Origin of the sequence: Paracoccus lutimaris, assembly GCF_003337565.1 — a bacterium.
Taxonomy (GTDB): domain Bacteria; phylum Pseudomonadota; class Alphaproteobacteria; order Rhodobacterales; family Rhodobacteraceae; genus Paracoccus; species Paracoccus lutimaris.
Map to the genome: position 1 here is coordinate 57,165 of NZ_QPJL01000007.1, position 54,528 is coordinate 111,692.

Annotated in this window: 55 protein-coding genes, 1 tRNA gene and 1 pseudogene (1 of these 57 cut by a window edge); 23 read left to right on the forward strand and 34 right to left on the reverse strand. The window is 65.1% G+C overall.

Annotated elements, in window-relative coordinates:
• The first annotated feature begins 12 nt into the window (after positions 1-12).
• Positions 13-585, forward strand: a complete 573-nt coding sequence (locus DFP89_RS08295; RefSeq protein ID WP_028720221.1) for a DUF3489 domain-containing protein — start codon at positions 13-15, stop codon at positions 583-585.
• A 53-nt stretch (positions 586-638) separates the two neighbouring features.
• On the opposite strand, the gene DFP89_RS08300 is transcribed toward DFP89_RS08295, so the two are convergent.
• From DFP89_RS08300 to DFP89_RS08380, 19 genes and pseudogenes are all read right to left on the reverse strand, one after another.
• On the reverse strand, positions 639-863 hold the full coding sequence (locus DFP89_RS08300; protein ID WP_028720220.1) for a DUF7220 family protein: 225 nt from the start codon (positions 861-863) through the stop codon (positions 639-641).
• Positions 860-1,342, reverse strand: a complete 483-nt coding sequence (locus DFP89_RS20720; protein WP_177208252.1) for a hypothetical protein — start codon at positions 1,340-1,342, stop codon at positions 860-862. Before DFP89_RS20720 ends, DFP89_RS08300 begins: the two co-directional genes overlap by 4 nt.
• 202 nt (positions 1,343-1,544) lie before the next feature.
• Positions 1,545-2,054: pseudogene (locus DFP89_RS20725) on the reverse strand (DNA cytosine methyltransferase); the annotation flags it as partial.
• Between the two features lies 1 nt (position 2,055).
• The gene (locus DFP89_RS08310) at positions 2,056-3,420 is read right to left on the reverse strand and encodes a site-specific DNA-methyltransferase (RefSeq protein ID WP_093359550.1); all 1,365 of its coding nucleotides are present in this window, start codon (positions 3,418-3,420) and stop codon (positions 2,056-2,058) included.
• Positions 3,421-3,836: 416 nt separating this feature from the next.
• Entirely contained in the window at positions 3,837-4,217 is a 381-nt protein-coding gene (locus DFP89_RS08315; RefSeq protein ID WP_036732881.1) for a DUF6362 family protein, read from the reverse strand.
• A complete protein-coding gene (locus tag DFP89_RS08320; protein WP_028720215.1) occupies positions 4,210-4,410 on the reverse strand; it encodes a hypothetical protein in 201 nt (66 codons plus the stop codon). The genes DFP89_RS08315 and DFP89_RS08320 overlap by 8 nt, the downstream gene beginning before the upstream one ends.
• The gene (locus tag DFP89_RS08325) at positions 4,407-4,946 is read right to left on the reverse strand and encodes a crossover junction endodeoxyribonuclease RuvC (protein WP_036732878.1); all 540 of its coding nucleotides are present in this window, start codon (positions 4,944-4,946) and stop codon (positions 4,407-4,409) included. The genes DFP89_RS08320 and DFP89_RS08325 overlap by 4 nt, the downstream gene beginning before the upstream one ends.
• 340 nt (positions 4,947-5,286) lie before the next feature.
• Entirely contained in the window at positions 5,287-7,608 is a 2,322-nt protein-coding gene (locus DFP89_RS08330; RefSeq protein WP_245948624.1) for an AAA family ATPase, read from the reverse strand.
• The gene (locus DFP89_RS08335; protein ID WP_114348936.1) at positions 7,605-8,372 is read right to left on the reverse strand and encodes a PD-(D/E)XK nuclease family protein; all 768 of its coding nucleotides are present in this window, start codon (positions 8,370-8,372) and stop codon (positions 7,605-7,607) included. The genes DFP89_RS08330 and DFP89_RS08335 overlap by 4 nt, the downstream gene beginning before the upstream one ends.
• A complete protein-coding gene (locus DFP89_RS20115) occupies positions 8,359-8,760 on the reverse strand; it encodes a hypothetical protein (RefSeq protein ID WP_147273290.1) in 402 nt (133 codons plus the stop codon). The genes DFP89_RS08335 and DFP89_RS20115 overlap by 14 nt, the downstream gene beginning before the upstream one ends.
• Complete coding sequence (locus DFP89_RS20730; protein WP_245948625.1) at positions 8,757-9,167, reverse strand: DUF6511 domain-containing protein; 411 nt, start codon at positions 9,165-9,167, stop codon at positions 8,757-8,759. The genes DFP89_RS20115 and DFP89_RS20730 overlap by 4 nt, the downstream gene beginning before the upstream one ends.
• Before the next feature lie 3 nt (positions 9,168-9,170).
• The gene (locus DFP89_RS08345) at positions 9,171-10,859 is read right to left on the reverse strand and encodes a DEAD/DEAH box helicase (RefSeq protein WP_114348938.1); all 1,689 of its coding nucleotides are present in this window, start codon (positions 10,857-10,859) and stop codon (positions 9,171-9,173) included.
• 14 nt (positions 10,860-10,873) lie between these two features.
• Positions 10,874-11,497 (reverse strand): hypothetical protein, encoded by a 624-nt coding sequence (locus DFP89_RS08350; protein ID WP_114348939.1) that lies wholly within the window; start codon positions 11,495-11,497, stop codon positions 10,874-10,876.
• Between the two features lie 101 nt (positions 11,498-11,598).
• Positions 11,599-12,474 carry an ATP-binding protein gene (locus DFP89_RS08355; RefSeq protein ID WP_114348940.1) on the reverse strand — a complete coding sequence of 292 codons (876 nt, stop codon included), beginning with the start codon at positions 12,472-12,474 and terminating at the stop codon, positions 11,599-11,601.
• Positions 12,474-12,770 (reverse strand): hypothetical protein, encoded by a 297-nt coding sequence (locus DFP89_RS08360; RefSeq protein WP_114348941.1) that lies wholly within the window; start codon positions 12,768-12,770, stop codon positions 12,474-12,476. The genes DFP89_RS08355 and DFP89_RS08360 overlap by 1 nt, the downstream gene beginning before the upstream one ends.
• 38 nt (positions 12,771-12,808) lie before the next feature.
• Positions 12,809-13,003, reverse strand: a complete 195-nt coding sequence (locus tag DFP89_RS08365; RefSeq protein WP_018303655.1) for a hypothetical protein — start codon at positions 13,001-13,003, stop codon at positions 12,809-12,811.
• Between the two features lie 84 nt (positions 13,004-13,087).
• Positions 13,088-13,810 (reverse strand): RNA polymerase sigma factor, encoded by a 723-nt coding sequence (locus DFP89_RS08370; protein ID WP_114348942.1) that lies wholly within the window; start codon positions 13,808-13,810, stop codon positions 13,088-13,090.
• A gap of 99 nt (positions 13,811-13,909) precedes the next feature.
• Complete coding sequence (locus DFP89_RS20120; protein ID WP_147273291.1) at positions 13,910-14,155, reverse strand: hypothetical protein; 246 nt, start codon at positions 14,153-14,155, stop codon at positions 13,910-13,912.
• Between the two features lie 114 nt (positions 14,156-14,269).
• Positions 14,270-16,384, reverse strand: coding sequence for a hypothetical protein (locus DFP89_RS08380; RefSeq protein ID WP_147273292.1), 2,115 nt, complete (start codon positions 16,382-16,384; stop codon positions 14,270-14,272).
• A gap of 364 nt (positions 16,385-16,748) precedes the next feature.
• Here DFP89_RS08380 and DFP89_RS08390 point away from each other — a divergent pair, with 364 nt between their 5' ends.
• From DFP89_RS08390 to DFP89_RS08425, 8 genes are all read left to right on the forward strand, one after another.
• The gene (locus tag DFP89_RS08390) at positions 16,749-17,204 is read left to right on the forward strand and encodes a DUF2924 domain-containing protein (protein ID WP_114348945.1); all 456 of its coding nucleotides are present in this window, start codon (positions 16,749-16,751) and stop codon (positions 17,202-17,204) included.
• A complete protein-coding gene (locus tag DFP89_RS08395; RefSeq protein ID WP_114348946.1) occupies positions 17,201-18,526 on the forward strand; it encodes a recombinase family protein in 1,326 nt (441 codons plus the stop codon). The genes DFP89_RS08390 and DFP89_RS08395 overlap by 4 nt, the downstream gene beginning before the upstream one ends.
• The gene (locus tag DFP89_RS08400) at positions 18,523-18,918 is read left to right on the forward strand and encodes a hypothetical protein (protein ID WP_095641409.1); all 396 of its coding nucleotides are present in this window, start codon (positions 18,523-18,525) and stop codon (positions 18,916-18,918) included. Before DFP89_RS08395 ends, DFP89_RS08400 begins: the two co-directional genes overlap by 4 nt.
• 157 nt (positions 18,919-19,075) lie before the next feature.
• Positions 19,076-21,454, forward strand: a complete 2,379-nt coding sequence (gene hsdR / locus DFP89_RS08405; RefSeq protein ID WP_181870287.1) for an EcoAI/FtnUII family type I restriction enzme subunit R — start codon at positions 19,076-19,078, stop codon at positions 21,452-21,454.
• Positions 21,455-21,471: 17 nt separating this feature from the next.
• Positions 21,472-23,037: a class I SAM-dependent DNA methyltransferase gene (locus DFP89_RS08410; protein ID WP_202879105.1), complete on the forward strand. Its 1,566-nt coding sequence runs from the start codon at positions 21,472-21,474 to the stop codon at positions 23,035-23,037.
• A complete protein-coding gene (locus tag DFP89_RS08415; RefSeq protein ID WP_095641407.1) occupies positions 23,037-24,194 on the forward strand; it encodes a restriction endonuclease subunit S in 1,158 nt (385 codons plus the stop codon). Before DFP89_RS08410 ends, DFP89_RS08415 begins: the two co-directional genes overlap by 1 nt.
• Positions 24,191-24,979, forward strand: coding sequence for a HipA family kinase (locus tag DFP89_RS08420; protein WP_114348948.1), 789 nt, complete (start codon positions 24,191-24,193; stop codon positions 24,977-24,979). Before DFP89_RS08415 ends, DFP89_RS08420 begins: the two co-directional genes overlap by 4 nt.
• The gene (locus DFP89_RS08425; RefSeq protein WP_167650091.1) at positions 24,976-25,833 is read left to right on the forward strand and encodes a DUF3037 domain-containing protein; all 858 of its coding nucleotides are present in this window, start codon (positions 24,976-24,978) and stop codon (positions 25,831-25,833) included. The genes DFP89_RS08420 and DFP89_RS08425 overlap by 4 nt, the downstream gene beginning before the upstream one ends.
• A gap of 289 nt (positions 25,834-26,122) precedes the next feature.
• Here DFP89_RS08425 and DFP89_RS08430 read toward each other — a convergent pair.
• Positions 26,123-26,212: transfer RNA gene (locus DFP89_RS08430), tRNA-Ser, on the reverse strand.
• A gap of 387 nt (positions 26,213-26,599) precedes the next feature.
• Here DFP89_RS08430 and DFP89_RS08435 point away from each other — a divergent pair.
• Positions 26,600-27,814 carry a BaiN/RdsA family NAD(P)/FAD-dependent oxidoreductase gene (locus DFP89_RS08435; RefSeq protein ID WP_114348949.1) on the forward strand — a complete coding sequence of 405 codons (1,215 nt, stop codon included), beginning with the start codon at positions 26,600-26,602 and terminating at the stop codon, positions 27,812-27,814.
• Positions 27,815-27,937: 123 nt separating this feature from the next.
• Here DFP89_RS08435 and DFP89_RS08440 read toward each other — a convergent pair whose 3' ends face one another.
• The 4 genes from DFP89_RS08440 to gltX form a co-directional block, all read right to left on the reverse strand.
• Positions 27,938-28,594 carry an SDR family NAD(P)-dependent oxidoreductase gene (locus tag DFP89_RS08440; RefSeq protein ID WP_114348950.1) on the reverse strand — a complete coding sequence of 219 codons (657 nt, stop codon included), beginning with the start codon at positions 28,592-28,594 and terminating at the stop codon, positions 27,938-27,940.
• Between the two features lie 66 nt (positions 28,595-28,660).
• Complete coding sequence (locus tag DFP89_RS08445) at positions 28,661-29,077, reverse strand: DUF1284 domain-containing protein (protein WP_245948626.1); 417 nt, start codon at positions 29,075-29,077, stop codon at positions 28,661-28,663.
• Positions 29,078-29,127: 50 nt separating this feature from the next.
• Positions 29,128-30,420: a citrate synthase gene (gltA, locus tag DFP89_RS08450; RefSeq protein ID WP_114348951.1), complete on the reverse strand. Its 1,293-nt coding sequence runs from the start codon at positions 30,418-30,420 to the stop codon at positions 29,128-29,130.
• Positions 30,421-30,475: 55 nt separating this feature from the next.
• Positions 30,476-31,882, reverse strand: a complete 1,407-nt coding sequence (gltX, locus tag DFP89_RS08455; protein ID WP_114349039.1) for a glutamate--tRNA ligase — start codon at positions 31,880-31,882, stop codon at positions 30,476-30,478.
• Between the two features lie 123 nt (positions 31,883-32,005).
• Here gltX and DFP89_RS08460 point away from each other — a divergent pair, with 123 nt between their 5' ends.
• From DFP89_RS08460 to DFP89_RS08470, 3 genes are read left to right on the forward strand one after another with little or no spacing between them, the layout of a single operon-like run.
• Positions 32,006-34,255, forward strand: a complete 2,250-nt coding sequence (locus DFP89_RS08460) for a ComEC/Rec2 family competence protein (RefSeq protein ID WP_114348952.1) — start codon at positions 32,006-32,008, stop codon at positions 34,253-34,255.
• A gap of 1 nt (position 34,256) precedes the next feature.
• Positions 34,257-34,835, forward strand: coding sequence for a heme NO-binding domain-containing protein (locus DFP89_RS08465; RefSeq protein ID WP_114348953.1), 579 nt, complete (start codon positions 34,257-34,259; stop codon positions 34,833-34,835).
• Positions 34,832-35,812, forward strand: a complete 981-nt coding sequence (locus tag DFP89_RS08470) for a GGDEF domain-containing protein (RefSeq protein WP_114348954.1) — start codon at positions 34,832-34,834, stop codon at positions 35,810-35,812. Before DFP89_RS08465 ends, DFP89_RS08470 begins: the two co-directional genes overlap by 4 nt.
• 140 nt (positions 35,813-35,952) lie before the next feature.
• Here DFP89_RS08470 and DFP89_RS08475 read toward each other — a convergent pair whose 3' ends face one another.
• On the reverse strand, positions 35,953-36,219 hold the full coding sequence (locus DFP89_RS08475; RefSeq protein ID WP_114348955.1) for a hypothetical protein: 267 nt from the start codon (positions 36,217-36,219) through the stop codon (positions 35,953-35,955).
• A 65-nt stretch (positions 36,220-36,284) separates the two neighbouring features.
• The gene (parE, locus tag DFP89_RS08480; protein WP_114348956.1) at positions 36,285-38,255 is read right to left on the reverse strand and encodes a DNA topoisomerase IV subunit B; all 1,971 of its coding nucleotides are present in this window, start codon (positions 38,253-38,255) and stop codon (positions 36,285-36,287) included.
• 301 nt (positions 38,256-38,556) lie between these two features.
• Here parE and ppk2 point away from each other — a divergent pair, with 301 nt between their 5' ends.
• Positions 38,557-39,543 (forward strand): polyphosphate kinase 2, encoded by a 987-nt coding sequence (gene ppk2, locus DFP89_RS08485; protein ID WP_425452654.1) that lies wholly within the window; start codon positions 38,557-38,559, stop codon positions 39,541-39,543.
• A 32-nt stretch (positions 39,544-39,575) separates the two neighbouring features.
• On the opposite strand, the gene DFP89_RS08490 is transcribed toward ppk2, so the two are convergent.
• The 5 genes from DFP89_RS08490 to DFP89_RS08510 all read right to left on the reverse strand — a co-directional run bounded on the left by DFP89_RS08490 (position 39,576) and on the right by DFP89_RS08510 (position 44,858).
• Complete coding sequence (locus tag DFP89_RS08490; RefSeq protein ID WP_114348957.1) at positions 39,576-40,235, reverse strand: glutathione S-transferase family protein; 660 nt, start codon at positions 40,233-40,235, stop codon at positions 39,576-39,578.
• A 38-nt stretch (positions 40,236-40,273) separates the two neighbouring features.
• A complete protein-coding gene (locus tag DFP89_RS08495; protein WP_114348958.1) occupies positions 40,274-41,449 on the reverse strand; it encodes a dipeptidase in 1,176 nt (391 codons plus the stop codon).
• 215 nt (positions 41,450-41,664) lie between these two features.
• A complete protein-coding gene (locus tag DFP89_RS08500; RefSeq protein WP_114348959.1) occupies positions 41,665-43,515 on the reverse strand; it encodes a M3 family oligoendopeptidase in 1,851 nt (616 codons plus the stop codon).
• Between the two features lie 103 nt (positions 43,516-43,618).
• Entirely contained in the window at positions 43,619-44,560 is a 942-nt protein-coding gene (locus DFP89_RS08505) for an alpha/beta fold hydrolase (protein ID WP_114348960.1), read from the reverse strand.
• A gap of 13 nt (positions 44,561-44,573) precedes the next feature.
• Complete coding sequence (locus tag DFP89_RS08510) at positions 44,574-44,858, reverse strand: SCP2 sterol-binding domain-containing protein (protein WP_114348961.1); 285 nt, start codon at positions 44,856-44,858, stop codon at positions 44,574-44,576.
• 58 nt (positions 44,859-44,916) lie between these two features.
• On the opposite strand from DFP89_RS08510, the gene DFP89_RS08515 reads away from it, so the two are divergent.
• The 6 genes from DFP89_RS08515 to dut all read left to right on the forward strand — a co-directional run bounded on the left by DFP89_RS08515 (position 44,917) and on the right by dut (position 51,347).
• Positions 44,917-45,627: a tetratricopeptide repeat protein gene (locus DFP89_RS08515; RefSeq protein ID WP_245948627.1), complete on the forward strand. Its 711-nt coding sequence runs from the start codon at positions 44,917-44,919 to the stop codon at positions 45,625-45,627.
• Position 45,628: 1 nt separating this feature from the next.
• Positions 45,629-48,634 carry a helicase-related protein gene (locus DFP89_RS08520; RefSeq protein WP_114348962.1) on the forward strand — a complete coding sequence of 1,002 codons (3,006 nt, stop codon included), beginning with the start codon at positions 45,629-45,631 and terminating at the stop codon, positions 48,632-48,634.
• Positions 48,631-48,909, forward strand: coding sequence for an RNA-binding S4 domain-containing protein (locus DFP89_RS08525; protein WP_114348963.1), 279 nt, complete (start codon positions 48,631-48,633; stop codon positions 48,907-48,909). The genes DFP89_RS08520 and DFP89_RS08525 overlap by 4 nt, the downstream gene beginning before the upstream one ends.
• A gap of 164 nt (positions 48,910-49,073) precedes the next feature.
• Entirely contained in the window at positions 49,074-49,412 is a 339-nt protein-coding gene (fdxA, locus tag DFP89_RS08530; RefSeq protein ID WP_114348964.1) for a ferredoxin FdxA, read from the forward strand.
• Between the two features lie 435 nt (positions 49,413-49,847).
• Positions 49,848-50,357: a CarD family transcriptional regulator gene (locus DFP89_RS08535; protein WP_114348965.1), complete on the forward strand. Its 510-nt coding sequence runs from the start codon at positions 49,848-49,850 to the stop codon at positions 50,355-50,357.
• A gap of 513 nt (positions 50,358-50,870) precedes the next feature.
• Positions 50,871-51,347 carry a dUTP diphosphatase gene (dut, locus tag DFP89_RS08540; protein WP_114348966.1) on the forward strand — a complete coding sequence of 159 codons (477 nt, stop codon included), beginning with the start codon at positions 50,871-50,873 and terminating at the stop codon, positions 51,345-51,347.
• Between the two features lie 175 nt (positions 51,348-51,522).
• Here dut and DFP89_RS08545 read toward each other — a convergent pair whose 3' ends face one another.
• Positions 51,523-52,254: a response regulator gene (locus tag DFP89_RS08545; protein WP_114348967.1), complete on the reverse strand. Its 732-nt coding sequence runs from the start codon at positions 52,252-52,254 to the stop codon at positions 51,523-51,525.
• 135 nt (positions 52,255-52,389) lie between these two features.
• Here DFP89_RS08545 and mce point away from each other — a divergent pair, with 135 nt between their 5' ends.
• Together mce and DFP89_RS08555 are read left to right on the forward strand one after the other, a co-directional pair.
• Positions 52,390-52,794: a methylmalonyl-CoA epimerase gene (mce, locus tag DFP89_RS08550; RefSeq protein WP_114349042.1), complete on the forward strand. Its 405-nt coding sequence runs from the start codon at positions 52,390-52,392 to the stop codon at positions 52,792-52,794.
• Entirely contained in the window at positions 52,794-53,078 is a 285-nt protein-coding gene (locus DFP89_RS08555) for a DUF1467 family protein (RefSeq protein ID WP_114348968.1), read from the forward strand. Before mce ends, DFP89_RS08555 begins: the two co-directional genes overlap by 1 nt.
• Here the strand turns inward: DFP89_RS08555 and DFP89_RS08560 are convergent.
• Both DFP89_RS08560 and DFP89_RS08565 read right to left on the reverse strand, forming a co-directional pair.
• Entirely contained in the window at positions 53,047-53,727 is a 681-nt protein-coding gene (locus DFP89_RS08560; RefSeq protein WP_114348969.1) for an EI24 domain-containing protein, read from the reverse strand. The genes DFP89_RS08555 and DFP89_RS08560 overlap by 32 nt on opposite strands.
• Positions 53,724-54,293, reverse strand: a complete 570-nt coding sequence (locus tag DFP89_RS08565) for a nitroreductase family protein (RefSeq protein ID WP_114349043.1) — start codon at positions 54,291-54,293, stop codon at positions 53,724-53,726. Before DFP89_RS08565 ends, DFP89_RS08560 begins: the two co-directional genes overlap by 4 nt.
• A 96-nt stretch (positions 54,294-54,389) precedes the next feature.
• Here DFP89_RS08565 and DFP89_RS08570 point away from each other — a divergent pair, with 96 nt between their 5' ends.
• A protein-coding gene (locus tag DFP89_RS08570) for a DUF167 domain-containing protein (RefSeq protein ID WP_114348970.1) crosses the window boundary here: on the forward strand, positions 54,390-54,528 show its 5' portion. Its footprint extends 110 nt past the window's final position; 139 of the gene's 249 nt are visible here — the first part of the coding sequence; it begins with the start codon at positions 54,390-54,392; its stop codon lies off the right edge, out of view.

Sequence of the window (54,528 nt, forward strand, 5' to 3'; positions counted from 1 at the left end):
GGAGACGATCCCATGACCAAGCTTTCTGACACCCAAGCCATCATCCTCAGCGCCGCCGCACAGCGCGAGGACCGCATCGCACTGCCGCTGCCCGAGAGCCTGCGCGGCGGCGCCGCTGCCAAGGTGGTCGGCGCGATGCTCGCGAAGAACTTCCTGCAGGAGGTCGACGCCGACACGCGCAAGGGCGAGCTTATGTGGCGCGAGACCGGAGACGGCCACGGCGTCACGCTGGTTGCCACCGACGCGGGCCTTGCCGCCATCGGGATCGAGACCGAGGACGCGAACCCCGCGCCTGCGGGCGCGACGGACGCGCCTACCGAGGAGGCCGCGCCGGACACCCCCACCGTAGCCGAAACCGCGCCCAAGACGCGCACACCGCGCGAGGGCACCAAGCAGGCCACGCTGATCGCCATGCTGCGCGCACCGGACGGCGCGACCATCGAGGAGATCATGGCCGCGACGGGCTGGCAGTCGCACACGGTGCGCGGCGCGATGGCGGGGGCGCTGAAGAAGAAGCTCGGGCTCGAGGTGACCTCGGAGAAGGTCGAGGATCGGGGGCGCGTGTACAAACTCCCCGCCGCCTGACGCGCCGGACCCCGACAAGCTGATGACCGCCGTCCCTACGGGGCGGCGGTCGATCATTTGGCGCTCCGCATCCGGATCGCCTCGAACACCCGCCGCAAGGCGAAGGAACGGGCGATCGAGACGACGGTGAAAATGGCGCCCATCTTCAGGTTCTGCGCCAGCGTCGTGTGCAGCCCGAAGATCGGGAAGATCAGGATCTGCGTCACGACCGCGACGCCGTAGCCGACGATCACGTTGGCGACGGACTCGACCAGCGACATGAGGCGGGTCTGCTTCATGCCGCTGCCTCATCCATCGGCCAGCAGTTCAGCCGCGAGAGTTCGCAGCGCATGCGCCGCAACCAAGGGGACCACGCCGTTGCCACAGAGGCGAAGCCGGTCCACCCGGTGGGCCAACCCATCAGTGCCTCGACGAACAGCGGGTTCAAGGTCCGGCGCGGCTCGGAGGTATCGCTCCCAGCCATCGGCGTCACCAGGACCTGGCGGCCAAGCAGGCCGTTCACCGGCGTGTTCGCGAGTGTCGTCGCCCCGTCCTTGTGATCCCGCGCCGTCGGCGTCATCCACAATCCCACCGCATGGGTCAGATCGGCCGTCTTGCGGTTGCCCGCGCTCGGCTTGCAGCCGTCGTTCGCCATCGGCGTCGGCCAGTCCCGCGCCATGCGGTCCAGACCCTTCTCGTCTCGTCGTTCGCCGCCCCGGCTGCGGAAACTGTCGGTCTGCGGCGTGGGCCACATCGCAGCCGTGGTCGCCAGGTTCATGCCGTGCTGGCCCGCTTTCTGCGACGGCGTCGGTATTGTCTGCCTGTTCTCGTTGGCGCTGGCCCTTGGCGTCGGCCAGAGCCGCAGCAGTTCCGTCCGGTTCCCGCCACTCGACCGGGTGCCAGAGCAGGCGCGCGGGGTCGGCCAGCTCGTCCCCTTCGCGGATGGCGAGGATGAAGAGCCGCTCGCGCTTGTGGGGCGCGCCGACTTCCGCCGCCGTGAAGAGGCCTGCCGCAAGGCGGTAGCCCATGCCGACCAGTCCTGCGGCGACTTCGGGGAAGCCGAGGCGGAGATGATGGGCGACATTCTCGAGGAAGACGAAGGGCGGTTCGACCTCGCCGATGATGCGGGCGACATGCGGCCAGAGGTGGCGCGGGTCGTCGGCGCCCCGGCGTTTGCCCGCGACGGAGAACGGCTGGCACGGATAGCCCGCAGTGACGATGTCCACCGCGCCGCGCCACGGGCGGCCGTCGAAAGTTGCAACATCGTCCCAGACAACAGCCTGATCCAGGGACGCGTCTTCCATCCGCGCCACGAGAGTGGCTGCGGCGAAGGTTTCCCGTTCGACATGGCCCACAGCACGATATCCGGGGATGGCGATGGTGAGCCCGAGGTCGATACCGCCCGCGCCGGAGCAGAGGGAGAGGCCGAACAGACATGCGTCTCCGGCTCCGGAAGCGTCTCCGGAGGAAGGTAGAGCCAGGTCATGCATGTCACGCGGCGGTCTGGCGCTTTCGCGCGGGTTCGGGTTCGGCGTCCGTGTCCGGCGTATCGGTGACGTCGCCCAGCCGCTCCGCCTTCACCTGCGCGAAGGTCCGGCCGTCGCCGTCGAGGATCGCGTCCTTGTCGGTTTCGGCCTGCCAACGCTCCACGGCGACATCGACATACGCCGCGCTGATCTCCATTGCGAAGACGCGGCGGCCATTGGCCTCGCCCGCCATGATCTGCGACCCGGAGCCGGAGAACGGCTCATAGCAGAGGCCGCCCCGCGCCACATGCTGGCGCATCGGGATCCCGAAGGCGTCGAGCGGCTTCGGCGTCGGATGGTCAGGCCGGTCATCCTTGGCGAAGCTGGGAAGCGCCCATGTCGATGGCAGCGTTTCCTCGGCCACCTTCGGCGGGCGGTTCGGGCGACGCCAGCCCATGAAACAGGGCTCGTGCTTCCAGAGGTAATGCGACCGGGTCAGGACGCCCCGGTCTTTCACCCAGATGATTTGCTGATGCACAAAGGCGCCTGCCTTCTCCCAGCAGGCTTCCAGCATCGCCTGGCGGCGCGAGGCGTGCCAGCAGTACCAGGCAGCATCCTCGGCGATGGCTTCCGCCACGGCTGCAGCGATGAACCCGTCATAGAGTTCCGCGCCCTGCGAACTGTCGTCCCAAGTCGTGCCGTAGGACGCCGACCAGTCCTTGTTGCGGGTCGGATGGTTCGAGCCGTCGTAGTCGACGAGATACGGTGGATCGGTCGCGAAAAGGATCGCGCGCTCACCGTTCATCAGGCGGCGCACATCGGCCGCGCTGGTGCTGTCGCCGCAGAGCAGCCGGTGATCGCCGAGGATCCAGAGATCGCCCGTCCGCGACGCCGGATTGCGTGGGGGTTCGGGGATGGTCACCGGCGGCACGGAGCCCCCGGCGCCCTCTTCCTCGCCGCCACCGTCGAGATCGAAGGCCAGCAGCTTGTCGAGTTCGCCATCGGAAAACCCGACCAGCGACAGGTCGAAGTCTTCGGCCAGCAGGTCGTTCAGTTCCGCCGACAGCAGCGCCTCGTCCCAGGTGCCGAGTTCCGTCAGCTTGTTGTCCGCAATCCGGTACGCCCGGCGCTGCGCTTCGGTCAGGTGCCCGAGCACGATCACCGGCGCCTCGGTCAGCCCGAGCTGCGTCGCGGCCAGCACGCGCCCGTGGCCTGCTATCAGTTCGCCGTCCTCGCCGACGAGGCAGGGCACGGTCCAGCCGAACTCGGCCATGCTGGCGGCGATCTTCGCGACCTGATCCGCGCCATGCGCCTTCGCGTTCTTCGCGTAGGGCTGGAGGCGCGACAGCGGCCACGTCTCGATCGCGTCCGGGGCGAAGCTCAACGTCATGATGGGCACGGTTCCTCGGTCGGGTGGATGCCGGTGGCTTCCGGACTCCGGATGCCGGGCCGGACTCCACACGGGGTCCAGCGGCCACCAGCGGTGTCCGGTCGGAAGGCCAGCGTTCATTGGTGTTTGCGCGGGGCGCGCGTGGCTCCGGCTTCCGGGTGGCTTCCCAAAAATCCGGCCCTGTCGCTGGCGATGTTCCGCGCTTCGCCCGCCAGCATACGAATGTCGCCAGGAAGGAACCGGAAACTCCCTCGTGGTGGACCCCGGCCAGACCCTTGCTGGATACCGGGGTCCAGACGGCCCCCCGTCAACGCAAGGGGAGAGCGGGCTTTCCAGCGCACTCTCCCCATCTTGCCTTCGGAATAGCATGGATCTGTTGCAGATGTCGAAGGAAAAAGTGTTGCAACACATTGGAGTCACTGCGCATTCAGACGCGCAGCGATCTTGGTCAGCGCCAGTTGCCAGCGACGCCACGCGGTCGTGCGGTCGCAACCCAGTTCCCCGCTGATCTGCTTCCACGGCACCCGAGCCGCGCGCGACCAGACCAGCTTGCGCTCCGCCTCCTCGATCCAGAGCATCCAGTCGAAGGTCTGCTCGAGCCGGGTGATCGCGGCGGCCGAGGGCCAGACCCGCATCGGCTGCGGCTCCATCGCCGCGATCTCGCGGCTGGTCCGCACGATGTCGGGCCAGGTGTTGAAGTAGCCCTGCGCCTTGACGGGCGGCAGCTTGCGGAGGGTGCGGAACGCTTCCTCGAAATGATCGGCGACGCAGTCGGCGGTCCATTCGCGATCAGCCATGGCGCGCCTCCCTGTCGGAAGGGCGCGGGCCATAGAGCTTCTCGCCCAGCTGGCGGACCAGTTCACGCTCGGGCCAGGTGAGGCGGTCGTCATCCGCGGAGACCGCGAGGACGCCCTGTTCCTGCCAGCCCTCGCGCTTGACCTGCTCGGGATCCCGGCGGCGGCCGCCGTAGCCGTGGGGATGCCATCTCATGCGACACCTCCCTTCGTCTCGATTGCCCAGAGCAGGATGGCGATGGCGTCGGCCTCGTTGTCGTCGGCCGGGCTGAAGCCAAGGGCGCGAACGGCGGCGACCATGGCTGCCTTTTCGGCGTTGCCCTTGCCAGCGGCGTGACGCTTGATCGTGCCGACCGGGACGCCCTCGTAGGGCACGCCGCGCAGTTCCGCCCATGCGGTCAGCGTGGCCATGAGCCCGCCGTAGATGTGGCTCGCGTCGGTGCCTGCGTGCCGGCGGACTTCCTCGAACCAGATCGCAGCAACGGGTCCGGACAGCCGGTCAATCTCGGTCAGCCAGTTGGTGAAGCGCAGGTAGCGCATGCCGCCGCCGTCGAAGCGCCCCGGGCGCAGCGAGACGGTGCCGCTGGTGATCAGCCCGTCATGGCCGCGGATCGCCCAGCCGGTTGAGGTGCCGAGGTCGAGCGCGAGGATGCAGCGGTTGCGGGGGGCGTCGAGCGGCAGCGGTTCAAACCTTGCGCCGTCGCAATTGGGGATCAGAGTCGGCTGAGCCATGATGGGTCTCCTTTGCCGGTGGCCTGTGGTGGTGGAAGACGACGGCGGTCTGGTGCTTGGCGGTACGGGGCCGCCGTCGTCGGATCGGAAAGCACAAGGGAGCGTCACGGCGGCGCGCGGGGCTGGCCCGGACGTATGGGAGGAGTGGCCAACCCTGTGGGGTGGCCCTCCCATACGTAGTATGGGGGTTTGACACCTAACTGTTCCGGGGAGGACAAGTGACTGAAATCATTGCGGAATAAGACTTCATCAAGTCTTCGGGCATGAGTTTGGGACCTAACTCTTATTTGCCCGTAACCCGTTGATTTCGTTGAGTGCACAGTTGGCGCTGTCATATGAGTCAGGCCTCACTCATATGAGTTAGGTCGTCCTCCAGCCCCTCCGGGTAGACCCAGACGGCGGGGTTTTCGACCTGCAGGCAGAGCCCCGACTGGGGACATTTGAAGTGGCTGGGCAGGACCGGACGGACCTCGGTGGTGACCTCGCCGGTGGCCGGATCAATCTCCTCGACGGGCGCGCCGAACTGCATTCCCTCGACGCATAGGTAGCCGAACCGGGACCGGGTGACGGGGAAGCCGAACCCCGAGGGGTCGCGCAGGAACTTCACGAAGCCCTTGGTCGCCAGCACGCTGAGGCGCTCACGGATCGTGTGCTTGCTGCCCAGACCGCCCCGGTTCTCGAAGGTCTCGGCGAACTGCATCGCGGTGTAGAGGCGCTCGCTGGCCGCCTCATCCAGCAACATGCCGAGGATGACATCGTGCTTGCGCAGCCGCTCGGCATCGAGCTTGGCGCCGACCTCCTTGCGCACCAGGCGCTCGTTCATCGGGTTCAGCTCGACCCACTCGCCCTTCACCTTGTCGATCAGCTTTCCCGGTAGCGCGGGTCCGTTCCGCAGCTCGATCTCCAGCCTGCGGACGCTGCTGTCCTCGTCGGGCCGGTGCATGAGCAGCCCCGAGGTGTAGAAGCCGCGCAGCGCGCTGGCGCCGGAGAGGGCGAGGAAGGGATCGTCCTTGACCTGATGCTTGCTGGCCTTGCGGGTGTGGTGGGCGAGGATGACGCCCGCGTCCGGATTGACCGCCTCGCGCAGAAGCTCCACCCGGTCCTTCAGGAAGAACATCATGGCGGTGTTGTCGTTCTCGCCACCGCCCTCGGGACCGCCATCGAAGAGGTTGCGGATCGGGTCGATGACGATGATGTCGGGCGGCGCGTCGGGGAATGCAGCCTGGATCGCCTCGGCAACGCGGGCGACGCCCTCCGCGTCGAGCAGCAGCTTCAACTTCGGTGTGGCGATGAAGGTGTCGCGCGCGGCGGCGATCACGGTGGCGGGCAGCGCGATCTGCTGCATGCGCTCGCGCAGGTAGTGATACTGGATCTCGGCCTGCAGGTAGAACACGCGCAGCGGCCGGGGCGGCGTCAAGCCGAGGAACGGCACGCCAGCGGCCATGTGCACGAGCCAGGAGATCAGGAAGTCGCTCTTGCCGACCTTGGGCGCGCCGCCCAGCACCAGGAGCCCGCCCGGCGTCAGCACGCGGGGGCCAATGATGTCCTCGGGCATAGGACTGGTGTCGTCGAGCAGCGCGCCGAGGCTGAAGGTCGGCAGCGGGCTGGCCGGGGCACCGGCATGGGCTGCGCGCAGGAGCGGCGGGCCGTTGCGCTTCACATGCAGCGCCCAGAGCCGTTCGGACTCGGCCTGAAGCCGATCGAGCGGCCAGGACGGGCGCAGCATGGCGGCGTTGTAGCCGCAGATCGCCTCCCAGCCCGCGAAGGGGTCGAGGCGGCCCCCGTGCACGAGGCGTACGTAATGGCCGATGGCGGCGCTGGCCCCCTGGAACCGGGACCACTCGTCGACCGCGCCTTCGCGCACCGGCGTGGTGAGCACCGCGTCGATGCCGGGTTTCGCGGTCGGCGCGGTTGCGTCGCTGGCGAAGCCCACGCCCGGCAGCGGCGGCATCTCGGCGACCTTTTCGGAGAAATCCGCAAGGTCCACCTCGACGTAGTGATGTTCGCGGATCTGCACGAGACGTTGATGGCCGTGCTTGTGATAGACCGTGCCGGGCACCCGGATCGGCTGGTGCGCCGAGCGGAAATGCGTGTCGCCGCCGACCTTCACGGCGATCTCGCCGCGCAGGCGGCAGAGAGTGACCAGGTCGTCGCCCTCGGCGGGCTCGGTCAGTTTCCACCAGACGTGCAGCTTGGCCGCACCCTCGGCCGTACGCCCGCCGCTTTCGATGATCAGTGTGGGCGCGCCGAGGTGGCGGGTGACATGGTCCAGCTTGGCGGGGATGTCGCCCGCGTCGAGATCGACGACGATGGCCTGCATCTGCAGCACGTCGGCGGCGCGGGCCTGGCCCTGCTCGGCGACCGTGCCGGGAATGACATAGACGGCGGCACCTTCGCGGTTCGCCCATCCGGCGAAGGTTGCGAGTTTCTCGGGCGCGGTGTCGTCGGCGGGGATCCAGATATTGTGCGGCTTGCCGTCCCGGCCCTGACCCTTGTCGACGAAGCCGCGCAGCGGGATCAGCCCCTCGCACCAGCTGAACACGGTGTCGAGGAAGACGGCGATCTGCTCGGGGTCGGGGTCGCAGCCGAACGGGTTCTCGGACGGCGGCCCGTCGTTGAAGTCCATCCATGGGTTGAAGTGCAGGATGCCGTCCTCGCTCATGAGGGCAGCCCCCAGCAGCGCGCGGACCACGGGCAGAAGCGGCACTCGAAGAAGTCGGCGGTGGTGGCGACGCGCGGCAGAAGCTCGCCCGCATCGGTCGCCTGCAGGATCCGCACGCCCCTGTCGGACATGCGCTGCGCGAGATCGGCGTCGAAGGGCACAAGCTCATGGTGAAGCTCGGCGGTGTCCTTGTTGATCGCGGTGAAGAGCGCGGGCGCGGCCGAGATGCCGGGGACCGTCCCTTCCATGTAGGCCTGATAGAGCGCGATCTGGGCGGCGTAGACCGGCTTCGACTTCGTGACGCCGTCCTTGACGCAGGCGCGCCAGTTCTTCGCGTTCATAGTCTTGCATTCCCAGAGCGCGGGAACGGCCAGACCGAAGCCCTCGGGCCCGGCGGCGATGATGCCGTCGACATGACCGCGGATGCGCCCGCCCGCGACCGAGAAGCCGAACTGGCCGCCATCGGGACGGTTGCCCTTCCGGGTGTAGAGGTCGAAACCCGCGCCGCGCAGCCAGGCGACCGCCAGATCCTCGAGCGCATGGCCGATGGCGAAGATCCGCAGCGATTGGCCGCTGAAGTCCTGGCCCTCGTCCTTCGGCGCGGCCGTGAACTCGAACTGCAGTGCGCGCTCGCAGGCATGGCCGAGACGCGAGCCGCCGAGGTAGTCGCGGGGCGGCCGCGTGGCCTGATCGGCGGTGAGCGCCCGATCGACGGCGGCGTTGACCTTGTCGGCAAAGCTGGGGCGGCGGTTATAGTCCAGCATGCTGGCCTCCCTCGTAGCTGCGGTGGGCGAGCCCGTGGCAGGTCGAGCAGAGCCATTCGATCGAGAGCGGCGCGTCATAGTCGTTGTGATGCGCTTCGAGGTCGGTCACGCAACCACATCGCTGACACCAGACCGGCACGACGATCCGACAAGCCTTGACGGCACGCCGGACGATGCTGTGGGCCCGATGTTTCTCGGCGTGGCGCAGGCGATAGCGACGCTGCGCCTCCCGATGCTTCTCGGGGTTCCTGAATTTCTGCGCGTAGGCGCGCTGGTATTCCCGGCGGCAGTCGCGGCACCAGGTCTGCCGAACATCGGGACTGAGTCGGCGGCGTCCGAACTCGCAGACGTCCTTCTCGACGCCGCATCTCGTGCAGAGCTTGGTCAAAACGGCACCTCCGGCGTCTGCGCCCGGGCGATGTCGGACATGGATTCGCGGAAGCCCTCGACGGCTTCCTCGATCAGCGCGCGAACCTGCGCCTCGGTCAGATCGGAAAGCGGGGTGGCCCAGCCGATCTCGTCCATCAGCAATGCCACGCGCTTCATGGTGGCGGTGATCGCGGCGCGCTCCTCCTCGGTCAGGTCAACCATGGCGCAACGCTCCCTGGCCAAACGCGTCCAGAAGGACTGGCAGGGCATCGAGCAGAACCAGACCGAGGGCCGGGGCCGCTTCGAGCGGTGCGGATCGAACCAGCCAAAACCACGGGTGGGTTGCCGGCAGACAGCACAGAGCGTCCCACGCGGATGCCAGAGCCGCCGCCGGTCCTCGGCCGTGATGGGGATGAAGGTGGACATGGGTCATGCCGCCCTCCGTTCGGGGCTGGCCGCGCTGTCGATCAGCTGGCGAATGGCGCGCTTGTTGAAACCGAAGGTCATCAGCGCCGAGGCGCGGTAGCGCGTCAGGCCGAAGTCGTGGCGGCACTCGGGCGGCAGGTACTGTAGCTGCTTTTCGGTCGGCGGCTGGCGCAGCCAGGAGCGGGTCTTGAAGGCGCTCTCGTCGGTCTCGTGGGTGTTCAGCCAGTCGTCGGCCTGCGCGAGGCAGACTGTGCGCTCGCCAACACCCAGCAGATGGGGGCGTTCGCCCTTCGCGCCGCCGATGGCGTACCAGACCCCGTCCAGCCAGAAGATGCCGCCCCAGGCTGCGAAGCCGGTGGCCATCAGCGCATCGTCCGTGCCGTAGAGGTCGACCCACGCGAAGCTGGACCGCTTCAGCAGGTCGATCTCGGTCATCATGAAGCCCGAGAGCGGCGCGGCGGCCCCACCTTCGCCTGCATCCAGCTCCTCGCGCGGGAATGCCTCGCCGCAGAGCGGGCATTCAGTGGCGGCCAGCGGGATCTCCGCCTCGCAAGCTGGACAGGTCTTGGTCGGCGCCTCGCCGGTTTCGGTCTTGCCGTCGAGATCGACATCCTGTTCCAGCGTGCCGTGGATCAGGCTCGAGGTGCCGAAATCCAGCACGATGCAGTCGGTCTTGACGATTCCGGGATGTTCCTCGGGGTCGACGGTGCGCAGACCGCGCCCGACCATCTGGATCATGGTGGACTTGTAGGAACTGGGCCGCAGCAGCACGACGCACGAGGTGGGCGGATGGTCCCAGCCCTCCGTCAGCACCGCCACGTTGACGATGACGCGGATGTCGCCCGCCGCGTAGTCGGCGAGGATCGCCTTGCGGGTCTCGGCCGCCAGATCGCCGTGGATCAGCGCGGCGGAAACGCCCGCCGCCCTGAAGGCGTCGGTGACGTGTTCGGCATGCGCGACGGTGGAGCAGAACACCACGGTCTGCCGGTCGCCCGCCTTCTCCTTCCAGTGGCGGATCACCTCGTCAGTGACGGGGGCGCGGTCCATGATGCCCGCCACCTCCGCCATGTCGAAATCCGACATGGTCTTGCGGACTGAGCGCAACTCGTCCTGCACGCCCACGTCGATGACGAAGGTGCGCGGCGGCACGAGGTGGCCGGAGGCGATCAACTCGCCCAGCCGCACCTGGTCGGCGACATTGTCGAAGACCTCGCGCAGACCCTTCCTGTCGCCCCGGTTCGGCGTCGCCGTGACCCCGAAGATCCGGGCGTCGGGATTGGCCTCGCGCACCCGGTCGATGATGCGGCGATAGCTGTCGGCGACCGCATGGTGCGCCTCGTCGACAACCAGCAGATCGAGGCGCGGCATGTCGGCGAGGTTCGAGGCCCGCGCCAGCGTCGGCACCATGGCGAAGGCGACCTGGCCGCCCCAGGACTTCTCCGTGGCGTCGATCACCGAGGTGGCGACGCCGGGCACCACGCGCTGGAACTTGACGCGGTTCTGCGCAGTCAGCTCGTCGCGATGCGCCAGCACGCAGGCCTTGGCGCCGTCGCCGATCATCTCGCCGGTGACCGCCGAGAGCATGATGGTCTTGCCCGCGCCGGTGGGCGCCACGCCCAGCGTGTTGCCGCGGGAGGCGAGCGCAGCAACGCTGCGCTCGACGAAGGTTTTCTGGCGGGGGCGCAGGCGCATGGCCGGTCTCCCCCTTACTGCGCCCAGCTCGGCCGACCGGCGGCGCCGGGGGCGGACGCGGGCTGGCTGGGCTGGGTGGACGTGGTGGGCTGCTGCGGGGCGTGGCCCTGCGCCGGGGCAGCGGCGAACTGCGGCGCGACCGTGCCCATCAGCGCGGCGTAATCGCGATGATCGGGGGTGACCGAAGCGCGAATCTCGTTCTTGTCCTCGCCGTTGGTGTCGGTGCCGATGTCGATACGGGCGACGAACTCGACCCCGTCGAGATCGCCGAACCCGTTGATCCGGCGGCGGGCCTGCGCCTCGGGCGAGTTGTCCTTGTCGGACACGCCGCGCGCCGAGTTGAGGATGCCGCGGATCAGGCCGCGCCCCATGTTCGCCCAGTCCGGGCCCTTCGGGCTGTAGAGGCCGATCAGCGACCAGACCTTGCGCCGGGCATAGGGCCCCTCGAGCACCGTGTACTCGGCGTCGAGATAAACGGCGCCGGTGGCGGCGCGGCGCGCCCAGCCGCCGGTCCAGCCCTGCGAGGGGTCGTCGAAGCCGCCGGGGCGGAGCGTCAGGCGCACCTTGGCGAGCGTGCCCTTCGGGATGACGTTGGTGTTGGATTGGGCGGAGTTGAAGTCGTTCCAGGGTCCGGACATTACGCGGCTCCTTTCAGTTGGAGGATGGGACGCGCAGCGGCGTCAGAGGGGAAAAGCCACCCCGGCGACCGGATCGGGACACCCGGCATGGCGAGAGGCGCTCAGCCATGGCCGGGCTCCTGCGCGGGGGCGGGATCGGCCGGGGTCACCGGCGGCCAGGTCAGGCGTTCGGAGGCAGGCGCCGCGGGGCGCTGGATCTTCTCCATCAGCCGGCCGAGATGCGGGACCTCGACCCTGTCGAGGCGGCCGGAGCGGTCCTTCGCCGGATAGCCCCAGGGGTTCAGCGTCTGGCAGACGAAGGCGCGCTGCGGCTGGCCGTTGGCATCGGCGATGTCGGCCATGGTGATGACCTGATCCACGATCCCGGGCAGTTCGAGCCCGGTCTTCGAGCCGTCGATCTGCGGCTGGAAGACCTTGCGGTTGAAGTCGTCGAGCCGCTCGTCGAGGATGCCCACGAACCAGACATGCTTGCCGCGCGTGTGCTGCAGGTGGGTCAGCCAGCCGATCATCTCGCGGCCATGCAGCCCGTAGGCGCCGCGGATGTCGGGCTTGCCGGTCTTCTCGGAGAACGCCTCGGGCTGGCCACGGCACCACTGGAAGCAGAGCCGCCCGGCCACGGTGATCGAGTCGATGAAGACGGTCTCGTATTTCCCGATCACCGTGGGATCGCCGTAGCGGCCGCAGACCTCGTCGAAATGCGCCTGGCTGTATGGTTGGTCCTCGCGCAGCGCCGGGTTCGGCCCGCCGATGAACACCGCGAAATCGCGGCATTCCTTCCAGGTGCGGGGCCGGAGCGTGTCGATCTCCAGCCCCTCGACCGCCAGATCGCCAGCCTCGAGATCGAGGAAGAGCGTGGTCGAGGCGTTCAGCGTCCAGAGCAGGCTGGTCTTGCCGATGCCGGACCGGCCGAAGATGACGCCCTTGATCCCCTTGCGCTGCGCGAGCCGTTCGTCGGCGCCGATGATGGGAAGGGCCATCACCGGCCCTCCTTCTTCATCACCGCCGCGGCGGCGCGATCTGCGCCGATGCACCCGGCCTCGCGGGCAAGCTTGTAGAGGCGCTTCAGCGCGTCGGCCCGGCGGTAGGCGGCCGTGCTCTCACGCTCCGCCTCCACGATCGCGAAGGCGATCTCGTCCACGGTCGCCTCGACGACCGGCAACGGCTCGCGCGGCTCGTCTTCGGCGCGCTGCGGGAAGGCGATGGTTTCGGGGAGGTCATCGAGCGCGTAGCTCGCCTTGCGAAGACGTGTGATGTCGTCCGGCTGGTCCGGCATGGCGGTTCTCCGTGGGATGATGTGATCGAGGAGGCGCATCACGCGGCCTCGCGGACGTCGGGCGCGGGCTCGGCGACGTAGATCGCTAGGAGCGGCGTCCCGTCGGCATGGGCGCCGGCGTCCTCGATCTGATAGTTGCGGTTGGGCTCGCAGACCTCGGTCAGCTCCCAGCGGCGATAGAGCCCCGGAAGACGCCTGAAATCCTCGAGCGACAGATCGGCAGTGCGGTTCATGCGTGTCTGCTTTCGGTTGGAGGGAAGGCGCTCGGGGCGCTCGAATGGAAAAAGCCACCGGCGGGACCGGATCGGGACATCGGTTCAGGGGATTTCCTGGAGGGCGTCGTTCAGCCGGCGCATCGCGCGCTGGTACCGCTTGCGAGCGGCGGCCTCGGTCAGCCCCAGTTCGACGGCGACCTCGGCTTGCGAGAAACCTTCGATCGCCACGCGGATCACGAGAAGGGCGTCGTCGCCGAGCAGCTTCCGAACGGCGTCGTTCAGCCGGGCGTACCCGGTTGCGCCGATCCCGCTGTCGCCGCTGTCCGCCACCTCGTCGGGATCGGCGCCGCTGGCGAGATGTTCGCGCGCCGTGTCGCGCTGGCGCACGCGGATCATGTCGCGCTCGACATTGCGCAGGACCGTGGCCGCGATCCAGTTGACGCGCCCGAGGTCGAGGCTGCGGACTGCCTCGGTGGTGCGCGCCAGCATGTCGGACGCGATCTCGTCGGCGGTGCCGATCCTGCGCCAGATCGACCGGCGGCGGATGGCGTCGAGGCCGGGCCAGAGCGCCAGCAATAGCAGCGTCAGGGCGCAGTCGGACGCGGGCCCGTCGCCCTGCGCCGCCCTGACCAGCGCGGAGAGGATCACGTTCTTCTGGCCCTGATCGCCGGGCGTGCGGTGCAGCCCGTCCAGCAGGGCCGCCGGATCCCGGAACGGTGCGAGGGCGGCCTGCGCACGCCGAACGGCGTCGAAACTGCGCTGGAAGTGGAGGTTGGAGGATGAATGCATGAGGTGATCACGGATCTCGTGCCACGCGAAGGACATCGGACGCCTGCCTTGCGGCCAGGCGTCCGGCGCCTTCTCGTGGCCAGGTCAGGACGTCGCGCGTCTCTGCGATTTCATGGGGTTGGGTGAAAGCGCGTGTCAGCGCGCGGGTGCGGTCGCGTTGTTCAGCGTGCCGCAGCCCCGACAGGTGGCCTGCACCGGGAAGCCCACGAGATACTCGTGCCCCCGCGCGAAGCGCAGGTGCATGCGGCCGTCCCGGCAGACGCCGAGCAGCTTGTCACAGCGCGTGCAGCGCCATTCCGAGTTGAGGGTGGTGGGCTTGGTCTTCGCGGCGCCGGACCAGCTCGTCGGGGCTGCCTGGCGCGGGTGGAAGGGAGTCGGCATGGAAGTGCTCCTCTGACTGAGTGAGCACCCCCATTCGCCGACAGAATCATCGACCGTCTAACCCCCCAATCATCGACGGCTCATCGATGGGCGGTTGGACGCGTCGGTCAGCAATCAGCTGGTCTTCAACCCCCACCAAGACTGGCCGAGGTCTTCGATGTAGTCTTGGAAGACCGGCCACCGCTTTTTTCCGAGCATCTGCTGGATGCCAGTGGACTTCGACCCGGCGATGAGATCGCGGGTCTTCACCCCGGGCAGCCCCTTCTTCTTCGCGTCCACCAGCAGTCGGAAACAGTGGACCTGCTGTTCGCTGAACAAAGGCAGCTCCGGTTTTCCGGGCACGTGAAGTGTTCCAGACTCTCCGTCCGCGTTTTCCACGAGGGTCAGGGCGGTGCCGCCGAGCGCAAGTCCGAGGTTCGATCGGAAGAAAGTCTCGACGTAGCTCTTGTCGAGTCTGGCAAATCCTGCCGAGCCATCGGTGGCCCGGGGAAGAGTCATGATGAGGTTCGCGGCGATGCATTTCCAGCCGGGATCCTTCCCGCAGAACACGATGCCAGGGCCTGCTCCGGAGCGCATGCGCAACTGGACCTCGGCATCCACGAACCACTTCTGTTCGCCCAATCCGCGCGCGAGGTAGCAGGGAACATCCTTTCCATCGATGGACATGCTGCCGATGAAGAAGAGCCTCGTCGTGATCTCCTGCTTGCCCTGAATTGACAGCACGCTCTGCAGTGCCTCGATGATCCGCTGTTCGAGCCATTCCGTGCTGATGGCATAAAGCATCCGGTCCTTCGCTGGTGGTATGTCTTCGTCGTCGAAGTCGTCGATCACGCTGTCATCGACGTCCTTTTGCACGATCAGCTTGGCCTCGACGAGGCGATCTGGGTCGCTTTTCCTTTCCGAGAAGAAGGTTGCCGGGACTTTTTCTTCCCCTCGGTCATGCAGCTCCAGCAGCAAGGGGAGGAAGTCGCCAAGCTCGCCGGAGCTCAGGTCTCGGAAGGGGTGCTGGATCTTCCACTCGGTTAGCAGCGTCCGCCCCAGCCTGCGAAGCTCGGGATCGGGATCGCTGAGCAGGCTGCAGCGGTTACGGTCGGAGATCGTAATCTCCAGGAGGGACGGAGGGTCGGATTCCTGGCGCCGGTAGCGCACCGCGATGACGGCCCGGGAGATCCCCGACGCGCGCTGCAGTACGCGGGCGGGCGCCAGGTAGCTTTGCGCTGTCTTCTCGATCTCGTCGCCAAACGGGACAGAAAGACGAAGCCTTTGCTTCCATCTGGCGAGGCGCACCTCGATTTCGACGAGCGCGGTCTTGTCCACGAGGAATCCGGGCACCGCAGGTGGGTCAAGCGTGAGCGTCCTGAAGAACTGCGAAAGATCGTAGTTCACCCACGTCAGCGGCTTCGTCGAAACATCGTGCCCCAGGACCTCGGTCGCAAAACACTCGGAAACCAACGCGCGCTCTGGGGCTGTATCAGCGCAAATCTCGATCCGTTGTTCCACAGGAGTGTAGATCAGCAGAACTTCCTTTTGCGGCCGAAGAAAGCGAAGGCGTCTGCCTCCATTGTCGAGATGTTCGGGAATGCCGGTGATGTCCTTTGGAATCCGGATAATCACCAGAACCGATGGCTTGTACGCTTCCGTCGCAGGGAGGTCGACGACGCTCATTCCACAATCTACGGAAAGCTTGAGGCGCAACCGCACAGCAGCGAGGAGCTTCTCCTTGGGTATAGCGTTTGCGTCCACCGGCTTTGGGTGCTCGAGATCGACATCGAATGCGCTATACAGCTTTCCATCTCGCCACAGGCGGGCATTGCGGAAACTCACGGCGTCATCGAATGCACGACGATGATGAGCGTGAACGTGTAGTGCGACGGCCAACTCGCCAAGCTGAGCAAACGCAGCTTCGTACTCCTCGTTGGAGAGTTCCTCTTCGGCAATCACCTTGAGAGCGGACGGGCCTTTTCCGTTCGTCAGAAGCAATACGCGTTGCGCCTCGATTTCGACAGGAAGCGTCACCTCCGGTTTCATGTCGTTGATCGCTGCGATCACCGCATTTCGGTTCTCTTCGTTGTCTTCTTCTTCGAGGGGCTTGAAGGGTTCAGCGATCTCAGAGGCAATCGCAACGAAATTCTCATCGTCCTGAAAAAAGAAACCCCGAAGAGATTCGGGTGATGCGTTCTCAATTACTGTCTGAAGGGACCGCAAGCTACGTTTCGATGACGGGGGCATCACTTCCTCTCGCTAAAGACGCCAAGGCAACTATAAGCGCAGCATCCCGCAGGGGCACTCGCCCATCAACAGATTTTCTCCTGCTCCGACATGGGGCTGTCCCGTCGGCAGCCGCCAGGTGGCTTTTGATCGGTAGCAGCACCACCGATCACGGCCACCGAGACATGAAACGCCCCAATCCACTGCCGCCGGACCAGATGACGCCCGCAGAGCGCCGTGACGAGCTGTGCGGTCTGCTGGCGCTTGGGCTGGTTCGATTGCGCATGCGGGATGGGGGCGAAGTAACTGACGATGCTGGAGAACGTTGCCTACACTATCCGCCCGACCAATGCCGTCATGCAACTCCAACTCACCGGAGAAATGCATGAACAAGCCCGATCCGATCCCCGCGCGCCTGGCCGCGCTCAAGACCACGCCGACGCCCGACCTGAAGAAACAGTGGCGCGACCTGTTCGACAGTGAGCCGCCGCCGTTCAACCGCCGCTACCTTGAAAGCCGTATCGCCTACCGCATCCAGGAACTGGCCTATGGCGGGCTGAAGCCGGAGACGATCCGGCGGCTGGAACGGCTGGGCGAAGAACTGGATGGCGGCGACCGGGCGAAGCGGAGCATCCGCGCCGATCGCGACCGCCCGATTACCGGCACGCGGCTGCTGCGAGAATGGCAGGGCGTCGAGCAGATCGTCACCGTCACCGCCGACGGCTTCGAGTGGCAGGGGCGGCCCTACAAGTCGCTGTCGGCAATCGCCCGCGCGATCACCGGTACGCGCTGGAACGGCTGGGTCTTCTTCGGGCTCAAGAACCACAGGGGGCGGACATGACGAAGCCGCCGGATAAATCGAAGGTCGTCCGCAAGCTCCGCTGCGCCGTCTACACCCGGAAGTCCTCCGAGGAAGGGCTGGAGCAGGAGTTCAACTCGCTTCACGCCCAAAGGGAAGCCTGCGAGGCGTTCATCGCCAGCCAGCGGTCCGAGGGCTGGGTGCTGGTCCGCGATCAGTATGACGACGGCGGCATTTCGGGCGGGACGCTGGAGCGGCCCGGTCTGCAGCGGCTGCTGGAGGACATCGAGGACGGGCTGGTCGACGTGGTGGTCGTCTACAAGATCGACCGCCTCAGCCGCTCGCTCGCCGACTTCGCCAAGCTGGTCGAGGTGTTCGACCGGAACGGCGTGACGTTCGTCTCCGTCACACAGTCGTTCAACACCACCACCTCCATGGGGCGGCTGACGCTGAACATCCTGCTCTCGTTCGCCCAGTTCGAACGCGAGGTGACGGCCGAGCGGATCCGCGACAAGGTCGCTGCCAGCCGGAAGAAAGGCATGTGGATGGGCGGGGTGCCGCCCTACGGTTATCGGGTCGAGAACCGGAAGCTGATGGTCGACGAAGAAACCGCCGCGCATGTGCGCTGGATCTTCGCCCGCTTCCTCGAGATCGGGTCCTGCACGGAACTGGCGCGGGAGGTCGGCACCCGGGGTCTCCGGACGCCGCGCGGCAACCGGATTGACAAGAAATACATCTACCGGATTCTCAGCAACCGCGCCTACATCGGTGAGGCGGTGCACAAGGGCGAAAGCTATCCCGGCGAGCACGACCCGATCATCTACCGCGAAACGTGGGACCGCGTCCACGCCATCCTGCAGGAAAGCCCCCGCAAGCGCGCCGCCCGGACTCGCGCCGACACGCCCGCGCTGCTGAAGGGACTACTCTTCGGTCCCGATGGCGCCGCGTTCTCGCCGACCCACACCCGCAAGGGCGCCAGGCTCTACCGCTACTACGTCAGCCAGACAGTGCTGAAGCATGGTGCCGGGTCATGCCCCGTGGGCCGCGTGCCGGCAGGGGAGATCGAGGCCGCGGTCATCGACCAACTCCGTGCCGTGTTCCGGCAGCCAGAGATCGTTGCGGGCACATGGAAGGCGGCGCGCGCTCACGCCGACGATATAACCGAGGCTGACGCTCGTTCGGCTCTGCAGCAGCTCGATCCGCTGTGGGACGAACTCTTCCCCGCCGAGCAGGCGCGCATAGTCACGCTGCTGGTCGAGCGCGTCGATATCGGCACGAACGGGCTCAACTTCCGGCTCCGGATGGACGGCCTCGGAGGGCTCGCGCGCGAGATGCTGTCTGGCAGCATCGGAGCAGCGGCATGACCCGCGCGACGGCGGTCCCCGAGACCATTACAATCCACGTGCCATTCCGCATCGTGAAGCGCGGCGGGCGGAAAGAGATGCAGCGGCCATCAGGCACCCAAGCGCGCGGGAAGCCGGACGATACGCTCATCAAGGCGCTTGCGCGCGCGTTCCGCTGGAAGAGGATGCTCGACAACGGTGACTTCGCCACGGTAGCCGACCTCGCCGCGCAGGAAGGCATCGCTGTCTCCTACCTCACGCGTGTGCTTCGGCTGACGCAGCTTGCGCCCGATCTCGTCGAGGCGATACTCGACGCACGGCATCCCCCGGGCCTGACGCTTCAGTCGCTGCGAGTGCAGATCCCCGATGAATGGTCGAGGCAGCGCGAGTCCTTGCTGCGAGGGACGGAATAAGGCTTGCGGCATCAGTCGGCCACGCTGTAGCTTCTCCGAGCCGTTGTCGGGCGAAAGAGCTGCCAAACCAAAGAATTGCGCGTTGATCTGAGCCGAGTTCTTTGACAAGCCGTTTGCTGCGCGATGGCATGTCGAAACCGGGCGAAGTAGATTGCGCATGAACGAAGCCGATACCTGCAGGAAGTTCGTCGTCCCGAAGCTGCAGGAAGCAGGCTGGGATGATCGCCCGCACGCGATAAACGAGCAGAGAACTTTTACTGACGGCCGAGTTGTATTTGTCGGCGGCAAAGCTCGCCGTGGCAAGCAGAAGCGCTCAGACTATCTTCTCCGATACAATCCGGATTTCCCGATCGCGGTCGTTGAGGCCAAATCCCGCTACCGGCACGCCGCGGAGGGCCTCCAACAAGCCAAGGAATATGCGGAAATCCTTGGACTTCGGTTCGCGTATTCGACCAACGGGATCGAGATTGTCGAGTTCGACTACACGACCGGCATCGAGCGAACGATTTCGGATTTCCCGGCGCCTGATGACCTTTGGGCCCGGCTTCGCCGCGCCGAGGGCATTGTCGACGACCAAGTGGCCGAACGGCTGCTGACGCCCACCTTTCCAGACCGAGCCAAACCCCTTCGCTACTATCAGGAAATCGCGGTGAACCGCGCGGTTCAAGCGGCCCTTCAGGGCAGGACGCGGGCCCTTCTCACACTGTGCACCGGAGCGGGCAAGACTGCCGTCGCCTTCCAGATCTGCTGGAAGCTATGGTCAGCACGCTGGAATTCCAAAGGGGTCAACCGAAACCCGAAGATCCTGTTTCTCGCTGATCGCAACGTCCTGGTCGACGATCCGATGGCAAAGGATTTCAGCCCGTTTGGCGACGCCCGTCACAAGATAGCTGGCGGCGTGGCGGTCAAGAGCCGCGACATGTATTTCGCAATCTACCAGTCCATCGCGCGTGACGAGAACCGTCCCGGCCTCTACCGAGAGTATGCGCGCGACTTCTTCGATCTCATCATCATTGACGAATGCCATCGTGGCAGCGCCCGGGACGACAGCAACTGGCGAGAAATCCTCGAGTGGTTCGAGCCTGCGACCCAGATCGGGATGACAGCGACGCCGCGGCGAGAGGATAACGTCGACACTTACAACTATTTCGGCGATCCGCTCTATGAGTACAGCCTCGCGCAGGGCATCGCTGACGGCTTCCTGGCCCCGTATCGCGTCCACCGCGTCATCTCGGACTACGACGCCGCCGGATGGCGACCGACGCGGGGTGAACTTGATCGTTATGGGCGAGAAATCCCCGACGCCGAATACTCCACGCGGGACTTCGAGCGGGTCGTGGCGCTGCGTGCACGAACGCAGGCCATTGCGAGACATCTCGCGGGCTTCATGGCCGAGACCGACCGCTTCGCCAAGACCATCGTCTTCTGCGTCGACCAGGAACACGCGCTCGAGATGCGGCAGGCGCTCGCCGCCCTGAACACCGATCTCGTGAAGGACCATCCCGACTACGTTTGCCGCGTGACGTCCGACGAAGGCGATGTGGGAAGCGCGCACAGGGCGAAGTTTCAGGATGTCGAGACCCAGACGCCGGTCATCCTCACCACGTCGCAGCTTCTCACGACCGGCGTGGACGCCCCGACCTGCAAGAACGTGGTGCTCGCGCGGGTCGTGGGCTCCATGCCCGAGTTCAAGCAGATCATCGGGCGAGGCACCCGTCTCAGGCCCGACTACGGCAAGCTCGCCTTCAACATCATCGACTACACCGGGACCGCGACGCGCATGTTCGCCGATCCCGCCTTTGACGGCGATCCCGTCCGCGAGGACGAAGCGGTCATCAATGCAGACGGCGACATCGTGGAAGAGCGCGAGATCGAAGAAGTGGCACTGGATCCCGACGATTTTCCAGAAGGGCCCGATATGCCGGATGGACCCGTCGATCTGGGGGACGCGGGCGAGAACGGGCCCCGCAAGTTCTATGTTGATGGCGGCGAGGTCTCGATCGTCCGGCACCTCGTCTACGAACTCGATTCTGACGGGCGGCAGCTCGCCTGCCGCCAGCTTACCGATTACACCGGCGACAAGGTTCGCACGCTCTATCCCAATGCGTCGGAACTGCGCACGGACTGGCTTGACCCCGAACGCCGGGCGGAGATCGTCGAGCGGCTCGAGGAGAAGGGCATCGACCTCGATTCCCTGGCTGATGCAGTCGGAAAGCCGGAGGCCGATCCGTTCGATCTCCTTTGCCATCTGGCATATAACGCGCCGCTGCGAACCCGGCGCGAGCGTGCTGACCGTCTGCTGAGAGAGCAGGACGAGTTTCTGGACCGCTTCGGGCCGGATGCCCGCGAGGTCTTGGATGCCGTGCTTGAAAAGTATGCCGAACATGGCAGTGCCCAGTTCAAGCTTCCGGACATCCTGGAAGTGCCCCCGTTCAACGAGTGGGGCAACGTCATCGAAATCGCCGCCCGCTTCGGCGGGGGCAAGGAGCTGCGCAGCGCCGTCACCGAGCTGCAGCGTTTGCTCTACACCGCTTGAATTGAAGGAGATCCAACTTGGCCAGAACCGCCCGTAAGAAGGCTGCGCCGAAGCAACTGACCACTGCCCAGCGTCTCGACAGCATCATCAAGTCCGCCCGCAAGATCATGCGAAAGGACAAGGGGCTGAACGGCGACCTCGATCGGTTGCCGATGCTGACCTGGATCATGTTCCTGAAGTTCCTCGACGACATGGAACGGATCGAGGAAGGACGCGCGGAGCTCGCAGGCAAGGACTATCGCCCGATTATCGAAGCCCCTTATCGTTGGCGCGACTGGGCGGCAGATGCGGATGGCATCACCGGCCCCGACCTCCTGTCGTTTCTCGTTTCCGAAATGACCGAGCGCCCGGACGACACGCGCGGCCCGGGGCTCTTCGCCTATCTCCGAGGCTTGCGAGGCGATAACGGGCGGCGCGAACGGCGCGACGTGATCGCGACCGTCTTTCAGGGCTTCGCAAACCGGATGGAGAGCGGCTACCTGCTGCGCGACGTCGTCAATCTGATCGACGGCATCCACTTCGACTCGTCGGAGGAAGTCCATACCCTCGGTCGCCTTTACGAGACGCTGCTGCGCGAGATGCGTGACGCGGCAGGGGACTCAGGCGAGTTCTACACGCCTCGGCCGGTCGTGCGGTTCATGGTCGAAGTGACCGATCCCAAACTGGGCGAGACCATCCTCGATCCGGCATGCGGCACCGGCGGATTTCTGACAGAGGCCTTTCAGCATCTCGAGCGCCAGGCCGATACGGTCGAGAAGCGGCGCATCCTGCAGGAGGACAGCTTCTTCGGTGGCGAGGCCAAGTCGCTACCGTTCCTTCTGTCCCAGCTCAACCTCCTGCTGCACGGCCTGCATGCCCCGCGCATCGACCCCGGCAACGCCCTTCGCTTCCGCCTGGCCGAGATCGGCGAGGATCAGAGGGTCAATGTCATCCTGACCAATCCGCCGTTCGGCGGCGAGGAGGAGGCGGGCATCCTCAACAACTTCCCCGAGGACCGGCGCACGGCCGAAACGGCGCTACTGTTCCTGCAACTGATCATGCGGCGGCTGAAGCGCGCCGGGCGCGGGCGGGCCGCGGTCGTCGTTCCGCACGGCACGCTGTTCGGCGATGGCATCTCGGCGCGGATCAAGGCGGACCTGCTCGAGAAGTTCAACCTGCACACGGTGGTCCGGCTGCGTGAGGGGGTCTTCGCGCCCTATACGGACATCCCGGCAAACCTGATCTTCTTCGACACGACCGGACCGACGAAGGACATCTGGTACTACGAGATGCCGCTGCCGGAGGGCCGCAAGAAGTACTCGAAGACCGCGCCCATGGCCTATGAGGAATTTGCGGACTGCCTCGCCTGGTGGAAGAAGCGCGAGCCGAACGAGCGCGCCTGGAAGGTCTCGGCCGCTGACCTGATCCAGCGCGACGCGCAGGATCGCGTTGTCGCCTGCAACCTGGACATCAAGAACCCGCATTCCGCAGAGGTCGTAGATCACCGTGCGCCGGCGGAGATCGCGGATGCGATCATCGCACAGGAGCAGCGGATCATCGAGATTATGGACGAGATCAAGGCCGTGCTAGCGGAGCGACTGTGATGCGCGACAAGAGTGTTCCGCTGTCCGAAGTTCTGCAGCTTGATATAAATGCAGTCGATATTGATGCGAATACAACTTACGAAATGTCTGGCGTCTACGGCTTTGGGCGAGGGCTTTTCCATCGTGAGCCGCTGCGCGGATCGGAGACAACCTACAAGCGTTTTCACCATCTTTCGGTCGGGCAGGTCGTCTTAAGCCAACTCAAGGGCTGGGAAGGTGCGATCGCCGTCGTTGATCCAGAAAATTCTGGACGCTTTCTCTCGACCCAGTTCCCCACATTCCGCTGCGACGAGGAACGGGCAATTATCGCCTATGTGGGATGGTTCCTTAAGTATGCTCCCAATTGGCATGCACTACGTCGGAAGTCCCGCGGTATGGGCGCGCGCCGCGACACTATTTCTCCAGAAAAGTTCCTGTCGCTAAAGATCCCGCTGCCGTCCCTCGACGATCAGCGCCGCATCGTCGAAAGGCTCGACCAGGTCGCGGCACTGGTGGACGAACGCCGCAACGCTATCGAGGCGGCAGAGCGGGAGACGCGGGCGCTGCTGCTAAAAGCCTTTCAGCGCGCCATCGATGGCGCCCCCCTGCGCCCCATGGCCGAGGTCGCGCCGCTGATGCGCAGGCCGGTCGAGATCGATCTTGACGCGAGCTATCCCGAGCTCGGCGTCCGTTCGTTCGGCCGCGGTACTTTTCATAAACCCGATCTGCTGGGCGCGGACCTGAGCTGGCAAAAGCTCTTCCTTGTTCAGCAAGGCGACCTCGTGTTCAGCAACATCAAGGCTTGGGAGGGGGCGTTCGCAGTGGCTGGCCCCGATGACCATGGGCGGGTCGGCTCGCACCGCTACCTGACATGCGTTCCCACTCAGGGGCTCGCGACAGCCGAGTTCATCTGGTTCTACCTCCAGACCTCTGAAGGTCTCGGCAAGGTCCAATCCGCATCGCCCGGAAGTGCCGACAGGAACCGCACTCTGGGGCAAGGAGCGCTGGAGGCAATCACCGTTCCGACGCCACCGATCGGCCGCCAGGAATGGTTTGACCGTCTGCATGCGAAGGCCCGCGAAGCCCGCGGCATCCGCGCCAGCACTGCTAAGGACGTGGAGGCTCTTATTCCGGCCATGCTACACGAGATCTTCGACGGTCGGGCGAAGGCCGCATGATACCTCGCGCCGTCCTTACCCGGATCGACCGGGCTGCGGTACAGGGACGAACGGGGCCTGTCCTGTCGGCCTGCGAGGCGGATGGCGAGGAAGAGGTCGAAGTTTTCGTCAAGCTTTCGGCAGGTTGCGACCAGGCGGTAGTGAACCTGGCGAGAGAGGCCATTGCCGCATGTCTTGCAGCCGATCTGGGGCTTCCGGTGCCAAGGCCCTGGATCGTCGAGATCCCGCCGGAGATTTTTCCGGTGGTGACAGACCCCCAGATCGCTGACAAGCTGCGCCGCAGTTGTCCCTTGGCGTTTGGCTCTACGCGCAGCACGGGTTTCTCCGCCTGGAGCAGCGGTCAGCGCCTCTCTGACGCGATGAGGCCAGTTGCCGCTGGCATCCTGCTGTTCGACGCGATCATCCAGAACCCTGATCGGCGGGCGGAGAATCCGAACTGCCTTGTCAGGGGCAACGATCTGAGGATCATCGATCACGAGCTTGCCTTCGCCCACCGCCTGCTCCTCCTGTGGCGCGCGCCATGGGTACTTGGCGGCATGAGGGACTTAGAAACCCCTGGCAGGCATATTTTCGTGCATGAGCTGAAAGGCGCGCCGTTCGACTTCAGCGAGATCAAATCTCGCTGGAGCGCCTTGTCGGATGCGCGGCTGCAGGAGTATGAAGGAGCCATCCCCCCGGAGTGGGCAGCAGCCCGCGCCGACATAGATGCTGCGCTGAAGTTGATCGCCGAGGCTAGGGACAACATCGATGCATGCATCGGGGAACTTGGGAGGATACTGGCATGACCGCGAAGGAGCCGTATAGCTACGTCGTTCTGCGATACATTCACGATGTCCTTACGGGCGAGTTCGTGAATGTCGGCTTGGTCATGGTCGTCCCTGGTCGACCGCTCATCCTGACGAAATCCCGCAAAACATTCGGCCGTATAAAGAATGTTTTTCCGGATCTGGACAGTGAGTCCTACAAGCGCGCGATCGAAGCCATCGATCGGGGGATGAAGAGCGTTCAGCGTAGTCTGAAAAGTGAGGGCCTTTTCAAAGGCGAGAGGACAGCCGGTGACTATGCGCGGATCGCGTTGCCGCTCGATGACAGCTCGTTGCAGTGGTCGCCAGTAGGCGCCGGCCTGACTGCGGACCCGCAGAAGACCTTCGATCAGCTCTATCTGCGTTTTGTATCGAGGTATGATCGACCGTCTGAGCGCCGACGGAGTGATGACGACGTATGGCGTCCCGTCGAGGCGAAGCTCAAGGAGCATGGTGTAAACGTTGAGCTGGAGCCGAAGCGCATCCAAGGAAATACGGACGCTGTCGAGTTTCGTCATGCGTGGAAGAACGGGCGCTGGCACGTATACGAGCCACTTTCATTCGACCTGTCTGACGCAGACAACATCAAGGATAAGGCACGCCGCTGGCTGGGGCACCTTTCAGCCGTCAAGATTGGCACAACCGAGGATGTTCAGGTTCATTTCATAGTGGGGCGTCCTCAGAACACCTCCTTGGAGCCAGCGTACCGGAATGCCGTCGAGATCCTTCGTCAGGTGCCGTTCGACAACAAGGTGTTTGACGAGGACCAGATCGAAGACTTCGTGAATCAGATTGAGGACGAAGTGCGGCACCACGAAGGGCGCACTCTGCAATAGACCGCGGCCGTCGCGCGCGCTCAGTTCGAGGACAGTGTCGTCCTCATGCCAAACGCCAATACGAACAGCGATCACCGCTCGCAGACGATTATTCTTATTCTAATCAGTGACTTGCGAGCTGTTCACCGAAAGCGCGGCGGTTAACAGGTCCGGAGAATATCGGCCCGGAGAGAACGCGTGTGCGCCCTTCGGGGCGTGAGCCGGTTAACAGCCCCTCCCGCATAACTCTCGAAAACAACGGAAAAATCCGGCCGCAGCCGGATCGGGAGAACGCTTTCGCTGGGGCAAGTGGCGGAGGAGGTGGGATTCGAACCCACGGTAGGCTTCCACCTACGTCGGTTTTCAAGACCGGTGCATTAAACCACTCTGCCACTCCTCCGAGCCACGGTCGAATAGATCGCACAAGCGCGGGTGGCAAGCGGATTCTGCGTTTCTCAACCGCTCGCTCCTCAATCCGCAAGCCGATTGCCAAGCGTCTCATTTTCCGGCGTGGACGTGGCAGCGCGTTTTGCGGCGTTTGGCAGGGGTTGGCGCAGCGGAAAGGAGGCAGGAAAAGCGCACTGAACTGCTGCTTCGCGCGGCTCTCAGGTTTGCCCCGGCGCGGGCAACGTCTAGCCACATGAGATCCGCCAAACAGCCCGTTGCAGTCTTGTTTTTCGGCCCATCCCCAACTCTTCAAGCCTCTGCACTTCTCCTTGCGGACGCGTGCGTCGAATAACACCGGATGCGTCTTGCCGGGGCGTTGCGCGCCCGTTAAGCGCCTCGCATGGAGACGATGGATACGGTCATTCTGGGCGCCGGCGCGGCTGGCCTTTTCTGCGCGGGCTCGATCCTGCGCGCCGACGGTATGGAGGGGCACAGGGTGCTCGTGCTGGATCACGCCGCCGCCCCGGGCGAAAAGATCCGGATCTCGGGGGGAGGGCGCTGCAATTTCACCAATCTCGCCAGCGTGCCGGATCGTTTCCTGTCGCGGAACCCACGCTTTTCCGCCTCGGCACTTGCGGGGTTCCGTCCACAGGAATTCGTGGCGCTTGTCGACAATGCGGGCATCGCCTGGCACGAAAAGATGCTGGGACAGCTTTTCTGCGATGGCAGCGCCCGCCAGATCATCGACATGCTGCTGCATCGCATGCGTGGCGCCGAGCTGCGGCTGAGCACCGCGGTCGAGGCGGTCACGCAACATGGCGATGGTTTTGTGATCACAACTTCGGCCGGCCCCGTCCGGGCAGGCCGGGTTGTCGTCGCGACCGGCGGCAGATCAATCCCGAAGATGGGGGCGACCGGCATCGGATATGATATCGCGCGCAGCTGCGGACTTGATCTGGTCGAGCCGCGCGCCGGGCTGGTGCCGCTGACCTTTGCGCAGCAGGACCTGGACAAATGCCGTCCTCTCGCAGGGCTTTCAGTCACCGCCGCGGTCAGCCACGGGACAGGCCGTCATCGCGCGCAGTTCCGCGATGGATTGCTGTTCACACATCGCGGTCTTTCGGGGCCGGCAATCCTGCAGATCTCGAATTTCTGGCGCCCCGGGGACGAAATCCTCGTCGATCTGGCACCGGATATCGACATTGCCGCCGGCCTGCGCGAGGCGCGGGGGCAGGGTGGCCGCGTCGGCATTTCAACGGCATTGGCGCGCTGGCTGCCGGCGCGGCTCGCCGATGCGGTCGCGCTGGAATGCGGATTGCAGGGCGCAAGACTGGCAGATCAGGGCAATGAGATGCTGCAGCGGGTCGGCGCGCGGGTCAACCGCTGGGGGCTGCGGCCGGTCGGCTCGGAAGGCTGGCGCACCGCCGAAGTTACCCTGGGCGGGGTCGATACCCGAGGCCTCGATTCGCGCAGTCTGGTGGCCAGAACGGTGCCGGGCCTTTACTTCATCGGTGAGGTCGTTGACGTGACCGGCTGGCTGGGCGGATATAACTTCCAATGGGCATGGGCCTCGGCCCATGCGGCCGGGGGCGACATCGCGGCGGCGCGGCGCTGAGGCATTCGCCTCGCGCATTGTGGCCATAACGGAGCGGCCTGTTCGTCGTGTTCAGCCGATGCGCGGAAGCGCTGAGAATGGCTTGGGATATGTTGGCTCGAGCCGGGCGGGCGGCGCGCTTTTCTACCTGAGCACTTCGCCCAGAATCCGCTCGGCCTCGGCCTTGCAGGAGGCCAGAGGAGTACGGTCCTCGCCGGGGAAGAAGCGGGCGCGGACGGCGGTGGGCATCGGTGCCGGCTCGGCAATGACAACGCGGGGGCCGATGGATTCGCTTTCCAGCTGCCAGCTGCGCGCCAGCGCGATCTGACCGGCCTTGGTCGCGCCGTAACTGCCAAAGAACTTGCTGCCGCCGCGCTTGTCGTCAAACAGCAGTGCCGTGCCCTTGCGGGCGCGCAAGAGCGGCTCGAACAGGCCGATCAGCCCGCGGGTCGTCACGATGTTCAGATCGACGGATTTCTGGAAATCCTTGGCGTCGATATGCCCCGCAGGCGATAGCGGCGCGGCATGGATCGCGGTATGCGCCCACAGATCAAGGCCGCCCCAGCGCCCGGCCACGGCCTGCGCAAGCTGACCCATCGCCTCGGGTGTGCCGACATCCATCGGCGCCAGCGTGGCGGTGCCGCCGGCCTTGCGGATGCGGTCGTCCAGTTCCTCAAGCGCGCCGGTGGTGCGGGCCACGGCCAGGATATGCCAGCCGCGCGCCGCGAGGGTCTCGGCCAGAGCGGCGCCAAGGCCGCGCGAGGCGCCGGTGATCAGCGCGATTTTATCGTTCTCGGTCATGGCGGTGATTTCGCATCGGCAAGGCGCGCGCGCAAGCCCTGTCGCACGGCCGTGGCACGGGCTGCGTCATATTGACATGTCACAAGGATCGCGGGCCGTCTCTTGCAACCGCGCCAGAGCCGGCTGGCACAGCCCGATCCACTGGCAGCCGGCGCAGATGCGGCTCAGGTCATTGGGCCTGACGCGTGCGATTGCGCGACCCTGCGCCTCGGCCCAGCTCATGCGCTGGCCGGGACGAAGGCCAAGCGCCGTCGCATGGCGTGCGTCCAGTCCGGTGATGCGCTCGGCCGCCTCGCAGCCCAGACCGCGGCGCCAGGGGCAGGGTGCGCAGATCGAATCGGCGGTGCCGGTAAAGATCACCTCGGTCAGTGGGTTGCGCCGCAGACGGCCCCAGACGATCGCATTCATGTTCTCGGTGAATTCCGGCGAATAGCCGCGTCCCTGCCAGCCGATGGCGCAGAGCACATGATGGGGGCGCAGCAAAACGGCCCCGGAATTTTCCCGGGGCCGTTCGTGGTTCTGATCCGGCGCGCTCAGCGCTGATCCAGCGGCTTGTAGTCGCGCAGCGGCGAGCCGACATAAAGCTGCCGCGGGCGCCCGATCTTGTTCTGCGGATCGGCGATCATTTCCTTCCACTGCGAGATCCAGCCCACCGTGCGCGACAGCGCAAAGATCGGCGTGAACATCGAGGTCGGGAAGCCCATCGCCTCAAGGATGATGCCCGAATAGAAATCGACATTCGGATAAAGCTTCTTCGAGACGAAATAATCGTCCTCAAGCGCGATCCGCTCGAGTTCCTTGGCGACCTGCAGCGTCGGGTTGTTGTGAACGCCCAGCAGGTCCAGAACCTCGTCGGCCGATTCCTTCATCACCCGCGCGCGCGGGTCGAAGTTCTTGTAGACGCGGTGGCCAAAGCCCATCAGCCGGAACGGATCATCCTTGTCCTTGGCGCGGCGGATATATTCCGGGATCTGGTCGACGGTGCCGATCTGGCGCAGCATTTCCAGCGCAGCCTGGTTGGCGCCGCCATGGGCCGGGCCCCAGAGGCAGGCGATGCCTGCGGCGATGCAGGCGAACGGGTTCGCGCCCGACGAGCCGGCCAGACGCACGGTCGAGGTCGAGGCGTTCTGCTCGTGATCCGCATGCAGCGTGAAGATGCGGTCCATGGCACGGGCCAAAGCCGGGTTCACGACGTATTTCTCGGCCGGGACCGAGAAGCACATGTGCAGGAAGTTGCTGGCGTAATCCAGCTCGTTCTGCGGATAGACGAAGGGCTGGCCGATCGAATATTTATAGGCCATCGCGGCGATGGTCGGGACCTTGGCGATCAGCCGGATCGAGGCGACCTCGCGCTGCCAAGGGTCATTGATGTCGGTCGAATCGTGATAAAACGCCGACATGGCGCCGACCACGGCCACCATGGTCGCCATCGGATGGGCGTCCCGGCGGAAACCGCGGAAGAAGTTGTGCATCTGTTCATGCACCATGGTGTGGCGCGTGATGCGGGTCTCGAAATCGACCAGTTGCTCGTTCGAGGGCAGTTCCCCGTAAAGCAGCAGGTAGCAGACCTCGAGGTAATGCGAATGCGCGGCCAACTGCTCGATCGGGTAGCCGCGATACCACAGCTCACCCTTTTCGCCGTCGATATAGGTGATGGTCGAATCGCAAGACGCCGTCGACGTGAAGCCGGGGTCGTAGGTGAAAACGTCCGCCTGGCCATAGAGTTTCCGGATGTCGACGACATCCGGTCCCGCAGTCGGCGAGAGGATCGGAAGCTCGAGTTCCTTCCCTTCGACAAGCAGTTTTGCGGCTTTGTTTCCTGCCATTCCCTGTTCCTTTCACCTGTCTCCGGCCGCATGGCCGGGTGATGGGCGCGGGCGATCAGCCCGCCTGATCCTGCAGCCGGGCCAGCGTTTCATCGCGGCCCAGTGCCAACATCATATCGAACACGCTGGGGGTCGAACTGCGCCCGGCAAGCGCCGCGCGTAGCGGCGCGGCAATCTTTCCCAGACCCAGCCCGCGCGACTCGCCAATCTGCTTGGCTGCCGTCTCGAGTTCGTCGCGGCTCCAACTAGCATGCTGCACCGCGGCAGTCAATTCTTGCAGTATACCACGGGATACAGAATCCAGCGCTGCAGCCGCCTTTTCGTCGATCTGCACCGGGCGCGAGATCAGCGCGAAATGCGCCTGTTCCAGCAGCGCCGGCAGGGTTTTCGCCTTGGCTTTCAAGGCCGTCAGGACCGGCGAAAGCCAGGCGACCTGCTGCTCGCTCAGCGCCGGCGTGCCGGTCGCCTCAAGATAGGCCGCAAGCTCGGCCAGCAACGCCGCGTCACTCATCTGCGCGATGTGATGGCCGCTGACATGCTCGAGCTTCTTGAAGTCGAGCCGCGCCGGCGCCTTGCCGATCCCGCCCAGATCAAACCATGCCATGGCCTGCGCGTCGTCAAAAAGCTCGTCATCGCCATGGCTCCAGCCGAGCCGCGCCAGATAGTTGCGCATCGCGGCGGCCGGATAGCCCATGGCGGCATATTCGTGCAGGCCCACCGCGCCATGGCGCTTGGACAGTTTCTTGCCGTCGGGGCCGTGGATCAGCGGGATATGGGCAAAGACCGGGATCTCCCAGCCCATGGCGTCATAGATCTGGATCTGGCGCGCGGCATTGGTCAGGTGATCGTCGCCGCGGATGATATGGGTGACGCCCATGTCATGATCGTCCACCACCACCGCATGCATATATGTGGGGGTCCCGTCCGAGCGCAGCAGCACCATGTCGTCCAGTTGCTCGTTTCCGAAGGTCACATCGCCCTGCACCGCGTCATGGACGATGGTTTGGCCCGTCCGCGGCGCCTTCAGGCGGATCACATAGGAGCCATCGGGCAGGCTGGCCGGGTCGGCATCGCGCCAGGGCGACAGAAACAGCGTCGAGCGTCCCTCGGCGCGGGCTTTCTCACGAAACTCCTCGATCTCCTCGGGGGTAGAGAAGCATTTATAGGCGGCGCCATTCGCCAGCATTTCGCGCGCGACCTCGGCGTGGCGGGCGCGACCCTCGAACTGGCTGACCGGCTCGCCGTCCCAGTCAAGGCCCAGCCAGCGCAGACCCTGCAAGATGGCCTCGGTTGCCTCGGGGGTCGAGCGGGCGCGATCGGTATCCTCGATCCGCAGCAGGAATTTTCCGCCCCTGCCGCGGGCATAAAGCCAGTTGAAAAGCGCGGTCCGCGCACCACCGATATGCAGATAGCCGGTGGGCGAGGGGGCGAAACGGGTCACGACGGGGCGAGAATCAGTCATCAGGGGCCAGTTCAATCCAGAAAATCGAGTTTATGGCGCGGCCGTTAAATCTTTCTAAACGGTCGATATGCCAATCTTGGGGCAAGAGATACGCAAGCGACGGCCCAAGGACAAGTTTCGCATATGCAAACGGTTGTTAGCGCATCGCCGGCAAGCCTGCCGGTCTGGTCGTCGCCGAGGCGTCGCGCGGCGACGGCTGTCCAGCGCGCACCGGTCGCGGTGCGGGCCGGAATCCTGCCTTGGGTGCCGTTCTGGCTGGCATTGGGCATTGGTGGCTGGTTCTCGTTCAGCAATGAGCCGGGCAGCGGCTTCTATGCGGTGCTCGCCGCAATCGGGGCGGGTTGTGCGCTGGCGATCTGGCTTGCGGGGCGGCGGGCCGCATTCGGCCTGCTCGGCTGGGTTGCGGCAGACCGGATCCGGCTGGCTATGCTTGCGATCCTGCTTGTGGTCATCGGGGCGGGGCTTGCGGGCGCGCGCGCTCACGTCATCGCGGCGCCAGTGCTGGATTTTCGCTATTATGGCCCGGTCGAGGGCAGGGTGGTCGCCATTGATCGTTCCGCCCGTGACCGGATGCGTCTTGTACTGGATCAGCTGCGCCTTCGCGATCTCTCCTCATCCAGGACACCGGAACGCGTGCGCATTTCGCTTCTGGTCGGGACCAGCCTGCCGGTCGCCGGACAACGCGTCATGCTGACCGCGCATCTGTCACCGCCACCTGGACCCTCCGAGCCGGGGGGATTTGATTTCCGGCGCATGGCCTGGTTCGAGGGGCTGGGTGCTGTCGGCTACACCCGAACACCGGTTCTGGCCGTGGCGCCGCCCGAACGCGGCGGTATCTACGCCCTGCATCGGCTGCGCATGTCACTGGCCGAGCGGGTCCGTCAGCAGATCGGCGGTCAGGCGGGGGCCGTCGCCGCCGCATTGATGACCGGCGACCGTTCCGGGATCGAGGAGGCCACGAACGAGGTCATGCGGGCCTCGAACCTTTATCACATCATCTCGATCTCGGGGCTGCACATGAGCATGCTTGCCGGCTTCGTCTATACCGCCTTGCGGCTGGCGTCGGTGGCTGTGCAGGGGCTGGGCGCGTTTCCCAGATGGCCGATGCATAAGCTTGCCGCCGGTGGCGCGCTGATGGCTTCGGCCGCCTATCTCTGGCTTTCGGGCGGCGGCGTCGCGACCGAGCGCGCCTTCATCATGGTTGCCGTCATGTTGATCGCCATCATCGCGGACCGGCGTGCGATATCGCTGCGGACCGTGGCAATCGCCGCTGTCGCCATTCTTGCCATCAACCCCGAGGCGCTGACCTCGCCCGGCTTTCAGATGAGCTTTGCGGCGACCGTGGCGTTGATTCTTGTGCAGCGGCCCTGGCTGCAGGTCCAGTCGCATCTGCCGTGGTGGTTGCGCCCTCTGCTGCTGCTTCTGGTGTCGTCGCTGGTGGCCAGCATGGCGACATCGCCGATTGCTGCGGCGCATTTCGGACGGATGACGCAATATGGCCTGCTCGCCAATATGCTGGTGGTGCCGGTCATCGGCATGCTGGTCATGCCCGGCGCGGTGATTGCCGCGCTGCTCGCCCCGTTCGGTCTGGCTGGGCCGGCGCTGTGGGTGGTCGGCCTGGGGACCAGATGGATGCTCGGCATCGCCGAATGGATCGCCAGTCTGAGCGGCGCGGTGTTCGAGCTTTCCGCAGCCCCCTGGGCCGTCCTGCCATTGGCGGGGGCAGGGGCAATGCTGCTGCTGCTTGCCCCGGTGCAGCAATTGCTTGCCCCCCAAAACCTTACCTTGCTCAGAAGGGCTGCGGGCGCCGCGCTGTTGATGCTTGCCGCCCTGACGTGGTGGGGGGCAGAAAGGCCGCTGATGCTTGTCGCCGCCGATGGCGATGCGGTCGGTATCCTGACCGATGCCGGGCGGGTGCCATCCAGACCCCGTGGCGGCTCGTTCGCTGTGGCAGACTGGCTGGATGCCGACGGCGACCCGGCAGATCAGGCAACGGCTGCCGCGCGCCCGCTCTGGCGTGGCGAGGCCGCGGTCCGAACTGCATATGTGACCTCGGGCGACCGTCAGTTGGCCGTCCACCATCTGAATGGCAGGACCGGGCTTGCTGCGATGGCTCAGGTCTGCACGCAAGGTGCCATCGTCATTTCCGACCAGCGCAAAATGTCTCCATCCCCGTCTGCAGCGGGGTGCGTTCTGCTGGATGCAAACACCCTGCGGCAGACCGGTGCCGTCGCCTTGACCGCCGAGCAAGCAGAGTTTCGTCTGGTTACGACAGATCATCCTGACAAAGGGCGGTTCTGGAACCCCGCAGCCGGTGGCCTCTCTATGGCTGCCGGCCAGTACCAGCTTCAATCAATCGACGGGATCGAATAGAATGCACGGGCTGGTCAACCGCTCTTTCGAACTGTTCCTGCGCGATTGTTACGGCGACCGGATCTGGGAGCGGGTGGCGCGTCAGTCAAAAGTCGATCCGCGCGGATTTTTCCTGCTGCAGAGCTCGTCGGACAGCATCACCAAGACGCTGATCGCCGAAGCCTCGGGAATTCTCAGGAAGCCCGGGGGAGAACTGGTCGAGGATCTTGGCGGCTGGCTGACGCGGCGCGAGCCGATCCGCCGGCTGCTGCGGTTCAGCGGCCGTGATTTTTCGGAATTTGTCGAATCGGTCGGCGAGTTTCCCAGCCGTGCCACCATGATCATCCAAAGCCTGAAGACACCCCGGATTGCCGTAACCATGCTGACAAAGCAGCGCTACGAAGTCTCGATCGAAAGCGATGCCGAAGTCTGGCCGATGCTTCTGGCCGGTATCCTGCGGGGAATGGCGGATGATTATGGCGCGCTTGCCGTCATCACCGTCCTGAACCGGAAACTGCGCGTCGATGTCGCCATGACCGAGTTCAGCGCCATGCGTCCGTTCGAACTGGTTCCTCACACCGAGACAGGAGTAGCTTCGTGAAGGCGGCCTATACGATAGGCGCTGACGAGGCATCCATCATGATGCCGATGCATCTTGTCGTCAGCCCGGATGGGCAGATTCTTGGCGCCGGACCGGTCATGCAAAGGTTGCTCGGCGAGGCAAAATGCCTCCATGACGTCCTGGCAGCGGATCACCAGTTTCTGGACATCGGCCCCGACAGTGACGCGATGTCCGAACTCCGCCGCGGTCGCCGCGCCACCTTCCATGTCCATGGGCAGAAGGATCTCGTCCTGCGGGGACATGGTGTGGAACTGTCTGACGGCGCGATGCTCGTGGATTTTGGCTTCGGCATGTCGCTTCCTCAGGCGATCAAGCTGCTTTCGCTGACGGAATCGGATTTTTCGCCGTCCAGCAACGTGATCGAGCTTTTGTTCACCTACGAGGCCAGCCAGGCCATCCTGTGCGAGATTTCGCGGGCGAATGAGGCGCTGGAGAAAGAGCGCCGCGAGGCCGAGCGCATGTCGGCGACGGATGCACTGACCGGGCTGCTCAACCGGCGCGGATTCGAGAGCGAGTTCCGAAAGTTCCTGCCGGCAGGAAATGGTCATGAATTGGCGGTTGCCGCACTGGATCTGGACCTGTTCAAGGATGTCAATGACAGGTTCGGGCATGCGGCGGGTGACGATGTCCTGATCGCCGTTGCGGATGCCTTGCGAAGCGGCGTCCGGCGCGGCGATATCGTGGCGCGGGCAGGGGGGGACGAATTCCTCTTGCTGTTCAGCCTGTATGATTCCGTCCGGGATCTCGTCCGAATCCTCGATCGGATCATCGAACGGATCGAGGAGCCGATCGCTTTGGAAAACGGCATTGCAAAGCTGTCTGCCAGCGTCGGCGTGTCGACCTTTGTCATCGCTGCCGAGCAGGATCTTGCAACCGCGATCGCGCTTGCCGATGCGGCTTTGTATCAGGCCAAATCCGCGGGCGGTGGTCGCGTCGTCGTCGCCGGTCAGCAATAGCGCGCGTTCAAGGATCGCCATGCGGGTCCGGGTGATGCCGGTCTCAGGGCGCTGAACGGCCACGCAGATCCTGGATATCTGTCGTCAGCGTAATGTCGCGCCAAGGCGGCGTTTCGATTGTCGCATCACGGTTGAGGGCTTCAGCGAGAAACGGATCTTCCAAGCGAATACCCCTCGATCTCATCCGTGTCGGGGTCTTGCATTGATCCAAAGTCACGCGGCCATCGCATTTCAGCCCCCTTGCCTTGCGAGCGGAGAAAGCTGCTGGTCGCGCTGAAGCCTCGGGCCATGCGCCCGTCGCTCACGCCCGAGCGATCGGCGAACCGGCATGTCAGATCGGTCATCAACATCGCAGAATCCGGCCCATCCAGAAACCGCTGCAGCTTGCCGCAGGCGGTCTTCGACATTGCCGCCCGGGTGCCCGCTATGCCCGCTGCTCCGCGCAGGATGAAGGAATGGTCGAACTGTCCGCTCAGACGTCCAATTCGTCGGCATCCGCGAATTGGGCGTTTTCCTGAATGAACTGAAAGCGCAGCTCGGGCTTCTTGCCCATCAGCCGCTCGACCAGATCGCCGGTTTCGCCGCCCTCTTCCTCGTCGATGGAAACCCGGATCAGCTTGCGCGTTTTCGGGTTCATGGTCGTGTCCTTGAGGTCCTTGGCGTCCATCTCGCCCAGACCCTTGAAGCGCTGCACGTCGATCCTGCCGCGCCCGCCAAGGCCCTTGGCCAGCATTTCCTCTTTCTCGGCGTCGTCGGCGACATAGACGCGATGCGCGCCCTGCGTCAGGCGGTAAAGCGGGGGGCAGGCCAGATACAGATGGCCCTTGTCGATCATCGGCCGCATCTGGGTAAAGAAAAACGTCATCAACAGGCTGGCGATATGGGCGCCGTCGACATCGGCATCGGTCATGATGATGACCTTGTCATACCGCAGGTCATCGACGTTGAATTTGGATCCCATATTGACGCCAAGTGCCTGACACAGATCGTTTATTTCCTGATTTGTGCCAAGTTTGGAACTGGCCGCACCCAGCACGTTCAGGATCTTGCCGCGCAAAGGCAGCAGCGCCTGCGTGGTGCGCTCGCGCGCCATCTTGGCCGAGCCGCCCGCCGAGTCGCCCTCGACAATGAAAAGCTCGGTTCCTTCGCGATTGGTGGCCGAGCAATCGACCAGCTTGCCGGGCAGGCGCAGCTTTTTGGTTGCGGTCTTGCGGGCGGTTTCCTTTTCCATCTTGCGGCGCAGGCGCTCTTCGGCCCGCAGGACCAGGAAATCCAGGATCGCGCCGGCCGATTTGGTGTCCGCCGCCAGCCAGTTGTCGAAATGGTCGCGCACGGCGCCTTCGACCAGACGCTGGGCCTCGACGGTGGCAAGGCGGTCCTTGGTCTGGCCGACGAATTCCGGCTCGCGGATGAAGCAGGATACCAGCGCGCAGCCGCCGACCAGCAGGTCCTCACGCGTGATCTGCTGGGATTTCTTGTTGTTGATCAGATCGCCATAGGCGCGGATCCCCTTGAGGATCGCGGCCCAGAAACCTGCCTCATGGGTGCCGCCCTCGGGGGTGGGGACGGTGTTGCAATAGGATTGGATGAAGCCGTCGCGGGCCGGGGTCCAGTTGATCGCCCAGTCCACCTTGCCGGGCGTATTGAACTTTTCCTTGAAATCCACGGTGCCGGCAAAAGGACGGTCGGCATAGGTGGTGGATTTTCCCAGCGTTTCCGACAGGTAATCGGCAAGGCCGCCGGGGAAATGGAAGGTCGCTTCGACCGGGGTCTCGCCATCGTCGATTTCGGTTTTCCAGCGGATTTCCACGCCCGAGAACAGATAGGCCTTGGATTTCACCATCCTGATCAGCCGTGCCGGCTTGAAGCGGTGATGGCCGAAGATCTGCTCGTCCGCATGGAAGGTCACGGTGGTGCCGCGCCGGTTCGGGGCGGCGCCGATGCGCGCCACCGGGCCCTGCGGGATGCCGCGCGAAAAGCGCTGCTCGTAAAGTTCCTTGTTGCGCGCGACCTGCACCACCATCAGGTCCGACAGCGCGTTCACGACCGAGGCGCCGACGCCGTGCAAACCGCCCGAGGTCTGATAGGTGTCGCCCGAAAACTTGCCGCCCGCATGCAGCGTGCACAGGATCACCTCAAGCGCGGATTTGCCGGGGAATTTCGGATGCGGGTCGATCGGGATGCCGCGGCCATTGTCGCGGATGACGACGCTGAAATCGGCCAGCAGCTCGACCTCGATGCGCGAGGCATGGCCGGCGACGGCCTCGTCCATCGAGTTGTCGAGGATCTCGGCGACCAAATGGTGCAGCGCGCGTTCGTCCGTGCCGCCGATATACATGCCGGGGCGCTTGCGGACGGGCTCCAACCCTTCGAGCACTTCGATGGATGCGGCCGAATAGCTTTCGGTGGCCTTGTCAGCGGCGGGAAAAAGATCGTCGGCCATGGCACCTGCTCGTCTTGTCTTGTTATGCGGCTTGTTCTTCTGAGGCGGCGTTATCTCATGCCCGGGGGCGCGGGGGCAAGGGAAAGTGTCGCGCCCCAGGCTGGCTACAAGCGATGGTGGTCGCGGATCTCCGCTCAGGCCAATTGCGCAAAACCGCAGTTTTTTGACACGCATCAATGCGGATTTTGCCAGAATGGCGCAGGATTTTTTGAGTGATTCAGGGTAAAGGAGCGCCGGAATGGAGATTGAACGCCTGCAGGAAAGCGAAGAGGTCGCGGCCGGGATCGAGGCCGAGGCAATGCTGGCCGAGGACGGCCTGGTGGACGGGGACGAGGATGGAGGCGACGAGGTGGCGCAGGTCGCCGCAGCGCCGGCCAATGCCGTGGCCGATCCGGCCGAGGGCAAGGGGCCGGCCAGCTTTCCCAAGATCGACCCCGATGCGATCCGCCTGGCCTTTGAATCCGGGCGCTATCCCTATACCCGCCGCATGGGCCGCGCCGCCTATGAAAAGGAAAAGGCGCGGTTGCAGGCCGAACTGCTGAAAGTGCAGCTTTGGGCGCAGGAGACCGGGCAGAAATTCGTCATCCTGTTCGAGGGCCGCGACGCCGCCGGCAAGGGCGGCACGATCAAGCGCTTTACCGAGCATCTGAACCCGCGTTTCGCGCGTGTCGTGGCGCTGAACAAGCCCTCGGATGTCGAGCGCGGGCAATGGTTCTTTCAACGCTATATCGGCTATTTGCCGACCGCAGGCGAAATGGTCTTTTATGACCGCAGCTGGTATAACCGTGCCGGCGTCGAGCGGGTGATGGGATTCTGCACGCCAACGCAATATCTGGAATTCATGCGCCAATGCCCCGAATATGAACGCATGCTGGTGCGCTCGGGGATCCGGCTTTACAAATACTGGTTCTCGGTGACCCGCGACGAACAGCGCCGCCGCTTCAAGTCGCGCGAGCTGGACCCGCTGAAGCGCTGGAAACTGTCGCCCATCGACCTCGCCAGCCTCGGCAAATGGGACGAATATACCGAGGCGAAAGAGGCGATGTTCTTTTATACCGACACCGCCGACGCGCCCTGGACCATCGTGAAATCGAACGACAAGAAACGCGCGCGGCTGAACTGCATGCGGCATTTCCTGTCGACGCTGGACTATCCCGACAAGGATCTGGACGTGGTGTCGCCGCCCGATCCGCTGATCGTCGGCCATGCCGGCCATGTCATCCATTCGGCCGAGCGCATTCCCGCCCCCTCGCTGCATGCTCCGGCCTCCAATGGTCGCGGGGCCTAGGCTCGGGGCATGACTCCGGCCGGGGCGGAGGGTTACTCCGGCTCGGCCAGCCGTTCCCGCCACATCTGCTGGAAGGCCGGGCGGGCCTGACAATCGGCCAGCCAGGCGTGCAGGGCGGGGAACTGTTCGATCAGCTCGCCATGGCTTTGGGCATAGCGCACCACCTCGGCCATGTTGATATCGGCCACGGTAAAGCGGCCGCCCAGCATATGGCCGGAACGGGCCAGATGGTCGTCCAGCAGCCGGAACGGGCGCACCAGCCGCTCGGCCGCATTGTTGATGCTGGCCTGATCGGCGCCCGATTGCGCCTGTCCGGCGCGGTGCAGGAACAGGATGGTCAGCGCGTCCGGCTCGATCGTGGTGCAGGCGTAGAAACTCCATTGCAGCATCAGCGCATCCTCGGCCGCGTCGGCGGGACCAAAGGGCTGGCCGTATTTGCGTGCCAGATGCAGCGTGCAGGCCAATGATTCCGACAGCAGCAGCTCGCCATCCTGAATGACCGGGATGGCGCCGGCGGGCGAGATCTTCAGGAAGCTGGGGCTATGGGTGTTCAGGGGCGCGTCCGGCGCGTCGGGATCGGGCAGGCGATAGGCCTGGATCACCGGCACCTGTTTGAAGGGAATGCCGATTTCATGGCACAGCCAGATGATGCGCGAGGCGCGCGAGCGGGTGACGCCATAGATGGTCAGCATGATGGTCTCCGGTCAGGTCTGCGGCGAAGGTGGCGCAGTCACAGCGTCTCGGCAAGATAGCGCATCATGTTGCCGCCCATGACCTTGGCGATCTGGGTCTCGGTTAGGCCCTGATCCAGCAGCGCCTGTGTCAGCGCCGCCAGATGCGCGGCGTCGAAGGGGGCATCGACCGAGCCGTCATAATCCGAGCCCAGCGAGACGTTATTTTCGCCCATCAGCGCGATGGCGGCCTTGATCGTCTCGGCGATGGCGGTCGGGCTCTTGCCGCAGACCACATCCGCCCAATAGCCGATGCCGATGACACCGCCCTTCTGCGCGATGGCCTTGACCAGATCGTCGGGCAGGTTGCGGGTCGTCGCGCAACGGCCATGGATGCCGGTATGGGACAGGATCGGCCTTGTGCCAGGAATGGCCAGCACGTCGCGCACCATCTGCGGGCTGGCATGGGCAAGGTCGATGATCATGCGCCGCTCCAGCATCTGCGCCACCACCTCGCGGCCGAAATCGCTCAGGCCGGTGCCGGCTTGCCCGTGCAGGCTGCCGCCCAGTTCGTTGTCAAAGAAATGCGTCAGCCCGATCAGCCGGAAGCCGGCGCCGTAAAGCACCTGAAGATTGCCGATCTGACCCTCGAGCGGGTGGCCGCCCTCGGTGCCAAGGATGGCGCCGACGGTTTTCGCGCCGCTCTGGCGCGCGGCCAGCAGCGCCTGCAGATCCTCGGCCGAGCGGATCAGCACCAGTTGATCAGGGGCGCGGTCCGCAGCATGTTGCAGCGCCTTCGCCTGCACCAGCGCGCGCTCCTTGAGGCTGAACCAGCTTGAGGGCGGGCGCAGCTGGCCGATGAACAGAGGCGTGATATTGTCAGGCGCATCCGTCGCGTTCTGGCCGTAAGTCTGCCCGCGCGGGCTTTTGGTGACGGTGGTGAAGACCTGCACCGCGACATTGCCCTGAATCAGGCGGGGAATGTCGGTATGGCCGCGATCCGCCCGATCGAGCAGGTCGCGATCCCACATCAGCGCATCCGAATGCCAGTCGCCGATCACCAGCCGGTCATGCAGCGCCTGCGCCTTGGGCGAAACCGGCCAGCCCGCGTCGGGCATGGTGACGGGGTTCAGGCGGCGCTCCACAAAGGCCGGACCCCAGACCGCGATACCGATGGCCGCCAGCAGGGCCAGCGCCACGAGCCACAGGAATATGCGCCGGATCACGCGGATCATGCCGTCCCCCTTTGCTGTCGGGCGGCAGGATAGGGTGTCAGGTCAGAGGATGCGACCGAAAAAGGAAGGGGGGGCTTCCGCCCCCACCATCGGCCCTGCGGTCCGCTGGTTCCCCCGAGGATATTTGAACATGAAAGAATGGAGTCAGGCATCGGCTTCTTTCATGCCGAAATATCCTCGGGGGTTCGGGGGCAGACAGCCCCCGGTCCGGCGCTTCAATCCTCCATCGCTTCAAGCTCGTCGATGAAGCCCTCGATCATCGACAGGCCCTTGTCCCAGAAGGCCGGGTCCGAGGCATCAAGGCCAAAGGGTGCCAGCAATTCCTTGTGATGCTTGGAGCCGCCTGCCGCCAGCAGGTCGAAATATTTCGACTGGAACTCGGGCAAGCCGCCCTCGTAAGCCGCGTAAAGCGCGTTCACCAGCCCATCGCCAAAGGCATAGGCATAGACATAGAAGGGCGAATGCACGAAATGCGGCACATAGGTCCAGAAGGTCTCATAGCCGGGCATGAACTCGAAGGCATCGCCCAGGCTTTCGCCCTGCACCGACATCCACAGCGCGTTGATGTCCTCGGGGGTCAGTTCGCCCTCGGCACGGGCGGCGTGCAGCTTGCATTCGAAATCATAGAAGGCGATCTGGCGCACGACCGTGTTGATCATGTCCTCGACCTTGCCGGCCAGAAGCGCCTTGCGCTCGGCCTTGTCGGTGGTCCCGGCCAGCAATGCGCGGAAGGTCAGCATCTCGCCAAAGACCGAGGCCGTTTCGGCCAGCGTCAGCGGGGTCGAGGCCAGCAGTTCCCCCTGACCGGCGGCCATACGCTGGTGGACGCCGTGACCCAGCTCATGCGCCAGTGTCATCACGTCGCGCGGCTTGCCCAGATAGTTCAGCAGCACATAGGGGTGAACGGTCGTCACTGTCGGATGCGCGAATGCGCCGGGGGCCTTGCCGGGTTTCACGCCGGCATCGATCCAGCCCTGGTCAAAGAACGGCTCGGCCAGTTCGGCCAGTTTCGGCGAAAAGCCGGCATAGGCGTCCAGCACCGTCGCGCGGGCCTCGGGCCAGGCGATCAGGCGCGGCGCCTCGGTCGGCAGCGGGGCGTTGCGGTCCCAGACCTGCAGCTTGTCGAGGCCCAGCCATTTGGCCTTGAGGCGGTAATAGCGATGCGACAGCCGCGGATAGGCGGCGGTCACCGCGTTCCTCAGCGCCTCGACCACCTCGGGCTCGACATGGTTTGACAGATGCCGCGCGGTCTGCGGGCTGGGCATCTTGCGCCATTTGTCCTCGATGGCCTTCTCCTTGGCCAGAGTGTTGTGAATGCGCGAGAACAGCTTGATATTGTTTTCAAAAACCGCCGCCAATGCGCGGGCGCCGGCCTCGCGCCGGGCGCGGTCGTGATCGGTCAGCAGGTTCAGCGTGGCCTCAAGGCCCAGCGTCTCGCCCTCGACCTGAAAGGTCAAACCGGCGGTGGTTTCGTCAAAGAGCCGGTTCCAGGCGGCGGCGCCGACCACGGAATTGTCGTGCAGGAAACGCTCGAGCTCGTCGGAAAGCTGATAGGGGCGCATGGCGCGCATGCGGTCGAAGACCGGCTTGTAGCGCGCCGGGCCGTCGGGGGCGGTGAAGACCTCGTTATAGCGCGCATCGGGAATGGCGTTGAATTCCAGGCTGAAGAACACGAGCTTGGTCGTGTCATTGGTGATGCGGTCCTGCAGGTCGCCCATCAGCTTGGCGCGCGCGGCATCGGTGGTGTTCTGGTAATAGCGCAGCCCGGCATAGGACATGATCCGGCCCGCCAGCACGTCGATCTGCTGATAACGCTCGACGCAGTCCAGCATCTTGGCCGGCGACAGCGAAACCAGCCGGCCCTCGAAATCGCGGGCGAAATCGGCGCAGGCCCGTTCCAGCGCATCAAGGTCGCGCTTGAGCTCGGGCGCATCGGGGGCCGGGTAAAGATCGGTCAGGTCCCAGTCGGGCAATCGGCCCAGATCGGGCACCTCGCGACCCACGGGCAGGGCGTTTTCGTCGCGCGGAAGGATCGGGTTAAACGGGTTATACGCGGGAATCGTCATCGTTTGTCCTTATTCGATTGCGCGAATGTGGTACCTGGAGACGGCGGCTGCAAGTCGTGAGGACAGGATCAGCCGGCTGAGGCGGCGTCAAGGCGCTGGCCGGTCACTGGCCATGGCTGTCGAAATGCGCGATCGCCGCCTGCATGAAGGCGTTGCGGATCGCGTCACGCTCCATCATCGGTTCATGGCGGCTTTCGGGCAGTTCAAGCAGACGCGCGCCCGGCCAGTTCGCGGCGCGGGCGCGGATCATGGCGGCCGAGACCACGCGTTCGCGACTGCCGACCGCGATCAGGGCCGGAATATCGGGCGAGGGCAGGGCCGCCAGCCGGCGACATTCCAGCAGCGCCGCCCGCACCCAGTCATTGGTTGCGCCCCCCAGCGCGATCTCGGGCCAGATGGCGGTCTCGGCCACGATGCGGCCCCAGCGCGCGCCGTCACCCGTCAGAAGATTGTCGAGACAGGCGGCGGTCAGCACATAGCTGTTATTGCCGCCCGAGCCCGGCGCGGGCTGCGTGCCCCGGCCCAGCCGGATCAGTGTCGCGGCCAGCCCCAGCGCCAGGCTTTCGGGCAGGCCGCGCATGTCGATTCCCAGCATCGGTGCCGAAAAGGCCGCGCTTTCCACGGGCAGACCGCCCAGCAGCGCCGCCAGTCCGATGGTGCCGCCCATGGAATGGGCCAACATGTGCCATGGCCGGGGCAGGTCCAGTTCCTGCGCGCAAATGACCATTTCGACCACATCGCGCTGATAATCGGCGAAATCGGCGATATGGCCGGGCCGCGGATCGGCCAGCAGCCGGTCCGACAGGCCCTGGCCGCGCCAGTCCAGCGCCAGCACGTCATAGCCGGCTGCGTTCAGTTCCTCTGCGACCTGACCGTATTTTTCCAGATATTCCGTCCGGCCGGTGAACAGCAGCACCGTGCCGACGCTCCGATCCGCGCGCCAGAGCCCGGCCCGCAACCGCAGCCCGTCCTCGGTCCGCAGCCAGAAGCAGCTGACGCGCGGCAGCGCGTCACCGGGGAAGCTGTTGAAGGGGGCGGGCGTCATGGCGCGGAGTGGCTCAGGACAGCAGGGCGCCAAGCTTCATCGCGGTGCCCATCGCGCCGTCGACCTTGAGCTTGCCGGTCATGAAAGCCATGGTCGGGTTCACATCGCCGCTGAGCAGCCCCTCGAAGGTGGCGCGATCGGCGGTCAGGGTGACATCGGCCTCGTCATCGGCCGCGCGGGCGCCGCTGGCATCGATATAGACCGCGCCTTCGCCCTCGATGACGAATTTCGCCGTGCCTTCGAAGCCTTTGGCCTTCTCGTCCAGGGCAGCGACGGCGGCCTCGACCACTTTGCTCATTCTCGATCTCCTGTTCTCGTGTCTGGTATTGCCCAGGATGGACAGTTACATGGTGTATATGCGTTTGCCAGTCCCTCATTTCCATCATATCGTTGCGGCAGGGCTGATCCTGTCGGGACAGGGCATGGAAGGGGCGCAGGCGCAAACGCTTCCTGGTGCCGGTGCCTTGGTGTGGAAGGTACAATCCCAAGGCGAATCGCAGCAAGGCGAAACTGACCGGGGCGCGACGGGCGACGCGATTTCCGGCCCGGTTGAAACCCCGGAAATGACCGCCGAGGCGCGGCTGCGCGAGCGCGAGGACCTGGACCTGCTGTTTGCCGAACTGGCCCAGCCCGAGGGCGAAACCTGGGCGCGGGCCGAAACCGACATCCTGCGGATCTGGTCGCGGTCGGGTTCGGCGGCGATGGATCTGCTTTACAAGCGCGGCGAGACGGCGCTGGACGCTGGTGACACGGCCGGTGCCATCGGCCATCTGACGGCGCTGACCGATCACGCCCCCGATTTTCCCGCTGGCTGGCATCTGCGCGCGGTCGCCTTTTACCTGAATGGCGATTTCGGCCCCGCCCTGGCCGATCTGGGTCAGGTGCTGGCGCTTGAGCCGCGCCACTTCGCGGCGCTGACCCAGCTTGGCACCATGCTCGAAGAGATGGGTGACAACCGCCGCGCGCTGGAGGCCTATCGCGAAAGCCTGAAAATCCATCCCCACCAGCAGGACGCCGCCGACGCGGTCAAGCGGCTGGAGCAGGAAACGCAAGGCACGGACGCCTGAGATGCAGGACAAATCGCGGGTCACGGCCGTTCTTGGCCCGACCAATACCGGCAAGACCCATTATGCCATCGAACGGATGCTGGCGCATCGCACCGGGGTCATCGGCCTGCCGCTGCGGCTTTTGGCGCGCGAGGTCTATGACCGCATCGTCAAGGCACGCGGCCCCTCGGTCGTGGCACTGGTCACCGGCGAGGAACGCATCGTCCCCGAGCGGGTGAAATACTGGGTCGCCACCACCGAGGCCATGCCCGAGGTCGGCGCCGATTTCGTCGCCATCGACGAGATCCAGCTTTGCGCCGATCCCGATCGCGGCCATGTCTTTACCGACCGGCTGCTGAACATGCGCGGCCTGCATGAAACCATGCTTCTGGGCAGCGACACCATGCGCCCGGCCATCGCAGCCCTGGTGCCGGGCGTGCAGTTCATGCGCCGCGAACGCTTTTCCACGCTGAGCTGGGCGGGATCGAAAAAGATCAGCCGGATGCCGCCGCGCTCGGCCATCGTCTGCTTTTCGGTCGAAGAGGTCTATGCCACCGCCGAGTTGATCCGCCGCCAGAAGGGCGGCTGCGCGGTGGTCATGGGGGCGCTCAGCCCGCGCACCCGCAATGCGCAGGTCGCCATGTATCAGGCGGGCGAGGTGGATTATCTGGTCGCCACTGACGCCATCGGCATGGGGCTGAACCTCGACATCCGCCACATCGCCTTTTCTGCCACCGAGAAATTCGACGGCCGCCGCTATCGCCCGCTTTTCCCGCACGAACTGGGCCAGATCGCCGGCCGCGCCGGGCGCCATACCGAACCCGGCACATTCGGCGTCACCGGCGATGCCGGGCCGCTGGACGAGGGCCTGATCGACGCGATCGAGAACCACCGCTTTGCCCCGATCTCGCGGTTGATGTGGCGCAATTCGGCGCTGGAGTTTGGCACCATCGAGCGGCTGATCGCCAGCCTTGAGACCATGCCGCAATCGGAATGGCTGTCGCGCGGCCGCGAGGCGGACGATCTGGCCGCGCTCAAGGCGCTGTCCTCGACCCCCGAGATCCGCGACTTGGTGACGCATCCCAAGGACGTGCGCCTGCTTTGGGATGTCTGCCGGATCCCGGATTTCCGCTCGATCTCGGCGGGCGAGCATTCGACCCTGCTGGCGCGGATTTTTGGTTTCCTGCGCGAGGGTAGCGTGCCCGGCGACTGGCTTGCCACCCAGATCGAGCGCATCGACAAGGTGCAGGGCGATATCGACACATTGTCGAAACGATTGGCATATATCCGGACCTGGACCTATGTCGCGCAGCGTTCGGGATGGGTTTCGGACGAAAGTCATTGGCGTGCCGAGACGCGCGCTGTAGAAGATCGCTTGTCGGATGCACTGCATGCCGCATTGACGCAAAGATTCGTGGACCGGCGCACCTCCGTGCTTTTGCGCCGGCTCAAACAAAAGGAGAGCCTTTTGGCCGAGGTGAATGACAAGGGCGAAGTGACGGTCGAGGGCGAATTCGCCGGCCGTCTGGAAGGTTTCCGCTTTCTCGCCGATCCCAACGCAACCGGGGAAGAGGCGCGCATGCTGTCGCGTGCCGCCTACGAGGCCTTGCGCCCCGAATTCCACCTGCGCGCCGACAGGTTCTATAACGCCCCCGATACCGAGCTGGACTTTACCGAACAGGGCGGCCTGATGTGGGGCAGCTCGGCCATCGGCAAGCTGGTTAAGGGTGCCGAGCCGATGAAGCCGGGCGTCGAGGCTTTCGTGGACGAAGAGGCCGGCCCCGATATCATCGAAAAGGTGCGCCGCCGGCTGCAGCATTTCATCGACCGCAAGGTGGCCACGGCGTTCGAGCCGCTGCTGGCGCTGAAAAACGACGTGACGCTGACCGGGCTTGCGCGCGGTTTCGCCTTCCGTCTGGTCGAGGCGCTTGGCGTCCTGCCGCGCGAAGGCGTGGCCAATGAGGTCAAGGAACTGGATCAGGAATCGCGCGGGCTGTTGCGCAAGCATGGCGTGCGCTTTGGCCAGTTCACCATCTTCCAGCCGGCGCTGCTGAAACCGGCGCCGACCCGGCTGCGGCTGGTGCTCTGGGGGCTGGATCAGGGTCTGGCCGAATTCCCCGAAAGCCCGCCGCCCGGTCTGGTGACGATCCCGAACCTGCCCGACGTGCCCAAGGGCTATTACACGCTGTCGGGCTATCACCCGGCAGGCGAGCGCGCGATCCGCATCGACATGCTGGAACGTCTGGCCGACATGCTGCGCACGCAAGACAGCCGTGCCGGCTTCGAGGCGACGGCGGACATGCTGTCGATCACCGGCATGACGCTTGAGCAGTTCTCGGCGCTGATGGGCGGTCTGGGCTACAAGGCCGAGCGCGGCGAACGCGCCAAGGCCCGGGCCGAGGTCGCCGCCGCGCCGGTGGCCGAGGCTGTCGCCGCCCCCGATCCCAACGATCACGAGCATCCGCTGACCGAAGAGGAAAGCGTGCTGGCCGCCGAAACTCGCGCCAAATGGGAGGCCGAGCAGGCCGCCCGCAAGGCCGCCGAAGCCGAGGCCGTACCCGCCGCCGAAGGCGCCGAGGCGGCGACGGATCCAGATGCCCCCGCGCCCGAGATGGAGGTGTTCTATACCTTCACCTGGGCGCCGCGTCCGCGCGGCAACCGCCATCCCCAACGGGGCGGCGAACGCGGAGAGCGCCAGGGCCAGGGCGAGCGCCAGCCGCGCGGCGACCGCGGCCAGGGTCAGGGTGAACGCGGCCAGCGCCGCGACCGTCCGGCCGAGGCGCAGGGCGAGGGCAAGCCGCATGAAGGCAAGCGCCATGACGGCAAGCGCCGCGACGACAAGCGTGGCGAACATGGTGGCGGTGAACGCGGCGAACGTGGTGATCGTGGCCCCAAAGGCGGCAAGCCCAAGGGCAAGCCGCGCCATGACGGACCCAAAAGCTTCGAGGCACGCCCGCCGCGCCCCGAGAAGAAGATGGACCCCGACAGCCCCTTCGCCATCCTCGCCTCGCTCAAGAACAAGACGTGAGTGAGGCGGGCGAGGGCGAGGCGATCCGTCTGGATCGCTGGCTGCACCATGCCCGTCTGTTCAAGACCCGTACCCTTGCCGCCGAAGCGATCGGTGGCGGGGGGATCCGCGTGAATGGCCAGCCTTGCCGCAAACCCGCGCAGCTGGTGCGGCCCGGCGATACCGTCACCGTCTCGGCCCATGGCCGGGTCCGCGTGCTGCGGGTCCTGCGTCCCGGCGAGCGGCGCGGCCCGGCCGCCGAGGCTGCCACGCTTTACGAGGAGATCGAGGCCTGAGGCGCATGCCATGCGGAACCCTGTTTCGCGGCACCGCGGCGGCGCGGAATGGCGTTCCGGGCCTGCGATTTAACGCTGCATCGCGGTCTTTTCCGCCGCGGCGGCCTTGAATGACGGCGGCCACGGGCGTAACTAGCCGCTCAGGAAACAGGAAAATACGCGCCATGACCTATGTCGTCACCGATAACTGCATCATGTGCAAATACACCGATTGCGTCGAAGTCTGCCCGGTCGACTGTTTCTATGAGGGCGAGAACACGCTGGTCATCCATCCGGACGAATGCATCGATTGCGGCGTCTGCGAGCCGGAATGCCCGGCCGACGCGATCCGCCCCGATACCGAGCCGGACATGGACAGCTGGGTCGAGTTCAACCGCAAATATTCCGAACTCTGGCCGGTGATCACCCGCAAGAAGGACCCGATGCCCGGCTATCAAGAGATGGACGGCATGTCCGGCAAGCTTGAGAAATACTTCTCCGAGGCGCCGGGGCAAGGCGACTGAGGCGTCTGTCCGGACTGTGGCGCAACTGCTGCGGTACTGTGCCATGCTTGCCTCACAATGGCATTTGTCTGCCCCGGTTTCTGGTCGAGATCAGAGCGAGTGGTTAATCAGCGTGGCGTGGCGGGCGGGATCGATTCGCGCCCGACCAGGTACCGGTTCTGCGGTCGCGAGTTCCAGAGTCATTGAATTTCCAAGTATCTTTTCCAGGCGCAGAACCGGTGCCACCTCTTAGTGAGGCTTTGAACCGGAGCGTTTTTGTGATATATACTGTCACAATCCGTCATGCGGGCCGCACTTTGCGGCCCGTTTGGCGTGCTGCCAAACCTGATCACTGCCCGATCAGAACGATATGAGCAATTGTATTGGCCCACAGGGGGAATGTCCCCCTTTGGGTCGTTTGTGCCGCCAGGCGGCGCTGCTGCGTAAGGAAGCCCAATGTCCAAAACCAAGAAAACCGAGTTCCGTCCCGACGATTTCGTGGTCTATCCGACGCATGGTGTCGGCCGGATCGTGTCGATCGAGGAACAAGAGGTCGCCGGGCTGCGACTCGAGATGTTCGTGATCTCGTTCGAAAAAGACAAGATGACGCTGCGGGTGCCGACCGCGCGGGCCACTGAAATCGGGATGCGTGGCCTGTCCACCCCCGATCTGGTCGAACGCGCGCTCGACACGCTGAAGGGCAAGGCCCGCGTCAAGCGCGCCATGTGGTCGCGCCGCGCGCAGGAATATGAGCAGAAGATCAATTCCGGCGATCTGATGTCGATCGCCGAGGTGGTGCGCGACCTGCACCGCAATGACGACCAGCGCGAGCAGTCCTATTCCGAGCGTCAGCTCTACGAAGCCGCGCTGGACCGCCTGACCCGCGAAGTCGCCGCCGTCAGCGGCATCGACGAGGCCGGCGCCCAGAAAAAGGTCGAGACGGTCCTGACCGCCCGCGCTGCCTGATCGGCTGGGAGAAGCATGGAACCGGGCGCCTTCGGGCGCCCTTTTCCATTCGATATGCGGGCCACCCGATGCCGCGACGGTGCCGATCCGCGAGGGGCGCGCGCGGGGATGGCGCGGCTGGGCGGCCGGCGCAGATTGCACCCATACTGGCCGCAATAACCGGATCTCCGAGCGCTTGCGTCTGGCCGGTGACGGTCCGGCCTCAACCCGCTGCGCGCGGGCTTTGATATCGCGGCCGCCTCGCGCGCGGCGCTTGGAAGGCCTCATGGATCTGGCGGGTTCTTGGCCCTGCCAGTGGGGCCCGCCCCTGACCCTCTCTGGACATCGGTCATCATGTCCCATATTGGGGCTGACGCTTGCGGCAAGAACCGAGGTGAGGACACATGTCGGCGAATGCTGTTTCCAAAACCGGCGCCGGCATTCATGGCAGGTTCGGTCCAGGCGAGGGCACCGCAAAGTGGCGGTGCAATCGCGTGAATCAGCTTGCCGGCCGCGCATTTACGGAATTTGGCGATGCTTCCTGAGGGGATAGGGGAAAAAGTGACGCAGGTGGTTAAATTCGCAAGAGTCGAGGGAAATGATCTGCCGCTTCCGGGCTATGAGACGCCGGGTGCGGCGGGAATGGATCTTCGCGCTTTCCTTCCGGACGGCCCATTGACCATGGCGCCCGGCGAGCTGCATCTGGTTTCGACCGGGTTGCGGGTCGAGCTGCCCGCGAACACCGAAATGCAGATCCGGCCCCGTTCCAGCCTTGCTCTGAAGAAGCGGATCATCATTCCAAACAGCCCCGGAACAATAGATGAGGATTACCGCGGAGTAATTCTTGTCGGGCTTTATCTGCTGGGTGGCGAACCGGTAACCTTGTCCCATGGCGATCGTTTCGCGCAGGCGATCATTGCCCCGGTCATCAAGCCGAACGTCATCGAGGTTGCCGAGCTTTCCGCGACGGATCGCGGCGCGAACGGGTTTGGCTCGACCGGAAGTCAGTGATACCGTGTCATCCGGTGCGCTGATTTGACCGCAAGATCCTTTTGCAGCACTGAAGGCTGCGGCGCGGCTCGCGATCTGTCTTGCCTAGATCAAGCCGCTTCCGGCCAGGATCGCGCCCGTTCGGTCGAGAAGCAAGCCTTGTCACCAAGCGGAAGCCATTCGAAGAACGCGGCCCTCAGTTGATGCGCACGGTCGCCAGACGATCCTGCACCAGCCCGCTGATCCGCGCCAGATCACTGGCCAGCGCCCGTCCCTCGGAGTGATCGCGCGCCAGTGTCGCCGCGGCATCCTCGAGCATGCGGTCATGCGCCGAACGCGCCACACCGGCCAGGAAACGGGCGATATAGTCGATGGCGGCGGTATTGTCCGCAAGCGAGAGTACCTCGGCCACATGGGCAAGATCGTCGCGCAGCGCGCCGGGATCGGCGGAAATCACCTCGTCAGGCAGAATGCGCAGGCCCTGCGGCCGGGCCTCGACCGGCAGCACCGACAGGATCGCCTGCTGGAAGGTTGCAAGGCTTTCGATGGGCTTGGGCAGGAAGCCGTCCGCGCCCGCCCTCATCGCGGCCTCGCGATTGTCGGGATCGCCCGAGATGCCAAGGATCACCGGCACGCGCGGCTGGGCCTTGGCGATGGTCGCAATCATGTCCGCGCCATTCCCGTCCGGCAGGCCCATATCGACCAGCACCGCGCCCGGCCGGTAGGTCTGCAGGTGCCGCAGGGCGGTGCGGATGCTGTCGGCCCGGCGAATGCGAGCGCCCGAGCGCAGGCAGAGCAGGCGCACCGCTTCGGAGGCAACGCGCGAATCCTCGACCACCAGCACGGTCAGTCCGGTCAGAGGACGGTTCGGCAGGGTGGCCCGCCAGGTGGGAAGGGGGTCCCCACCGATCCATTCCTGTTCAGTCATCACGAAAGTCCCGTTGAGAATCACTTTGTAGGGTCAGATTCGCGCGATTTGCCTAATAAGCCGTTAACGCTGTTTCTGTTTTTCTTTCCCCCGGCGCGCTATGGTCCTAGAAGGGCGCAAATGATGGAGAAGCAGATGATCGGACGCCTGAACCATGTCGCCATCGCCGTGCCGGACCTGAAGGCCGCCGCGGCTCAATATGCCGATGTCCTTGGCGCCCGGATCGGCCCGCCGCAGGACGAACCCGAGCACGGCGTGACCGTGATCTTCATCGAGCTGCCCAATACCAAGATCGAACTGCTGCATCCGCTGGGCGAGGACAGCCCGATCAAGGGGTTTCTGGAAAAGAACCCTTCGGGCGGCATCCATCACATCTGCTATGAGGTCGATGACATCATCGCCGCCCGCGACCGCCTGAAAGAGCAGGGCGCGCGTGTGCTGGGCACGGGCGAGCCCAAGATCGGCGCCCATGGCAAGCCGGTCCTGTTCCTGCATCCCAAGGATTTCAACGGCACGCTGATCGAGCTGGAGCAGGTCTGATGAATCTGACCGGAGGCATCGTCCTTTACGCCGTCCTGTGGTTTCTGGTGCTGTTCGTGCTGCTGCCGATCGGCCAGCAAAGCCAGGCCGATGTCGGCGAGGTGACGCCCGGCACTCCCGCCGGTGCGCCCCACGAACCCAAGCTGAAGAAAAAGGCGATCATGGCCACGATCATCGCCGGGGCGCTGTGGGGCATCATCGCCTATATCATCCTGGGCGGGGTCATCACCCGCGCGGATGTCGAGGGCTGGTTCAGCCGCGGCAGAGGTGGAACAGGTGGGTAAAGGCCACCGCCGCCAGAATCGGGCCGACGATGTTCAGGACGGGCACCGTCAGCAGCATGGCGATCAGCACCCCGAGCAGCGTCGCCTGCGTGGCATAGCGGCGGCGCAGCGCATTGGCCTGCGGCGCATGCAGGTGACGCCGTGCGGCCATCTGAAAGAACTCGCGCCCCAGCAGCCAGCCGTTCCCGGCGAAATACAGCACCGAGGCCAGCGGTCCCAGAAAGGGCGTCAGGATCAGCGTGATCAGCGTGACGCCGATCACTGCACCCACGATCGCCAGCGATTCCCACAGCCCGTCCCAGAAATCGGCCTGCACGCCCTTGGCGCCGGGATAGTGGATGTCCTCGACCGCCTCGGAGACGCGTTCGGCGAACAGTCCCGAGAACCCGGCCGCGACCGGCACCATCAGAAAGATGCTCATCAGCGGGAACAGCACGAGTGAGCTCCAGGACAGGGCAGGGGCCACGGGCACCGCGCCGATCCAGGGCAGGCTGAGCGTCTCGGGGGCGAAATTGCGGATCGCCCAGAAGGCGCCGGCCTGCAGCGCCACGAACAGCAACAGCGTCAGCCCGATGCCAAGCATCACGACGCCAAAGATGCGGGGCCGCAACAAATCGCCCCAGGCCAGAAAAAGCGCGCGCAGGATCATTTGAGAAAGGTCGTCTTGCTGGAGATATCGGGACGCGGGCGGTCGGGCGGCGTCGCGCCGCGCTGGCCGATATGGATCAGGCCGACGACCTGCTCGCCCTCGGCCACACCCAGATGCGCGTGCGCAAAGCTGGCCTGCGCCGCAGGCCCGGTCAGCCAGGCCGCGCCGTAACCCGACGCAAGGGCCGCGTTCACCAGCTCAAGACAGACTGCCCCGGATGACAGGAACTGTTCCCATTGCGGGACTTTCGGGCTTTCGACCGGGGCCGAGACCACCGCGACGATGACCGGAGAGTCAAAGGCCGAGCGCGCCTTTTCCACCGCCGCCTCGTCGCCGCCCTGGGCCGCCGCATGCGCGGCCAGCAGCGGGGCAAGGCGGTCCAGCGCCGCGCGCTCGAGGACGACAAAGCGCCATGGTTCAAGCTTGCCGTGATCGGGCACGCGCGCGGCCAGCTCCAGCAGCGCCATCAGCTCGTCATGGCTGGGGGCCGGGCCGCTCAGCATCCTGGGCGGGTGCGAGCGGCGGTTGCGCAGAAAGGACAGCGTGGCGGGATCGGTATATTCCATTCGGACCTCGGACTGGTTGGCGTCCAGATAGCCGCCCTGCCGGGCCGGCGCCAGACACGCCATTGCCATTCCGCGCCGATGCGGGTTCAAGAAAACATGACCGATCTAAGCCATCTTGCGCAACCCGGCAGTGAAATCGCCATCCGCGTCACCCCGCGCGCCTCGCGCAATGCGGTCACGCTGGATGGCGACATGATCCGCGTCAGCGTCACCGTGGTCCCCGAGGACGGCAAGG

What these genes read in the sequence shown, in the direction of transcription:
- DFP89_RS08295 (WP_028720221.1), top strand. Translation starts at nt 13, where the DNA reads ATGACCAAGCTTTCTGACACCCAAGCCATCATCCTCAGCGCCGCCGCA.
- DFP89_RS08300 (WP_028720220.1), bottom strand. Translation starts at nt 863, where the DNA reads ATGAAGCAGACCCGCCTCATGTCGCTGGTCGAGTCCGTCGCCAACGTG.
- DFP89_RS20720 (WP_177208252.1), bottom strand. Translation starts at nt 1,342, where the DNA reads ATGAACCTGGCGACCACGGCTGCGATGTGGCCCACGCCGCAGACCGAC.
- DFP89_RS08310 (WP_093359550.1), bottom strand. Translation starts at nt 3,420, where the DNA reads ATGACGTTGAGCTTCGCCCCGGACGCGATCGAGACGTGGCCGCTGTCG.
- DFP89_RS08315 (WP_036732881.1), bottom strand. Translation starts at nt 4,217, where the DNA reads ATGGCTGATCGCGAATGGACCGCCGACTGCGTCGCCGATCATTTCGAG.
- DFP89_RS08320 (WP_028720215.1), bottom strand. Translation starts at nt 4,410, where the DNA reads ATGAGATGGCATCCCCACGGCTACGGCGGCCGCCGCCGGGATCCCGAG.
- DFP89_RS08325 (WP_036732878.1), bottom strand. Translation starts at nt 4,946, where the DNA reads ATGGCTCAGCCGACTCTGATCCCCAATTGCGACGGCGCAAGGTTTGAA.
- DFP89_RS08330 (WP_245948624.1), bottom strand. Translation starts at nt 7,608, where the DNA reads ATGAGCGAGGACGGCATCCTGCACTTCAACCCATGGATGGACTTCAAC.
- DFP89_RS08335 (WP_114348936.1), bottom strand. Translation starts at nt 8,372, where the DNA reads ATGCTGGACTATAACCGCCGCCCCAGCTTTGCCGACAAGGTCAACGCC.
- DFP89_RS20730 (WP_245948625.1), bottom strand. Translation starts at nt 9,167, where the DNA reads ATGTCCACCTTCATCCCCATCACGGCCGAGGACCGGCGGCGGCTCTGG.
- DFP89_RS08345 (WP_114348938.1), bottom strand. Translation starts at nt 10,859, where the DNA reads ATGCGCCTGCGCCCCCGCCAGAAAACCTTCGTCGAGCGCAGCGTTGCT.
- DFP89_RS08350 (WP_114348939.1), bottom strand. Translation starts at nt 11,497, where the DNA reads ATGTCCGGACCCTGGAACGACTTCAACTCCGCCCAATCCAACACCAAC.
- DFP89_RS08355 (WP_114348940.1), bottom strand. Translation starts at nt 12,474, where the DNA reads ATGGCCCTTCCCATCATCGGCGCCGACGAACGGCTCGCGCAGCGCAAG.
- DFP89_RS08360 (WP_114348941.1), bottom strand. Translation starts at nt 12,770, where the DNA reads ATGCCGGACCAGCCGGACGACATCACACGTCTTCGCAAGGCGAGCTAC.
- DFP89_RS08365 (WP_018303655.1), bottom strand. Translation starts at nt 13,003, where the DNA reads ATGAACCGCACTGCCGATCTGTCGCTCGAGGATTTCAGGCGTCTTCCG.
- DFP89_RS08370 (WP_114348942.1), bottom strand. Translation starts at nt 13,810, where the DNA reads ATGTCCTTCGCGTGGCACGAGATCCGTGATCACCTCATGCATTCATCC.
- DFP89_RS20120 (WP_147273291.1), bottom strand. Translation starts at nt 14,155, where the DNA reads ATGCCGACTCCCTTCCACCCGCGCCAGGCAGCCCCGACGAGCTGGTCC.
- DFP89_RS08380 (WP_147273292.1), bottom strand. Translation starts at nt 16,384, where the DNA reads ATGCCCCCGTCATCGAAACGTAGCTTGCGGTCCCTTCAGACAGTAATT.
- DFP89_RS08390 (WP_114348945.1), top strand. Translation starts at nt 16,749, where the DNA reads ATGAACAAGCCCGATCCGATCCCCGCGCGCCTGGCCGCGCTCAAGACC.
- DFP89_RS08395 (WP_114348946.1), top strand. Translation starts at nt 17,201, where the DNA reads ATGACGAAGCCGCCGGATAAATCGAAGGTCGTCCGCAAGCTCCGCTGC.
- DFP89_RS08400 (WP_095641409.1), top strand. Translation starts at nt 18,523, where the DNA reads ATGACCCGCGCGACGGCGGTCCCCGAGACCATTACAATCCACGTGCCA.
- hsdR (WP_181870287.1), top strand. Translation starts at nt 19,076, where the DNA reads ATGAACGAAGCCGATACCTGCAGGAAGTTCGTCGTCCCGAAGCTGCAG.
- DFP89_RS08415 (WP_095641407.1), top strand. Translation starts at nt 23,037, where the DNA reads ATGCGCGACAAGAGTGTTCCGCTGTCCGAAGTTCTGCAGCTTGATATA.
- DFP89_RS08420 (WP_114348948.1), top strand. Translation starts at nt 24,191, where the DNA reads ATGATACCTCGCGCCGTCCTTACCCGGATCGACCGGGCTGCGGTACAG.
- DFP89_RS08425 (WP_167650091.1), top strand. Translation starts at nt 24,976, where the DNA reads ATGACCGCGAAGGAGCCGTATAGCTACGTCGTTCTGCGATACATTCAC.
- DFP89_RS08435 (WP_114348949.1), top strand. Translation starts at nt 26,600, where the DNA reads ATGGAGACGATGGATACGGTCATTCTGGGCGCCGGCGCGGCTGGCCTT.
- DFP89_RS08440 (WP_114348950.1), bottom strand. Translation starts at nt 28,594, where the DNA reads ATGACCGAGAACGATAAAATCGCGCTGATCACCGGCGCCTCGCGCGGC.
- gltA (WP_114348951.1), bottom strand. Translation starts at nt 30,420, where the DNA reads ATGGCAGGAAACAAAGCCGCAAAACTGCTTGTCGAAGGGAAGGAACTC.
- gltX (WP_114349039.1), bottom strand. Translation starts at nt 31,882, where the DNA reads ATGACTGATTCTCGCCCCGTCGTGACCCGTTTCGCCCCCTCGCCCACC.
- DFP89_RS08460 (WP_114348952.1), top strand. Translation starts at nt 32,006, where the DNA reads ATGCAAACGGTTGTTAGCGCATCGCCGGCAAGCCTGCCGGTCTGGTCG.
- DFP89_RS08465 (WP_114348953.1), top strand. Translation starts at nt 34,257, where the DNA reads ATGCACGGGCTGGTCAACCGCTCTTTCGAACTGTTCCTGCGCGATTGT.
- DFP89_RS08475 (WP_114348955.1), bottom strand. Translation starts at nt 36,219, where the DNA reads ATGTCGAAGACCGCCTGCGGCAAGCTGCAGCGGTTTCTGGATGGGCCG.
- parE (WP_114348956.1), bottom strand. Translation starts at nt 38,255, where the DNA reads ATGGCCGACGATCTTTTTCCCGCCGCTGACAAGGCCACCGAAAGCTAT.
- DFP89_RS08490 (WP_114348957.1), bottom strand. Translation starts at nt 40,235, where the DNA reads ATGCTGACCATCTATGGCGTCACCCGCTCGCGCGCCTCGCGCATCATC.
- DFP89_RS08495 (WP_114348958.1), bottom strand. Translation starts at nt 41,449, where the DNA reads ATGATCCGCGTGATCCGGCGCATATTCCTGTGGCTCGTGGCGCTGGCC.
- DFP89_RS08500 (WP_114348959.1), bottom strand. Translation starts at nt 43,515, where the DNA reads ATGACGATTCCCGCGTATAACCCGTTTAACCCGATCCTTCCGCGCGAC.
- DFP89_RS08505 (WP_114348960.1), bottom strand. Translation starts at nt 44,560, where the DNA reads ATGACGCCCGCCCCCTTCAACAGCTTCCCCGGTGACGCGCTGCCGCGC.
- DFP89_RS08510 (WP_114348961.1), bottom strand. Translation starts at nt 44,858, where the DNA reads ATGAGCAAAGTGGTCGAGGCCGCCGTCGCTGCCCTGGACGAGAAGGCC.
- DFP89_RS08515 (WP_245948627.1), top strand. Translation starts at nt 44,917, where the DNA reads ATGCGTTTGCCAGTCCCTCATTTCCATCATATCGTTGCGGCAGGGCTG.
- DFP89_RS08520 (WP_114348962.1), top strand. Translation starts at nt 45,629, where the DNA reads ATGCAGGACAAATCGCGGGTCACGGCCGTTCTTGGCCCGACCAATACC.
- fdxA (WP_114348964.1), top strand. Translation starts at nt 49,074, where the DNA reads ATGACCTATGTCGTCACCGATAACTGCATCATGTGCAAATACACCGAT.
- DFP89_RS08535 (WP_114348965.1), top strand. Translation starts at nt 49,848, where the DNA reads ATGTCCAAAACCAAGAAAACCGAGTTCCGTCCCGACGATTTCGTGGTC.
- dut (WP_114348966.1), top strand. Translation starts at nt 50,871, where the DNA reads ATGCTTCCTGAGGGGATAGGGGAAAAAGTGACGCAGGTGGTTAAATTC.
- DFP89_RS08545 (WP_114348967.1), bottom strand. Translation starts at nt 52,254, where the DNA reads ATGACTGAACAGGAATGGATCGGTGGGGACCCCCTTCCCACCTGGCGG.
- mce (WP_114349042.1), top strand. Translation starts at nt 52,390, where the DNA reads ATGATCGGACGCCTGAACCATGTCGCCATCGCCGTGCCGGACCTGAAG.
- DFP89_RS08555 (WP_114348968.1), top strand. Translation starts at nt 52,794, where the DNA reads ATGAATCTGACCGGAGGCATCGTCCTTTACGCCGTCCTGTGGTTTCTG.
- DFP89_RS08560 (WP_114348969.1), bottom strand. Translation starts at nt 53,727, where the DNA reads ATGATCCTGCGCGCGCTTTTTCTGGCCTGGGGCGATTTGTTGCGGCCC.
- DFP89_RS08565 (WP_114349043.1), bottom strand. Translation starts at nt 54,293, where the DNA reads ATGGAATATACCGATCCCGCCACGCTGTCCTTTCTGCGCAACCGCCGC.